The sequence below is a fragment of the Vulcanococcus sp. DEBay_Sum22DG08_74 genome, from assembly GCF_017852955.1.
In the GTDB taxonomy this organism is placed as follows: Bacteria; Cyanobacteriota; Cyanobacteriia; order PCC-6307; family Cyanobiaceae; genus Vulcanococcus.
Genome location: NZ_JAFMKL010000004.1, coordinates 1 through 52,459, shown reverse-complemented (window position 1 = coordinate 52,459; position 52,459 = coordinate 1). Strand labels below are relative to the sequence as shown.

The window sequence follows — 52,459 nt, the reverse complement described above, 5'->3', positions numbered from 1 at the left end:
GAATGCTTATCAGCAGGGTGCGAGGCAAACGGCCCGCTATCCCGATGTGGGCTCCAACCCCATCTACCCAACCCTGGGCCTCTGCGGCGAATCCGGAGAGGTCGCGGACAAGGTCAAAAAAGTGCTGCGCGATAGCGGTGGCGAGTTTTCCGCGGAGGTCCGGGAGTCCTTGAAGCTCGAGCTCGGTGATGTCCTTTGGTACGTCGCTCAGCTCGCCAGTGAGTTGGGCTTCAGTCTCGATGAGATCGCCCAGGCCAACCTCGACAAATTGGCCAGTCGCGCCGCCCGTAACGTGATCGCTGGAAGCGGCGACCACCGCTAAGCAGCTGGAGTCAGGCTGGATGCAGATGCACCGATCGCTCTCACGGGCCCTCGCTCGAGCGCTGAGCGCCGTGCTCGTCGTTGCTTGCACAGTCTTCGGCGCCGCCCCTGGCGCCTTGGCCGCTGGTCTGAGCGTTCACGACGTGAGCTTGGACCCCTGTCCTGCTGAAGATATCGGAGCTCAACCGCAGCTCAAGCGGCCCAGTGGCGCCAGTTGTTTTGTGCTGCGGGGCAGTGTCGATAACCCTGGTCGCAAGACGGTATTTGACACCGATGTCTTTGCCCAAATCCTGGACGCCAGCGGCGAACCAGTGCTTCAGAACCGTTCCCGAGTCGGTTCCATCGGCGATGTCGAGCAGGGCACCTCAAGCTTCGCCCTGCGTCTGGCTGTCCCAGCGGGCACCCCAGGACCGTTCAGCTTCTCCAACGTGAAAGCGCGCGGCTTCAGCGCTCCTGTTCGGACCCGTGCGGGTGAGTTTGATGACCTGCTGCCGTTGGAGCAGGCCGTCGCCGGCGCGGATCCGGCCTAGAAGAAGGCTGGATAGAAGTAACCCCGGCTCTGCTCCAGCAAGCCTTGGAGCAACTGCAGAGCCAGGAAAGCCACGATTGCTGAGAGGTCCAGGCCGCCCAGGGGGGGAATCAAACCGCGAAACACCCCGAGGTAGGGGTCGGTGATCGCACTCACGGTGGACAGCACTGGATTGCTCCAGTCGAGATTGGGGAACCAGCTCAGCAGCACCCGAACGAACAGCACGAGCGTGTAGATCGAGAGCGTTTGGATCAGGACGCCGATCAGATCGCCGAGGATGGACATGGCTGCAGCTGCGTTGGAGTCACTCTATTGAGTGTGTGTGGAGGCTGGGATTGCTCTAAGCGGCCTGCTCCCACTCTTCATCGCTGAGCTCGACTGCGGGACTGGCGGGAGCTGGCTTGACCGCCTTGCGCTGGGCCACCAGCTCATCGGTCTTGACCGAGAAGGTTCGATGGAACTTCTCACTGAGGCTCAACCAGAAGGACCGTCCCTCGCTTTGGCGTTTGCGCTCGATGAAGTTCTGGGCCAGCAGCTCCTTGATGTGGTCGTAGGCCCCTGATCCCCGCAGGTCCACCAGATCGGACTGCAGGATTCGCTTTTTGATGGCAATCGTGGCCAAGGTGCGCAGGGCCGCTGTGGAGAGGTCCACCGGCAGCAGGTTCTGCACCAGATCCCCCAGGCCATCCCGCAGTTGCAGGCTGTAGCGCTTGCCCTCCTGGCGAATCTCGAGAGCGGTGTCCCTGTGGGCGTAGTCGGCCATCAGGGTGATCAGGCCCATCTCGACCTCATCACGACTGGCGCCTGCGATCTCGGCTAGCTCGCCCTGGGTCAGAGCCCTGCCCTTGAGATAAAGGATGGCCTCTAGGCGTGCGGGTAGCGAGAGATTGCTGCCGGCCCGTTGCAGGGCAATCGTGTCGCCTTCAGCGGGGATGGGCTCTTGGGTGTCGCCTGCCATATCCCCCGGCTGAACAGTGCGTTGCTCGAAAGTTATCCCACGCTCAAGCTGCCGGCCAGCTCACCCAGGAAGAGGCGATAGGCCGGATTGCTGGTCTCATCGGCGTACTGATAGCCCAGTCCATCGAGGAAGCTCTGCCATTCGTTCATCTCCGCCTCGGGCACCTGGACCCCGACGACGATGCGGCCGACGTCTGCCCCGTGGTTCCGGTAGTGAAAAATGCTGATGTTCCAGTTGGGGTGCAGGCTGGTCAGGAAGCGCATCAGTGCGCCCGGTCGCTCCGGGAATTCGAAGCGGTAGAGCAGTTCCCGCCCATGGCCAGCGGCCTCACCCGTGCTGGCCGGTAGCCGACCGCCGACCATGTGCCGCAGATGGAGCTTGGAGAGCTCGTCGTTGGAGAGATCCAGGCAGGGGAAGCCGGCATCCCTGAGGCTGTGGATCAAGGCCTGTTCATCGGAGCTGCCGCTGGTTTGCACCCCAACAAAGATGTGGGCGCGACTGGGGTCGGCCAGTCGATAGCTGAATTCGGTCAGGCTGCGCTGCCCCAGCAGGGTGCAGAACTGACGCAGGCTTCCGGCCTGCTCCGGGATCTCGACCGCCAACATCGCTTCGCGGTCTTCGGTGATCTCGGTGCGCTCCGCCACAAAGCGCAGGCGATCGAAGTTCATGTTGGCCCCGCAGGCCACGGCCACCAGGGTCTGTCCCTCGCGCTGACGGCGGCTGATGTCAGCCTTCATTCCCGCCACCGCAAGGGCACCGGCCGGCTCAAGAATCGAGCGGGTGTCTTCAAAGACGTCCTTGATGGCGGCGCAGATGGCGTCGTTGTCGACGGTGACCATGGCGTCGACGACAGTTCTGGCCAGCTCAAAGGTCTGAACACCGACCTCTCGTACGGCGACACCATCGGCGAACAGTCCGACCTGCTCGAGCTTCACCCTCTCCCCTAGGGCCAGGGAGCGGGTCATGGCATCGGCATCAACCGGTTCCACCCCGATGACCTCAACGCTGGGCCAGAGGCTTTTGACGTAGGCGCCAATGCCAGCGATCAGGCCACCTCCGCCGACGGCGATGTAGATCGCATCGGGGGGCTCAGAGCACTGTCTGAGGATCTCCAGCCCAATGGTCCCCTGGCCTGCGATCACCTCAGGGTCATCAAAGGGATGAATAAAGGTCAGCCCTCGCTCATCGGCCAGTCGGTAGGCCTCCGCGCAGGCGGCGTCATAGGTGTCGCCCTCCAGCACCACCTCAGCGCCCCGAGCCGCCACGGCCCTGACCTTCATCTCTGGGGTGGTGACGGGCATGACGATCACCGCTCGGCAGCCCAAGCGCTGGGCGCCCAGGGCCACGCCCTGGGCATGGTTTCCGGCGCTCGCAGCGATCACGCCCCGCTCCAGCTCCGATGGGCTGAGGCTGGCCATCTTGTTGTAGGCGCCGCGCAACTTGAAACTGAAGACCGGCTGCAGGTCTTCCCGCTTCAGCAGAACGGTGTTCTTCAGCCGCCTGGAGAGGTTCGGCGCTGCATCGAGGGGCGACTCGATGGCCACGTCGTAGACCCTGGCCCGCAGGATTCGTTGCAGCATCTCCATGCCGGAGCCGGAGTTCTGGTTGGGGCCGGTGGCTGTCATTGCGACTGGACGATCACACCAGTCTCGCAAGCTCCTGGGATCGGTCTAGGGGTAGCCAAATCAACCCCAGAGGACGTCCGGCTCCGCGTAGGCTGAACCCCAATCTTGGCCGCAGGCATGCATCTCAGCGAGCTGACGCATCCGAATCAGCTGCATGGCCTCAGCGTCACTGAGTTAGAGGGCATTGCCCGTCAGATTCGAGAACGCCACCTGGAGGTGGTGAGCACCAGCGGCGGCCACCTCGGTCCTGGCCTGGGCGTTGTGGAACTGACCCTCGCCCTCTATCAGACCCTCGACCTCGACAAGGACCGCGTGGTCTGGGATGTGGGCCACCAGGCCTATCCCCACAAGCTGATCACTGGTCGCTACAAGGATTTCCACACCCTGCGTCAAAAAGACGGGGTTGCGGGCTACCTCAAGCGCTGCGAAAGCTCCTTTGACCATTTCGGTGCAGGCCACGCCAGCACTTCGATTTCTGCCGCCCTGGGCATGGCCCTGGCCCGTGATCAACGCGGTGAGGATTTCAAGAGTGTTGCCGTCATTGGTGACGGCTCTCTAACCGGGGGTATGGCCCTGGAGGCCATCAACCACGCAGGCCACCTCCCCAAGACCCGCCTTTTGGTTGTCCTCAACGACAACGACATGTCGATTAGCCCCCCCGTCGGGGCGCTCTCGACCCACCTGAACCGGATGCGGCATAGCCGTCCGCTGCAGTTCCTTCAGGACAACGCGGAAGAGGCGATCAAGCACTTGCCGTTCATGCACGGTGAGCTGCCGCCGGAGCTCAAAAACCTCAAGGAGAGCATGAAGCGCCTCGCCGTCCCCAAGCTGGGCGCGGTCTTTGAGGAACTGGGCTTCACCTATATGGGCCCGGTCGACGGCCATGACATCGCAGGTCTGATCGACGTCTTCGAGCAGGCCCACGCCCATGAGGGTCCGGTGCTGGTGCATGTGGCCACCACCAAAGGCAAGGGCTACGCCTTCGCTGAGGCGGATCAGGTGGGCTACCACGCCCAGAGTGCATTCGATCTAGCGACCGGCAAGGCCTACCCCTCCAGCAAGCCCAAGCCCCCTAGCTACAGCAAGGTCTTCGGCCAGACCCTGGTCAAACTCTGTGAGCAGGATCCCAGGGTGGTGGGCATCACGGCCGCCATGGCCACGGGCACGGGTCTGGATCTCCTTGAGAAGGCGCGCCCCCAGCAGTATTTCGATGTCGGCATCGCTGAGCAGCATGCCGTGACCATGGCGGCTGGCATGGCCTGTGAAGGACTGCGCCCCGTTTGTGCGATCTACAGCACCTTCCTGCAGCGCGCCTACGACCAACTCATCCATGACGTCGGCATCCAGAACCTGCCGGTCACCTTCGTTTTGGATCGCGCCGGCATCGTCGGTGCCGATGGCCCCACGCACCAAGGCCAGTACGACATCAGCTACCTGCGCTGTGTGCCGAATTTCACGGTCATGGCGCCGAAGGACGAGGCCGAGCTGCAACGGATGATGGTGACCTGCTTGAACCACAGCGGTCCGACCGCCCTCCGCATTCCGCGGGGTGAAGGGGAAGGAGCCCCCTTGATGGAAGAGGGATGGGAGCCCCTGGAGCTCGGACGCGGTGAACTGCTCACCGATGGCGATGATCTGCTGATCGTGGCCTATGGCTCGATGGTGGCTCCGGCCATGGCCACAGCCGGTCTGCTGCAGGAACAGGGCGTCCGCGCGGCGGTGATCAACGCCCGCTTCCTACGCCCGCTGGATGAGGCGTTGATCCTGCCGATGGCTCGCCGGATCGGCAAGGTTGTGACCATGGAAGAGGGCTGCCTCGCCGGTGGCTTCGGCGCCGCTGTGGTCGAGATCCTCAACGACAAGGACGTGCTGGTGCCGGTGCACCGGATTGGTATCCCGGATGTGCTGGTGGACCACGCCACACCGGCCCAAAGCAAGGAGGCCCTGGGCCTGACCCCGGTCCAGATGACCGAGTCCATCCTGGATCGCTTCGGCACCTTGAAGCGCCAGGCTGTGGGTGTCTGAAGCGCCTCGCGATCAGAGAACCTGGGATGTGCTGATTGCGGGCGCCGGTCCTTCCGGCTCTCGCTTGGCACAGCAGTTGAGTGCAGCCGGCGCCACGGTGCTGCTGGTGGAGGCCCTGGAGGACTTCTCGAAGAACGCCTTCAGCAGTGCCGCCCTGCCGCTCAGCGCCGTCGAGCGTTGGCAGCTGCCCGAGTCGGTGATCGCCTCTCGCTGGGACCAGTGGCAGCTCTTTGGGCCGGGGGAGAGTCGCCGTTGCTGGGCGGCCGATGCACCACTCGGCGTTGTTTTGGACTTTGCGGCCCTGCGGCGCTGGTTGGCAGATCAGGCCCTGGCTAGCGGTACGCAACTCCAGCTGGGTTGGAGGGTCTGCGCCACCGAGACCCTGAGCTCCGGTCTCGCCCAGACGCAGCTGCGGGGCCCGGGGGGCCGTGAAGCAGTGATCACCAGCCGTTTCGTGGTCGATGCCACCGGAGAAAAACGTGTGCTCATGGGTGAACCACGCCACCACCCCCTGGTCAGTGGCTCAGGGGTGGAGTGGGTGCTCCAGGTTCCCGTCGAGCGCTGGCAGGACTGGGCCGGGCGCCTGAGTTTCATGCTCGGCAGTCGTTGGGTTCCCCAGGGCTATGGCTGGGTCTTTCCCATGGAGCCCGGGCGCTTAAAGGTGGGCGTCTGCCGCCTGCACGACAGCGGGCGCTCGCAACCGCCGCTCCACCAATTGCAGCTGCAGCTGCTCGATCGCCTGGGGCTGACTGGCGACACCGTGGTGGATCGCCATGGGGGCCTGATCCGCAGCACGATTCGTCGCCGTGAAGCGCATCAACGTGGTGCTCTGGTGGGATTGGGCGACGCGGTCAGCACCGGAAACCTGCTCGGTGGCGAAGGCATTCGCCATGCCCTGACTAGTGCCGATGTTCTTGCACCCTTCCTGCTGGGGGCGCTGGCTGGGCGAGGCCGGGCACTCGCGAGCTATCCCAAACGTTTGCGCCAACAGCTGGGGTGGCGCTGGTCCCTGAGCGGCCGTCTGGCCCAACGCACCTGGCTCGGTCTCTCCGGTGAACCGGCCGATCGTCGTTTGGAGCGTCTACTCGAGGGGTTGCAGACAACGGCCAGTGCCGAGGCACTCTCGCGGTTGTTGTTTGATTACCGCTTCGAGCGCTATGGGCTGCGGGCCCTGCCCTACCTGCTGGGCTGGGCATCCATGGCTACAAAAAAGCCCCCCTGCAGGAGGGGGGCTTCAGACGACTGAACGAAGGAGCGTGGATCAGACCACGCCGCGGGCGGCCAGGCCGAGGATCGCGCCCATGCCGAGGATGTGACCGAAGGAGGTGGTGGCCAGCAGAGCGGCGTGGCTCATGCCGCCAAACATGGCTGCGTTGGGAAGCTGTGCACCCTCGTTGGGGTACTTGATGGTGGCCTTGCCGATGCCGATGGCGATCACGTTGGCGATGATCATCACCAGGCCCACCTTGGGAGACCAGGCCACGGAGGCGGGGGCGATAGCCAGCAGAGGAGCGAGCATCGAAATCTTTGGGTGACACCTCATCTTCCGAGCGGCGCAGGCCAAAGGCCCCCTTCGCTTAAGACTTGTTCACCCCCTTGGGCATGAATCCCAGCAGGATCATCACGTTGCTGACGGTCAAGAACAGCTCTGCGCCCCCATGCAGTGGATCCACATCGGCCAACTGACGGCCGTAGAGCCCTTCGGCCAGCAGGGCCGCTGCAATCGTGATCAAGACAAAGATCAAGGTGAAGCCAAAGCCCCAGAGGGCTAGGGGTGGAACGCGTTTGGACTTCCAGGCCCACCAGAGAAAGGCCAGGTAAGGGAACAGTGAGGCCGCGAACAGGGGCGAGGGATCAACACTCCCGAGTTGGCTCAGACCAGCGCTGAGAGCTTGGATCAGCCCGTTCATCCCAGGGTTGCCCGCTTGCGCTGGAGATTCCAGGCCGCCAGAGCCATGGCAGCGTTGCCAAGGACGGTGCAGCCGGCCTGCAGGACGACCAGTCCGTAGAGCTCCTGGGCGTTATCGAAGAGGTGCCAGGTGCAGGCGGCCATGGCACTGATCAACGCTGGAACCATGGCCAGCGCTAGCCAGTTCCACTCCGGCTCTCCGCGCCGTTGGCCCCACCGTTGAATGGCCAGCATGGCCAGTCCCCACTCCAACACTGAGGCCACATGGATCCACCAGGTGGGTAGGGAAAGTGCGTGCATGGGCCGTTTCTAGCGGCCGCTTAGACGACGTGGGTGCTGAGGTGCTCGAAGACGGTCTGCAACACCGCAGCCATCTCGGGCTTGAGTTGGCAATCCGGGGTCGTTTTCGATGCCAGAAGAAGCAAGGCGCAGGCATCGACCAGCTGGGAGGCTTCAGCCGTGGTCATGCTGACCAGGTGCTCTTCTCCGCAGTGGGTGACATTCAAACCGGACAGGCGTTGATGTAGCGCACGCTACTGAAAAGAACGTTTCGCTTTCAAAGCGTGTGAATTTCTTCGGTTTTGTAATCAGTCTTGAGCGGATTGTTTTGCCGTGATGCTGAAGCTTTCGCGCCGGTGAAAATCGGCTTCACTGGCGCAGTGCTTCAACGCCCAAAAGCTGCATCCCTGGTGGTGTAACGCGACAACGGCCGTCAGAGAGCATTCCAGTTGCTCAAAGGCTTTCTTCAGATCCAGGCAAACCTCGGACTCCAGGATCAAGGCCGAATCCAGTTCCTGCCGGCGGCTGTTGATTCCTTTGACCTGGATCCCCGTTTCGATGGCCAACCCCTGCCTGTAGTCCTCCAGCCTGTAGAGGTTCCAATCACCACTGGGACTGAGGTTGAACTCCCAGTAGGGACGCTGGCCCGGAACGCCAAAAAAAGCTTCGAGGCAGGTGCTCTGCCAAAGACCGTCTACACGCTTGGGCTCGGCTGTTGCTTCCGGGCAAACCAGTTGATCGCTTGGGCCCTGCAACCTGAACTGCAGTTGCAGCTCGGAATCGCACAGAACGAGATTCGCTTCAACACTGCAGTCCTGGAGGAACGCTTCGTGTTGAAAGGGCTGCAGGCGAAGCACGCTTACAGGGCAGCAGGGGCCTGGTTGCTCAGGCCCACCAGCAGCGTTTGCAGCAACTCCCACTGCTCTTCGATGCTCTGGGTGAGTGCAAATTGCACGCGGGCGCGTTTGAGGTTTTGTCCGGGCGTCTTCACCTTGAAATAGGCATCGCCATTGAGGTGATCCGTGAAGAAGCGAAGACCTAGTTCGAAGCTGATCAGTCGAGCGGCTTCGGGGATGAAGCGACGATCCGATGCCGTCAGCATCGAACCGGCCGCCTCGAGGTAGCCCCGCAGGATGGCTTCGGCTAATCCCAGATCAAAACTGACTTGATCGGGGCTGCTGGCCTCCTCGCCAGCCCGGTTGCAGCAGGAGCGCAGGCAATCTCCGATGTCGTACTGCACCAGTCCTGGTTTCACCGTGTCGAGATCGATCAGGGCGACGGCCTCGCCCGTCTCTGTGTCCAGCATCACGTTGTTGATCTTGGGATCACCGTGAATCGGCCGCTCCTGCAGTTCGCCGCGCTCCTTGGCCTGCTCGAGGACGGAGCAGAAGCCTTCGCGCTCGCGAATAAAGGCAATGCAGAAGTCGGTGTCCTCGCAGGGCTCGGCTTGTGTGCGCACCAGCGCCTGCCGGTACTGATCGAGGTAGCGAGGGGTGATGTGGAACCCCTCGAGGGTGTCGTGGAGAGTCTCGGTGGGGAGGTCGTGGATCAGTTGATGAAAGCGACCGAGCCCCCGGCCCAGTTCGTAGGCCTGCCGCTCATCCTCAATCGCATCAACGCTGCGGGCCTGGCCGATGAAGCTCATGCAGCGCCAGACCTTGCCCTCTTGGCAGCGATGCCAGGGATCGGCTGAGCCCCTTGGCGCCAGCAACTGCGGGTGCTCCCAGCGGGAGCTCTGCGGTGGCTGCTCCTTCCCTGCGATATGCGCCTGCAGGGTGAGCAGGTTGCGCATCACCTGCTCCGGTGAGCCAAAAACCGCGGTGTTGATCCGCTGCAAGACATACGCTCCGCGAGCGGTCTCGACCAGATAGGTGTCGTTGACATTGCCGCTTCCCAGGGGGCTGACCTGCAACACGGTCCCTGGGGGATGAAAGACCTCAGCGGCCTCCAGGAGAGCGGCATCCATCAGATGACGCTGTCACGGAAACTTCCTTGTCCTGAGGACTCGGGGTCAGCTGTTCGAGAGGACCGGCCTAGCTGGCCGTGGTCTCCCGTTGAATCTCCCGCTGGAGCTGGTAGCGGATCTGGTCCGGTGCCTTGTACTGACGGGGAAGGCAGTTGTGCAGGGTCTCGAGCCTGCTCCAGACCAGGGTTTTTTCGATGCCGGCGGTCGAACGTCCTTCGAGCAGCAGCTGTTTCAGGGCCTTGCGGTAGAGGAAGTATTTGGACTCCAGCTCACCAATCGTTAGACCTTCTGAACTCGCTGTCATCTGAAGGCCCTGTACCAGCCTTCAACCTACGCGAGTGACCGGGTGCCCTGGGCGACAGCGTTGCAGAGCCAAATCAAAAAACTTTCTCTCGATTGATTGCCCGCGCTCCATGAAGCGGCTCTCATGGACCCACCTTTGGGGCTGCCGCATGCTTGCTGCCGTTGCCAACGCCGCGCTCTTGCTGCTCTACGGAGTGGTGGGTCTTCAACTGGTGCGGGCCTTTCTGAGCCATCGGCGCCGTCTGCGCCAGAAGGCCAAGCGCTTGATCCTCGAGTTGGCCTACTCCGCGGACGAACCAACGAACGCTCCAGCTCCCTTGGGGCGCGACCGCGATTGGGCCGCTTAAGGCAGCTGGTTTGGTTTGTGGCTAATCACGGCAAAGAACGGGTCACCCGGCTGACCGAGCAGCCCCATCACGCCAGCGGCCTTTGTGGTTTCTGCGATTCGCTCGGTTGACTGCCAGCCTTGGGCCTCCAGGACGCCTGCGACGTAATCGAGATGGTCCTGATCGCTGCTATCGGTCCAGATCAGGGGTGCTTTGGTGAAGAACATCCGGTTGGAGAAGGCAACGATCACCTGACCGCCAGGCCGCGTCAGCCGCAGCAGTTCACTGGCGATGGCCTCGGGATATTGGAGGTACTGCCAGCCGGCGACGATCAAGGTGGCGTCCACGCTGCTGCTGGGCAGTGGTAGTTCCTGGTTTTGGTTGAGGTTTTGCAGCCAGTAGCTATCCAGGCGGGGGTTGGCCGCGAGTTCTTTCTCGTTTAAACCGTGCCCGATCACCCGCTCGAGGGCCTTGTCCTCTGGAAGGTGTGAGACCCAGCTGGACATCAAATCCAGCACTACGGCGTTCTTTGGAATCCGCTCTGTGTAGAGCGCGGTGAGCCGTGTGCGGAAGGCCTGGTCCAGGTGATGCACCAGCCGCGGCTCGGCATAAAACAGGACGTCATCGGATCCGTCCCACTTGCGCCTCTGGGACTCCTCCAGCACCAGAACGGTCATGGCTGATTGATCGGTCGCTGCAGTCTGCTGTAGGCATGGGCGCAGCGGCCCTGAATCCATGACCCGATCCGTTGGCTTGGTTCTTGCTGCAGCCCTGGCAGGACTGGTGGCCTGTGCCTCCCCCAACGAGGCCCAAAGCAATGCTGCTCCCGCCGCCGCGCCGCGGCGGCAACCCCGCAGTTACCCAACGGTTCCGCGTGCTGCAAGCGAGACCGCGCGTCGACTGGCTGCGCTTGAGAGCCAGTTGCGCGATCCGCAGACGCCAGCGGACCAACTCCCGGATTTGGCCCATCAACAGCAGGTGATCTATCGGGTTCTCTCGCTTGATCGACAGCGCAGTCAGGCGGTCCTGGATCAACTCCCAACCCGTTGGCGTTCCGTGGCCGAACGGCACCTGGCGGCGAGACGTGCGTTTCTGGCGATGAGCAAACGCCGCCCTGCCCAGGTGCCGGCCTGGCGGATTATTCCCCCCGAACCCCTGCCCCAGTTACTCGCCCACTACCGCAAGGCCGAAGCCGCGACAGGGATCGAGTGGGAGGTGCTCGCGGCGGTCAACTTGGTGGAGACCGGGATGGGACGCATTGACGGCGTCTCCATTGCCAATGCCCAGGGCCCGATGCAGTTCTTGCCAACCACCTGGGCGGAGCCAGGCATCGGCCGAGGGGACATCCGTAATCCCCATGATGCGATTCAGGCAGCGGCCCGTTATCTCGTGCGCCGCGGCGGTCTCAAGAACATTCGCCGTGGTCTCTGGGGCTACAACAACAGCGATCTCTACGGCGAGGCTGTTCTCCTCTATGCCTCCTTGATTAAGGAGGATCCCCAGGCCTTGGTGGGCCTGTATCACTGGGAGATTCACTACAACGCCCAGCAGGGGGATCTTTGGCTTCCGGTTGGCTACGAACAACTCCAACCCCTGCCTGTCGATCGCTACCTGCAGTTGCATCCCCGCAGCGCTCCTCCCAGGAAGCCAGGATGAGCGCACCCGCTCCTTGAGCTGTGACTGCTTCTTCCTCCGGATTCCAGCTCCCACTGACGGAGCAGTCCCTGCGTCAGCTGTTCACCAAGCCCTATGGCGCACCGGCCCCGAGCCATGGGCAATGGAAAGCGGTGTATGCACCGGATGTGCATTTTGAGGATCCCACCCAGTCCCGCGACGGACTTCAGGCCTACCTCGATGCCCAGGATGGCCTGGTGAACCGTTGCGATGATGTCTACCTGGCTCCGCACGCCGTCGCCCTGAGCGGCCAAACCGCTTTTGTCGAATGGACGATGGGGCTGAAGATCAAGGGCATTGAGTTCGTGTATCCGGGCGCGACGCGACTGCGGCTCAATGACCAGGGTCTGATCGTTGATCACCGCGACTATTTCGACTTTGTCGGCCCAACGTTTGCCCCTGTCCCCTTGATCGGTGGTTTTGTGCGCTGGCTCTACAAACGCTTCGTTGACTAGGTCTCAGGCGCTCGGTTGATCCTCCGCCAATTCAGCCACCATGACCGCTGCACAGGTTTGTTCCATCAGCTCCTGGTAGCAGGGCTCATCCGGCCGCATCTCGGCCAGTGATGTCCAGCACTGGATCACCCCCGCGCGAACCGCACGGCGCTTGATCGGCCGGCGTTCCCCTGGCGGAACGGGAGACGTCTCCAGCCAGTCGTCGATACAGCTATGCATCGCCGCAAAGACATCGGCCATCCCATTGGTTGCGTATTGAGCCGTGACCAGGTCATGGGCGACAAGCAACCCGGCCTGTCGTCCCAGGCGATCGCTCGCCGTCTGCTCATCCGTCGTCGCCCCAAAGCGAGCATCCAGCCAGGTGCTGAGCTGGATTGAGGTTTCAAGGCTGATTCCAGACTGGAAGAAGGGAGTCATGGATGGGGACATCTGTGTACGTCCTACCCGCGCTTGGAATGGGACCAAATCTCGAAGTCCATCGAGAACTTTTCGCGAAGGAACTGGCGGAAGTCCGTGTCTGGGGTCTCATCGAGGCCGGGGCCTGCACGACGCTCGATCGCCTCATCGACAAGGATGGCGATGGCCTTTGAGATCGAGTGGCGCTGCTCCTTTGAGAAGCCGCGAACCCAGTGCGCCGCGGCCTCGCTCAGGATGACTTGGTGGCGTTCGCTGGCCAATCTCTGACCTGGACCTCCCGGCAATCCTACACAGACTGTGTATCCAGTGCAAGGCTGGGTCTGGACTCAGCTGCTGGCTGACGTGTAGTGACGGAGCGCAAATTGCCAGAAGAGGCGACTGGCGATCAGGCTCCCCGCGGCCATCAGCACTGATCCCAGGGCCCAGTGCCAGGACCCCTGACCCAAAAGGGCCTGGGAGGGAACGGTGGTCATGAAGGCCACCGGCAGCACAAACACGAACACCAGCCGCAGAGCCGGTGGGTAGGCACTCACCGGATAGCGCCCCGCCACGAGCGTGTAGCGGAGAACTTCAGTGGCATTCCAGACCTTCACGAACCAAATCGAGAGGGCTGCGAGTGAGAACCAGAGGCTGTAGAGAATCGCAGCACCACTGGCCAGCAAGAGTCCACCCAAGAGCAAGGACTGAGGGCGGATTTCGGGTAAGCCCAGGACCACCAGGACGCAACCAGCCAGCAAACCTGGAGCGCCCCAGGGGGAGAAGCAACGCAGGGACAGCCAGAGCTGCGAGTCCACCGGTTTCAGCAGCACGAAATCCAGGGTGCCCTGCTGAACGTGGTTCACGATCTTGCTGAGGTTCGGCTGGAGCAGGCAGCTCGTGAAGCCATCGAGCAGCGTGTAAAGCCCGAGGACGATGAGCGCTTCATTCCAAGTCCAGCCCCCAAGGGTGGACTGCCCAGAAAACAGCAGTGACAGCACAAAGAGGCTTCCGGCCAGATTTCCGAAAACAGAGAGGCACTCCAGAACAAGGTTGAGCTGGTACTCGCTCTCGGACTCCAATGAGCTGCGCCAGAACTGCAGCAGCATCGCCAGGGTTTTGGAGCGTCTCATGCGCCCATGGCTCCGTAGCGCCTCAGCCCCCTCTGCCAGCCCCAGTAACAGAGGGGGCTGAGGATCAGACACCAGATCAGCAGGCTCAAGTACCCAGCGCCCAGGTCCACCGGTAGCCCTGAAAGCAGCCGTGCCGGGAAGTCGACCATCGCTGGAAAGGGTGTGGCGAGGGCGAAGCGCTGCACGGCAGGCGGAAAGGTGTCGAGTGGTGCCACCAGCCCCGAGAGGAAGAGATAGGGAATCACCAGGAGGCGATCCAAAGCCGCAGCGCGCTCACTCCAAAAACAGAGCATGCTGCTGAGGGTTTGCAGCAAAAACCGCAGGACGAACGCGCCCCACAGGGCCATGAGGCCAAGTAGCAGTTCCTGAAGACTCGGCCTCCAGAGCAACCCTGGATCGACCGCACTCAACGCCAGGAGCATGAGGGCCACAAAGGGGATGCGTGTGGCCTGTTCCGCAAGGTGTGCCGCGAAGTAACGCCACAGGGGTTGGAGCGGTTGCAGCAGAAATGGCGACAACTTGCCGCTGACCACGTCCTCTTCAAAGACATGGATCAGCCAGACCACGCTGAACTGGCGGACGATGAACGCCGCCACGAAGTAATGCCGCAGTTGTGCGGGACTCCAGCCCGCCTGACTGGCCGCACCGCTGTTTTGCCAGACCCCAAGCATGATCAGTGGCAGAACACCGGAGAGGGCCCAGAGAGCGATCTCGGCGCGGTACTCCAGCATGTAGGCGTATTGGGTGCTCAGCAGCGTCCGGGCGATCCGTAGTGACGCACGGGGCGAGCGCACGCTTAGTTCCGTCCTGCCTGTTGGAAGAGGCTGCGCATCAGCTCCTCGATCGGCGGATCATTCACTTCAAGGTCCAGGACCTCAAAGCGACTGAGAAGCGCGGCTACCGAATCCGTCAGCTGATCCCGTGGCACCAGCAGTTGAACCTGATGGTCCTGATGGGACTCGACGGTTCCGAACGCTTCAAAGGCCTCGCGCGGCTGGGGCTGATGCAGCTCCAGTCGGACCTGGCGATGGGGGCTGAGTTTGCTGGTCAGGGCATCCAAGGGGCCGTCATGGAACAACGCCCCCTCGTGGATCAGCAGGACCCGCTCGCAGAGGGCCGTGATGTCCCCCATGTAATGGCTCGTCAGCAGGATGGTTGCCCCAGTGCGCTGGTTGTAGGTGGCGAGGAAGTCGCGAACCCTCCCCTGGGCCGTGACATCCAAACCCAAGGTGGGTTCATCCAAAAACAGCACCCGGGGCTGGTGCAGCAAGGACGCCAGCAGTTCGGCTTTCATGCGCTGACCGAGCGACAGCTTTCGCACGGGGCGATGCAGTTCCTCCCCCAACTCCAAGAGATCCGCCAGTTCAGTGACCCGGCGCTTCATCTCCCGTTCGGGGATGCCATAGACCGCAGCATTGACCCGAATCGAATCCCAAGGAGGTAGGTCCCAGATCAGCTGTTGCTTGTTCCCCATCACCAGGGTGATGTCCTGCAGGAAGCCAGGCTGCCGCCGTTGCGGGATGGCTCCGGCGACCCGCAGCTCACCAGCACTGGGGTGAATCAGCCCGCTGAGCATTTTTAAGGTCGTGGTTTTCCCCGCCCCATTCGGACCAAGGAACCCCACCATCTCTCCTTCCTGGATCCCAAAGCTGATGGCCTTAACGGCATCAAGGTCCCGGTAGCGGCGTCGCAGCAGGTGACGAATGGTGCCCTGCAGTCCCGGTTGTTTCTCGGCAATCCGGTAGGTCTTGCTGAGGCCCCGCGCCAGGACCATGGCGTTGGTGGAGCTGCTCAACGTCAGAGCTCGATGCAGGCCTTGGCCTGCTCCCCCAGGGGATCAATGAATTCGACATCGAGCGTCGACTGGAGTTCCTGGGCCTGGCGCACCCGTTCACAGGCCAGATCGTTTTCGCCGCGGTTGAACAGATCCTCTGCCTCATCCGTGAGCGTCTGCAGCTGCAGCTCTTGCTCCTGGCGTTGACGCTGCTGTTCGTCCGAAGCCGCTGGTTGAGGTTGGTTCTTTGGTGGCGATTGACGGGCTGCGGGGCCACAACTCACCAACAGAGCTCCCAGGGCGATCAGACCGGCCGTTGTCCTCAGGAGCCTGGTCACCCGCCTCATCGCATCTCCCCCTATCCCAGCACCTTGGCTTGCTCGGCCGTGAGACGACCAGCATCCAGCAGGGCCTTGGTGATGCGCTGGATGTCCAGCACAGCATGGAAGTCATAGCCCTTGGCCTTCAGTCGCTCGCGGGCACTTTGATCGCGCTGACCGCCGTGATCGATAAAGACCACGACGTCGTTGACCTGCAAACCGGAGCGCTCCAGCTTGGCAATGCCCTCGAGCACACTGCCGCCACTGATCAAGATGTCATCGATCACGATCACGCGGTCTCCCTCCTGGAAATCCCCTTCGATCAGGCGCCTGGCCCCATGGGCCTTGACTTCCTTTCTTGGGTAGATCAGGGGCTTGTGCAACTGCAAAGCCAGCCCGGTTGCCGTGGGTAGGGCTCCATAGGGAATGCCCGCGATGCGATCGAACTCCAGGCCGTCCATCAGTTGCGCGTAGCCATGGAGCACCCGATGGAACAGGTTCGGATCGGAGATGATCTGCCGCAGGTCGATGTAGTAGTTGAAGACGGCTCCTGAGGCCTGGACGTATTCCCCAAACAACAGGCAGCCGATGTCAAAGAGCTCAACGATGAGCTCCGCCATCGGATCAGAGCTGGTTTGCTCGGACGCTTGATTGGCCAGCCAGAGCTCGCAGGTCTCGGCTTGTTCGGAGCGGTGCTGCTCCATCCAGCTGGTTCGCCTGCGGTTGATGCGACCTTTGAGTGCTTCGGCCTGCTCCGCTAAGTCGTCTTCAACCAGCAGGTTTTGGGGCATGGGAATCAGTAGGCCATCCGCTGAGTTGCTCAGGCCGGCCTCCAGCAGTCCATCGACCCGTTCTTCTTCGCTCCAGATCGAACGCAGCATCAGCACGCGCTCGGGTGCGGCCTGTCTGACCCGAGAGAGGACCTTGGGGTCACTGGTTCCCACCTCCAGTAGGACCTGGTCTGGGGTGCCCCAAAGTTGGCTCTCCCGCACGATCTGCAGGAATAGGGGATCGCTGTCGTTGGGGTGGTACTGGATTCGTTTGGCAGCCGGGTTGGAGCTGCGGCAGGTGATGACGACTGCCTTGTCTCGATACAGCAAAAACGGAGCGGCGATGTCCTGACCCGCCAGGGGAGAGAGGGTGACCGCATCGACGCCCAGGTCTTTGAACAGGTAGTGGGCGAGGGCCGTTGAAGAATTCAGATCGCCGTGTTTGGCGTCGATGATCAGGGGGAGATCGCGCGGCACCAGATCGCGCACCTCCAGCAGCAACTCCAGTCCGAGTGGGCCCAGGGCTTGGTAGAAGCCGAGGCTGGCCTTGATCGCACAGACGTGGGGACTGGTTTCCTCCACCACCGCCTTAATCCAGTGCCTGGCCTGACTCAGGAAGGAACGGTTGCCCATCCCCCGGCGCAGAGCCCAGCTCTGCAACATCTCGGGGTTCGGGTCGAGTCCCGTCATCAGCAGGGACTGACGCTCTGCGATGGCTTCAGTGAGTTGAACGAAGAAGCCCATCGCCCGCTGGCGGCTTGAGTCGTTGTTAAGGGATCCCTGGCGCCCTGGGAAAGGGCATGACACAGCTCGTTGCAAAACGGAGCAGTCTCATGTGCCCATCAAGGTCGGGGCTGGGGCTTGAACCACGGCAGCCTCAAAGGGGTTCTGGCGACAGAGCCGCTGCAGTTGAGCCTCAGGAGGCTCGCGAGACTCGCTGCCGATGCCTGGCTTCTGGGCTTTGGCTTTGCGATGGTTTGGAACCCACTCAAGCCTCATGAGCTGGCAAGAACTTGAGCGCTTGGTCGTCGATGCGGAGACCCGTCCGCACTTGCGTCACCTGCTGCGGCGCTGCCGCGATGACAACGGTCTCTTGCTGCAGGCCCGTCTCCTGGGCTATCGCATTACCCGCGTCGATCTGCAGCAGGCCTGGCTGCAGCACCGCCAGGACGAAGAGCTCAAGTCCTTGCAAGGCTGAGGGGGATAGCTCGGGATCTGGCCCCCAGCGCTGGATGCCAGTGAGAGCCCACGGTTCGATCCGTTCGCTGCATTCCCTGCGTGAATCTCGAGCTCGATCGACGTTGTTTGGAACTCGCGGTCGCGGACCTCAGGGCGCTGCCCAGCTCCGATCGACCGACGGCCATCGGTCATCTGCGCGCGATCGACTCAGCCTTGGCGGAGAAGCTGACTCTGGAGCTGCTCTTTGAGTTCAGCTGACGCTCAGCAGTCCCTCGCCGCCAGCACCTGGGCCTGCCCCTTGCCGTCCCGTCCGATGGGTTGGGGGTCGAAGTCATCAGCACTGACATCAAAACTGCCGCTGTTGCACCAGAGGGTGAGTTCGCGTTTGGTGTAGCTGCCCAGGGCTCGCCCCTTGCCCTGTTGCATCGCCATCCCAACGCACTGGTCCTGACTGCCCCAGACGCAGCTGGCCGCACCGAGAAGCCCCCCGATCAGATTCGTCGCGATCTGCTGGCCCCGCTCAATTTCGAAACGCCGCACCTCATAGCGCCGTGCCCCCAGCAGGGAATCCCCTGGCTTCCCGGGGAGTGGCCGGCTGAAGGTTTCGTTGGTGTCAACGGTCCAGTTCCCCACCGACTGCCCCGGTTGGAGCTGGCTGCTCAACCCCCGGGTCAGGGCCTGAAAGCGATCCTTGGGATAGCCGTGGTGCTGCCTTGAGATGCGCTCGTAGTCGCCCATCTCAAAGAGCAGATTCGCCGTATTGGAGAAGTCGTCCACCTGGAGTGCGCCGACGTTCAACAGCCAGCCGAGAAAGACTCCGGTTCGCCAGTCGGCAGCGAGTTCCTCCTGTTTGACGGTGAGCCCCATGCCGCCACTGAAGGGGCCGAGCCCCTTTTCTCGGTTGACGTGATGGCCCCACTCATGGGCCAAGACGGCCAGATCCAGCAAGAGCAGGGCAGCATCGCTCTGGCCCTTGGCTGCTCTGACGCTCTTGCGCAGTTCCAGGGCCATGGCGATTTGTTTGCTGGGGGGGCAATAGAAGGCCATGGGATGGCGCACCTCCTTCACCCCGCAACCATCGGCGCGATCGCCCGCGAAGAGCAGTTGTGGCTTGACCTTGGTGCCCCAATGGCGGTGGAGCAGCTCATGGGCCTCCCGGAGATAGGCCTGGCGTTGGCTGGCTTGTCGGGACGCCTCGAGCTTCAGGGCATCTTTGGCGGATGCGGCTTCCAGCACCGGTGGGGGTTCCATGCCGGGTGCCCAGGGCTGGGCCGAAGCGCCAAGGGCCATGGCGAGGCTGATCAGGAGCGCACCCAGCGGTTTGCCAAAGCCTGCTCGAGGGATGAGATGAGTCATGGTCTTGATCGCGAGACCACCGCAGCGGCGAGCAGCCCCCCTGCGAAGCCGCTGGCATGGCCGATCCAGCTCACCCCAGCTGGGGTGAAGAACGGCAAAAGACTGGGGAGAATTCCGCCATAGATCAGCAGGACCGCCAGCGACAGAAGCATGGTCAATGGTCTGCGCTCCAGCCAGCCAATCAACAACAGGTAACCCAGTAATCCATAGACCACACCTGAGAGGCCGTGGGCGCCATTGGGCCACCACAGCCAGACCGGAATAGCCGTGAACAACACAGCGGCCCAGACGGCCAAATAGTCCCACTTGCTCTTGAAGCAGACCAGCCAGGAGAGGGGAAGAAACAAGCCGCTATTGGCGAGGAGATGTCCCCAACCGCCGTGGCTGAAGGGGGCTGTCAGGATCCCCAAGGCCGGACCACCGGGAAGCATCGGCAAGTTCCACTGCCCGCGAAAGAGCAGTTGATCGATTCCCTCCTGCAGCCAAGCCAATGCCAGCAGAGCCAGCGGGATCAGCAGCGCCGCCTTGAGATCCCGCGTCATGCCCTCAGGAGCTGGATCTCCATGACGGCCAGCGCTTCATCAGGCAGGCCAAGAAAGGCATTGAGCCATGCGTCCTGGCAGGGGGCGATGCTGGCGACCCCCACCAGTTGCCCCCTGCCGTCCTGGTCGAGGGGTCGCCCTTGACGGCGGTGCCGCAGCCCCTCGATGGACCCGCTGGTCAGTGCGGTGTCCACGACGAGATCTGAGGCTTGGTAGACGGGTTGACGGGCAGGTCCCAGGGTGAAGCGAAAGCGAGATCGGAAGCGCAGGCTCAGGGCGCCGCTGCTCGGGTCCAGCTCGCCCTCGAGCTGTTCTGGCTGGATCTGAACGCTGATCCCTGGGGGCAGCGGAAGGCCCAAGAGCCGGGCTGTTTGGCAGTCCAAAGGGGGGATGGTCAGCCCTGCCATGGGCACCTTCAGTGCGAGGCGCCCCTGTTGATCGGCAGGGGATTGGAGGACGGGGCCCCCACCACTCGAAGCGTTGTACGAAAACGGGGGGAAGCGTCCGATGACCAATTGACACTGGGCCCCCGTTCGGAGCTGCCAGGTATTGGTCTCAGAAGCCCGTGCGGAAGCGATCAAGTTTTCCTTGGCCGTGCCAATCGGCCAGGTCCTCGTACCCGCCGATCATCGCCCCCTCAATCCAGATCTGGGGCAGTGAGCCCGCCTCCGGTGGGGCCAGCTCGAACGGAATTCCCAGGCTGCGCAGCATGCGCATCGCGCGGTTCGACCAGGGGCATCCCTCGGCAACAGCAAGCCGGATTCGCGGTTGAGCAATGGAGGAAGGAGAGCGCGTGGGGGCGGCTTGCTTCAGCAGACCCACCAATAAATCGGCACCTTTGAGCACTTCACTGCCGTGCTCGAGATGTCCGCCCCAAACCTGGCACTCGCCATCGGAGAAGCTCAGGTGCAGGTGCACACCCTGAGGGGAGATCATCCCCTGCAGGCTGATGATTTCGAGCTCTCCCGTCAGCACAGTCGGTTGGTCACTGCCGGGGCAAGCAAAAGCGACCCTGCTCAGGTTGCCGACAATGCTCAGTACAAATCCTTCTGCCTGCTGCTGCTGGGCTAGCTCTTCAAGGCTTTTGCGAAGGTCGGCGCCAGGGCCGAGGTGAATCGCTTGAGGCTCCATGCCTGTCGTCAGGCGCCGATTTTTTCATTCGGGACCCACTGGGCTAGGCGCTGTTCGTGGCGCACCAGCTGGTAGCGGTTGAAATCCGTGGGTGAGTTGCCGTAACGGAGCTTGAGCTCGTGCAGTTCCTGACGCATGGACTGCAGGACGGGATTGTTCTCGTTCACTCCCTGAACTCAAACCTAAAGCCAACCTTAAGCCCCTTTTTGGCGCGGCGCTAGTCCCCCTTGAGACGGCCGTGGCTAGGGATGGAGTGGAGATTGAGGTGATTTGGTGATGGAGCAAGCCTTTTCCGTGGTGGCGCACCCCCAGGCGCTCGTGGCAGCCGGTGGCCTTCTGGCGCTGAGCTTGGCCTTGGGGCTGGAGCTCAGCCTCCTTGTGCGCCTCCTGTTCAAGCCCGCTTCCACCCAGGTGGAGTCCTGGTCTGCCTCGAACCCTGAGTCCTTCGATTGGATGTACGAGTAGGTCCTCCTGCTCAATGGGCGTGACAACAGCGAGGGATGCGTCTTGGTCGCTTGATGCGCTCACCCCAGGGGATCGCCGCAGGGTGGTTGATGCCCTCCGCTACGTCGGCAGGGATCTCCATCACCGTTCGTTCTCGGTCTCGTCCGATCGGCGCGAGCTTCTTTGGCAGGAGATGGATGCCTGCTTGCAACTCGCTGAGCGGCTCTCCGTCACCGTTGATTCCGGAGCGGCTGTCGCTCCGCTGTCTGATTCCACGTTCCGCCCCTGCACCGTGATCACTGGCGCCTCCAGTGGCATTGGTGCAGCGTTGGCTCGATCCTTCGCGCAGCACTCAGAGGTGTTGGTGCTGGTGGCGCGTCGTCAGGACCGTCTGGACGAGCTGGCTGCCGAGCTGGCGCAATCCGCCGCTGCGAGGGTTGTACCGGTGGCGTTGGATCTCAATCAACCGCGGGCCGTCGATCAGTTGTTGGGGCGACTGGCGGCGAATGGACTCTGGGTCGAGACGCTGGTCAATAACGCGGGCTTTGGGCTGCGGGGAAGCTTCGAGGCGTCCTCTTGGATGCAGCTGGAGTCGATGCTGCGGTTGATGGTGGAGGTCCCGACGGAGCTCACGCGGCTGGTGTTGCCAGAGATGCAGCGGCGTCAGCAGGGAACGATCCTGAACATCGCCTCTCTGGCGGGCCTGATTCCGGGACTGCCCGGCAGCACGCTCTACAGCGCCGTGAAGGCCTACCTGATCCGCTTGTCCCAGTCCCTCGCGGCTGAGAACAGTGGCTCTGGGATTCGGGTCATGGCCCTCTGTCCGGGCTACGTCCACACCGAATTCCACGCCGTCCTGGGGGTCGAGCAACGCATGCAGCGTCTGCCGGGGGTGTTCTGGATGTCCGTTGATCAGCTGGTGCGCTGGACCGAGCGCGCCCTCCAGGGCCGCCAGGTCGTTGTGGTCCCCGGACGCTTGAATCGTCTGATCGCGGCCTTGGCCCACTACCTGCCGCTGCCCTGGGCTAACACCCTCAGCGCGGCCTTCTCGCGCCGATTTCGGAGCAGGCCTTGAGCATCACGGAGATTGGGATGCAACTGGGGCTGCTGGCGGTGGCCCTGCTCTCCAATGCCCTCTCGGCGTTGGCTGGAGGCGGGGCTGGACTGGTTCAGCTGCCCGCCTTGATCCTGATGGGCCTTCCCTTCCCAGTGGCCTTGGCGACCCATAAGGTCGCCAGCGTCTCCCTGGGGGTTGGCGCCAGCCTGCGCCATGCGCAAGAGAGCAGCCTGAATGCACGGCTCTCGGCGTTGATCCTGCTCAGTGGACTCCCAGGGGTCTGGCTCGGGGCCCGCACGGTTCTGGCGCTACCGCCCCAACTCTCCACTCTTCTCTTGGGTCTTCTGACCATCGCCCTAGGGGTGTATTCAGCCTGTCGCCCTCAGCTCGGTGCTTCCTCTGGCGGCCAGAGCTGGACAACAGAGCGATTGGCCCTAGGGGCATTGGTGCTCTTCGCCATCGGCTTCCTGAATGGCTCCTTGACCTCGGGGACGGGCCTGTTCGTCACCCTCTGGCTGGTGCGCTGGTTCGGACTGGACTACGGCAAGGCCGTCGCCCATACGCTGATCTTGGTCGGCCTGTTTTGGAATGGGACGGGGGCCCTGACCCTCGGTGTCCAAGGGCAGATTGCCTGGAGTTGGTTGCCGATGCTGCTGATCGGCTCACTGGCTGGTGGCTATTTGGGGGCCCATGTCGGCCTTCGTCAGGGGGCAGCGCTGGTGAAGCGTGCCTTTGAACTGCTCTGCCTGGTGATGGGGTGCTCGCTGCTGCTGAAGGCGCTGAGCTGAACTCAGCTCAGCCGCCGAGGGCGGTGAACAGGCCGACGCTGAAGCTGGTCAGACTGACGGCGATCAGTGGTCGAGTCCAATCGGGCATGGCCGCATCTCATCTCCCACAACAGTCGCTGAGATCCACTGGCCTGTCGGTGTGACTCGCTACCTGCTGCCCTGCGCTTTGCTTCGTCGATGACCTCCCCTGGGCTCCAGCTCATTGATCAAGACCTTTTTGATGCGGTGGCTCTACGGGCGCGAGCCAGTGAGCGCCTGCGGATGAACTTCAACCTGCATCAGGAAAGCGATCTGGTGCAGCGCTTCTTGAATGTCATGCAGCCCGGTACCTACGTCCGGCCCCATCGCCATTGCCGCCCAGGTACGGGGGAGGGGTTTGAGTGTTTTGTGGTGCTTCAGGGCTCGATCGGGGTGCTGTTGTTCGATGCCAACGGAACATGCCTGCGTCAGGAGCGACTCGATGCAGCAGGTCCCGTTCGCGGCCTTCAGCTCGACGAGGGCCTCTTTCACTCGCTCGTGGCCCTCGCCCCCGATTCGGTGATTTTTGAACTGAAGCAAGGTCCTTATCAACCGCTCGCCGATAAGGACTTTTTGGCTGGGTTTCCCCAGGAAGGCGAGCTTGAATCCGGTCAGCAGGAGCTGGAGTGGAGGCGTTCGTTTGATGTCTGAACTGGCTGCCTTTTTGCAGTGGAATACCCCCAACCTTCTGGCCGATGAGATCCGCGACGCCAGCTGCCATTGGTTGCTGCTGAAGGGGCTGGGGCTCGACCCGGGACCAGGTCGGCCCAGCGCCGATCTCCAATCCTTGGTCCTGCCGATGGAGGAATGGCAGCTGTCGATCACCACGGCGGCTTTTTACAGCGCGCCCGAGCAACACGAGCCCAATCCCATCCAGTTCCGCATTCCCCTCACGGCGGCGAACACCTTGGTCTTCGCCCTGTTCTCAGGGCAAACCACTCCGCTGGATCCGGCCGAGTGGTCCTTCTGGTTGGTGCCCGTCAGCAAGTTGCATCCCGAGCGCCAAACGATGGGTCTCAATCCCTTGATGCGCGCCTTTGGCGAGGGACTGACCTACGGCGCATTGCTCGAGCAGCTGAAACCGAGCCGGGCCGTGTTCCGCATCGTTCTGGATGAGGAGTCCGCCAATCCATCGACCAGCGATCCGCTCGCTGGTCAGGAATTCGAGAGCTATGACGCGGCCTACGACGTCCTTGAGCGCTACTACGCCGATGTCTGTTGTTCCGATGAGCGCAGCTACTACCGCATCGAAGAGCTCTCCTCGGTTTGATAGCGGCTCAGTGCTTCGCGGGTCGACTCAGCGAGGGGCCGCGTTTGCTTCAGTTTTGGGCTGAAGGCCCCGCCGGATAGCAAGGCGTTAGGGCAGAAGAGAGCGAGATCCTGACCCTCCATCAGCTCCAGGGCCGGGAGTGGCGTCTCGAGGCGGGCACGAAAGACATGTCTGATCTTTCCCGGTTGGCTTGAGACATACCAAAGATCCGGCGTGCCGATCTCCAGTCGAATTTCCTCCCAGAGTTCCCGGCGCAGCGCTTCCTCGGGGCCTTCTCCGGGCTCAAGGTGCCCGCCAAAGAGACCCCAGCAGCCGGGAGCGACGATGCCTGCAATGTCATCCCGCAGCTGCAGTAACCAGCTGCCGTTGTGCTCGAGAACGGCCAGAGCCACCTGCACTTGGGTCATGCACGGATGATGGTCAGAGCAACGGGGCCATGCCTGTGTCGAGTTTCCACTGGTTGCAGCGGCTCAGCCTTGCGCTTCTTGCCGCCGCCGCTGTCCCTCTCTGGACGGCGCCGGCCCGCGCCATTGAGGAGGTTCTGATTGAAGTCCCTCTGTTGCGCTCCAGCTTCAGCGTCAAGGTCAGCGAACTGAAAAGTCCCAGTGCCCTCATGGCGGGCCGGAGCGACCTGGCGGAATTGGATCGGGCCTCGGACGGAGCGGTGAGTCAGCTGCTGATGCAGGTGCTTCAGCGACCGATTCCGATCTCGATGATTCGCTTAGCCGATGGGTCCGTTGGCTCACCTCTGCTCGAGCAAGCATTTTTGGTGGTCTCATCCCTCGGCACGATCGAGGGGCGAGATCCCGATCTGACGGGGCAAACCTTTCGTCAGGCGTTGGATCGGGCGAGGGTGAACGCCACTGGTGGTGAGCCCACCCTGGTCGAATTAATCGAGGCCCTTCCTGGCCAGCGGGTGCGCTTCAACCTCGGCCAGGTCAAAGCAATCCTGGGGCGCATGTTGGCCCAACGCGTCCAGGCCAACAGCTTCTTCGCCCAGACCCCACCTGATCTGCTGCCAACGGCTCCTGCACCGTCGTCATCTCCAGCGGTACGACAACGGCAGGTGCGTCTTGCGGTGCCCCATCGCACACGGCCCTTGGAGGTGGTGCTCGTTGAACCCTCGCAAGGGGGCAATGGGCGATTGGTGTTGATCTCCCATGGCCTCTGGGATAGTCCCAAGAACTTCGCGTCCTGGGGGGCTTTGCTGGCCTCCAGGGGCTACACCGTGGCCCTGCCCCGCCACCCCGGCAGTGATAACAAGGAGCAGGCCCTGATGCTGAAGGGAGCGGTTCCTCCCCCGAAGCCCATTGAGCTGGCCCTGCGCTTTCGCGATCTCAGCGCGGTGACAGATGCGGTGGCTGCTGGTCAACTCAGCGGCGTGACTGGGGTCAACGCCAACGCTGTGGTTGTCATTGGTCACTCCTGGGGCGCGACGACGGCGTTGCAGCAGGCGGGTCTGGTGCCCCAGGCGACAACGCTCAAGAAGCGATGCCCGCAAACCAGTGATCCACAGCGCAATCTGAGCTGGACCCTGCAGTGCAGCTGGCTCGATGGCGTGGATCAGGCCGCCCTTCGCGATCCGCGGGTCGTTGCAGCCGTGGCCGTCTCGCCGCCCATGTCACTGCTGTTTTCGGTTCCGCAACTGCGCAACGCCAGTGCACGTCTTCTGGTCGTGAGTGGCACCCATGACTGGGTTGTGCCACCTGACCCCGAGGCAATCACACCGATGCGCCAGGCCGTGCCCTTCGGGCACCAATTGGTTTTGGCGAAAGGGGGCGATCATTTCAATCTGCGCCCCGGTCAGCAGGCCAATGGAGGGGTGCTGGGTCCGCTGCTGCTGGCCTGGGTTGAGGCGGCCTATCAAGCGGGCCCCGCGCTCTCCCCGTCAGCCGGCGCGCCGCCACTGCTTGGCACAGGCCCTTGGGGCCATCCATTGATTCCCCTCAAGGACGTCTCGACCGCGATCCAATCGGACAGCTGAGTCGATCTACCCATCGCCCGTTGCCACTGGCTTCGCTTCGATGGCGCTGAAGCCTCCTCACACAGCCCTGCCTGGGCTGTTTTTTATGCCTCGCTGTTTCGGGGTACGGCTTGGCGCCAGCCCCCTTCCTCCAAAACAGTGATCGGGGTGTCAAAGCACGCACTGAGACTTGCGCTCGTCAGCAGTGCCGCGGCAGGACCATCGGCCACGATTTGCCCGCGTTTGATCAGGACAGCGCGTTGGACCTCAGGGATCACGGCCTCCAGTTGATGCGTCACCAGCAGCAACGTGGTTCCTGTCCTGCTGAGTTGCCGCAGGCTGTTGAGGAGTTGGTGCTTGGCCTTGAAGTCCAGGCCATTGATCGGTTCATCGAGGACCAGCACCTCGGGTTGATGAATCAATGCGCGGGCGAGTAGCAAGCGCCGCCGCTGCCCATCCGAGCAATGACCGAAGGCCTGACCACGGAGATCAGCCAATCCAAGCTGCTCGAGCTGGTTCAGTGCTTCTGCCCGTTGCTGCTGTGTTGGGCGTTGGGGACGGCCTAGCCCGACTGAGCCAAAGAGGCCGGAGAGAACAACGTCTTCCGCTGGCACCGTTGGGATGTAGCCGCTCTGCAGGTCACTGGAGACCAGGCCGATGCGTTGCCTCAGATCCCAGAGGTTGACGGTGCTGCTGCCAAACAGCTTCAGCTCAGAGCCCGGCTTCACCACGGGGTAGAGCTGACGATTGATCAACTTGATCAAGGCGCTTTTGCCCGCACCATTGGGTCCCAGAAGCACCGTGGGTTCCCCTGGTTGCAAGCTCAGGGTCAGATCGTTGAACACTCGCCTGGCACCAAGCCAGGCCTCAACGGAGATGGCCTCGAAATAGGGGGTCGCGCTCATGAACATCGGCCACTGCTTCCAGCATCGGTACGGGCCGGCTCTTTAGGGTCAGCCCCATGCAGCCTTTTTTCCTGCTGGAGCCCGGAGATGGCTTGGTGCTCTGCGGGGCCAATGGCCAGATTTCCCACGTCGACCGCACGGCTCAACAGCGCTTGGGCCACCACTCCCAGGAGTGGTGCGGCCGCGCGATTGGCGAGTGCTGGCCGCAGTTGTCTGATCTCATCGTCCAGGAACACCGGCGTTTAGCTGAGGGGCCGCGGGACCATGTGCTGCCTCTGCCCCATCCAACGGGGGTTGAGCTGGCCACCCGCCTCCGTCTGTTTGCCTGTGACTCTGGCTTTGGCGTTGGCATCCTCCGGCGCCGGGCGCAACGACTCGATGCGGCCCCCGAGGAAACCAACGAAGACGCCTACCGCCGTTTGCTCGAGGGGGTCCTGGACACGGCGCAAGATGCCGTCTTGGTGACCTTGGCTGAACCCTTGGATGCCCCGGGTCCTGTCATCGTTTACGCCAACCAATCGCTACTGGATCAGACTGGGTACGCGCTTCACGAGGTTCTCGGCAAGAGTCCGAGGCTCTTTCAGGGTCTGGAGACTTCGAAGGAGAGCACCTCTGCACTACGGGCGGCGATGGATCAGTGGAAGCCAGCGTCCATGGAGGTCATCAACTACCGCCGCGATCAATCCACCTGTTGGATTGAGCTCAAGGTGGCGCCCCTGGCCGATTCCTCGGGCTGGTACACCCACTGGGTCTCGGTCCAGCGGGACGTGACTGATCGCGTGCTGCTGAAGCGTCAACTTGCCCAAGAGGCCAGGGCGCTGGCTGACAAGCTCGATCGCTGAAGGGGCCCCGGCCGATTGCTGACCTGACACCCTGCAAGCTGAGAGCTGCTTCACGTCTCTTTACAATTGCGGCACAAGCGGTGTTCCGTTGCTCTCGCGCGTTGCCATCGATTTCGTCAGCACGGTCTTTGGCCTACCGCTGCGGCAACTCGCCTTGGCCTGCAGCTTTGCTCCGGCCTACCTGACCATCCCCGCCGTTCGTTGACATCGCCTTGATCGCGGGCATCGTTGCGACAGCGATAGGCCTGGGAGATGCAAAGCCTTCCTTTTCTGGGTGATGAGCGCATCAAGGTCAGCTGCGATCTTCGCCGAGTTCACCTGGCTCGCTTGGATGCCCTGAAGGAACAGTGGGGTCTTCCGTCGCGGGCGGCTGCACTGCAACGTCTTCTCGATCTTTGTTTCCTCGGCGACATCAGCCTCGATCAGTGCCATTAAGTTGCCGGCACTGCAGTCCTCGCCATGGCAACCACAGTCCTCAAGTTCAGTTCCGAGGATTGCGGCACCTGCCATCGGATGAGCCACTACGACGGCAAGGTTGCTGAAGAACTGGGGTGCATCTTTGTCAGCGTGATGTTGCAGGACACCGAGACCTATCGCAGATACAGAAAGGTCCTGCTTGCGCAGTATCCCAACAAGGAAGGAATGGGCTGGCCGACCTACCTCGTGGTGGAAGACCCCGACGGTGAGTTCATGATCCACGGTGAACTCAAAGGCGGGATGCCCAAGGGTGACTTCCGCACCAAACTCGCGGCACTCCTGCCCAATCTTTGAACTTTCTTCCAGGGGATCGCTTGATCCCTACCCGCGGAAACGTTCTATTGGCTTAGACAAGCGGTGCTTGAAGGTGGAGTCGCAGCCGTCACCAGCCTGGATCCATCGGGGCTGCCGGATTGCTCTGATGGATCAAGCCGATCACACCCGTTGCTACGCGATTCAGCACCGAAGCGGTCTGTCCCTCGGGACCTGCACCTCCCTGGATCACGCCCGTGAACGGATTGACCAAGAATTACCGCTGCTGAGGCAGCGCCTGATCGCAGCCGCCTAGTCCTTCAGGCGATGCGAAGCTGGTGATCGCGCTATGCAGTGGTGTGCCTCAGTCCGTTCTGCTCTGCGGCTACTACGGCGAACACAACCTTGGCGATGACGCCTTGTTGCAGGCTGTCCTTGGGGAGCTGCCTGAAGCTTGGACGCCTGTCGTCACCGCGTTTGACCAGGACCAGGTGCGGCAGTTGCACGGCGTCGAGACGGTGCAGCGCCGTGACCTCAAGGCCGTTCTTTCCTGTTTGAGAGCCTGCGATGCCCTGGTCTTGGGCGGCGGAAGCCTGCTGCAGGACAGCACCAGTTTTAAAAGCCTGATCTACTACGCCAGCTTGATTACCGCCGCCCGATTCCAGGGCAAGGCGGTGGTGCTCTGGGCCCAGGGACTCGGTCCACTTCAACGCAAGCGAACGCGGGCCCTGGTGCGTCTGCTGCTCCAGATGACGACTGCCGTGAGTTGGCGTGATCCTGAATCGGCGACCTTGGCTCGCCGTCTGGGGTGCGACGGCGAGCACGCTGCGGATGCGGTTTGGATGTTGCCGCAGCAGCAGTGGCTCGGCCGTGGTGGACCAATCGTGGTCTGCTGGCGGCCAACGCCCTTGCTCCAGGGCAGTGATTGGAGTCCTTATCTCCAGGCCCTGGACCAGTTATCCACAGAGGCAGACCGCGAGGTGTTGTGGCTTCCTTTCCATCGCAACCAGGACGCTGATCTGTTGGAGCAATTCCGCCGGGAGGGGTTGATGCCCGAGAGCTTATCGAGGCGCAGTCGCCAACTCAGCGCGAGCCATCCCAGGGAGGCGATGGCCGTGTTTCGCTCCTCTGGTCTGGTTCTGGCGATGCGCCTGCATGCCTTGATTCTGGCGGCCCTCTCCGGTGCTCCGGTCAGCGCCCTGAGCTACGACCCCAAGGTCCAGGCCTGCGCTGATCAACTCCAGTCTGAGGCCTTGGACTTGCGCCAGCGCGGCCGGACTGCTGAGGAGTGCTTGACGCTCTGGCGCAGCAGCTTGGATGGTCCTCCGGCGAGCAGGGTGATCGCCTCGATCCGCTCGACGGTGGAGCTGCATCGACGCATCCTGCGTGCCGCCCTATGTCGCTGATCCTGGATCTGGCGGCTACGAGCTGTCTCTGCTTGCTTGTACTCCTGCTGGCTTTGGAGCTGCAACTGGGCCGTGCCCCAAGGCTGACCAAGACGGATTCGCAGCAGTGCCCCGAAGACTGCGGGTGGCTGCGGATTCTCGTGCCCGCGTACAACGAGCACGACAACATCGAGGGATGCCTTGGGGCGATCGTTGCGGCCTGCCCGCCGGACTGGCCGATCGAACTCGTCGTGATTGATGACGCCTCAAGCGATGACACCCAGGCCTTAGCTGAGCTGTGCCGCACGAGCTGCAGCCGTTCTGATCTCCACTGGCGGATTGTGCAGGCCGGAGCGCGCCCGAGTGGTGAGCGCTGGTCCGGCAAGAATTGGCCAGCAACCATCGGTTCGGAGTTGCCCTGGCCCGATGGGACGGCAGCGCGGCAATGGTTGCTGTTTCTCGATGCCGATGTGCGCCTGCAGCCCGGGGTGATTGAGGCTGCCCTTCAAGAGGCCTGCAGTCAAAGCAGCGATCTGTTGACCCTGGCTCCCCGGCTGCAGTGCAGTTGTCTTGCGGAATGGTTGGTGCAGCCGATTGTGGCCACCCTGTTGGGCTTGGGTTTTCCGATTCGGCGCAGCAACGACCCCAACGATCCAACGGCGTTTGCGGCTGGTCCCTTCATGCTCTTTCGCCATTCCAGCTATCGGGCGATTGGAGGCCATCGCGCTGTTGCCGCTGAGGTGGTCGAAGATCTGGCCCTGGCCCGAGCGGTCAAGCAGGCCGGCCTGAGTCTGCGGTATCTGCTTGGCGTTGATCTTGTCGACCTGCAGATGTATCGCTCCTTGGCAGCGCTGTGGGAAGGCTGGACCAAAAACTGGTTTCTGGGGGTTGATCGCAATTGGTTCAAAGCCGTTGGCAGTGTCGCTGTGGTGTTGCTGCTGTTTGCCGCTCCCTGGTTCAGCGCCGTTGCTCTGTTGCTGCAGGGATGGCTTGGCGGTCCGATTGAGCAAATGGCGATTTGGGCTGTGGGCTGCTCCATCGCCCTGGTCTTGGCGATCCGTCTGTGGAGTGCCTGGCGCTTTGGCACACCGATCAAATTCTGGTGGTTGAGTTGGCTTGGGGCGTTGCTGATTGCGGCCATCGTGCCCGCCAGTATTTGGAAGACGACCACCGGACGTGGTTGGACCTGGCGTGGGCGCCAGCTCGAGGGCTGACGCATAGGCGCTAATCCTGAATTGCGTAGTGCTGTACACGCCCTGGAGACCAGGGAGTGCGGTTCATTGGGCTATCCCACGGACGCAGCATGTCGTCAGGAACAGCCACCCAAGCTCAGATGTTTGAGCTGATCCCCTACGAGAAGTTCCGCGATACCCCTGCGGTTCGTTTCTTCGATATCACCGTCGACAACTCCAACGCGCGGGATCTGGTCATCCATAGCGGGCCGGCCGTTAGTCCACCGGATGAGCCCAATACGGGCGCCTGGCAGTTCTATCTCCACCCCCATCAAGAGGACAATCTGCTCGCTCTAACCGGGGGTCGCCTGTTCTATCTGGTGAACTTCGGCTGGAATTATCCGTATCACATTGTTCGTCTTGAAACCGGTGGTGACATTCTCCGGATTCCGCCCGGAACCTTCCACCGTTCGATCTCGGATGAGGAGGGATCGGTCGTGCTGAATCAGGCAATCCGTGATCCAGGAGCCAGCGTTGCCCGCGAGTTTCGCGTCTACAACAGTCGACTCATTCCTCGTCTGTTTGCGACCACCTTTCGCTCAGCGCCGTTGCCCAAGTTGCATGGCGTCAGCTGGTAAGCGTTCAACGGGACTGGGCCGAGCAGAGGATTTCGGCCTGGATCTCCCAATTCAGCGTGCTTTGCACCCCCGTCGGCCCTGAAAACGTGCCGCTGACCGCCGCCGTGAGATCTGATTTCGAAGAGGTCACCACGGGGATGTAGCGATCATCCACCGCCCCCTTGCCACTGGCATCGAACCCTCGCCAGCCTGCTCCCTGGAGGTAGACCTCGGTCCAGGCGTGCAGGTCGTAGCGCTCAGGTTTGGGCTCCACAAGGTGATAGCCACTGACAAACCGGGCTGGAAGTCCAACGCTGCGGCAGCACTCGATCATCAGCATGGCGAGATCACGGCAGGAGCCGATCCGCTCCTTCAGTGTCCGGCCCGCAGGCCAAGCGGGGCCTTGATGGCGCTCGGTGTATTTGACGCGGTCCTGAATGATCTCGATCAGCTGCTGCAAAAAGCTCAGGCAGCTGCCATCACTCCCTGTGAGGGCTTCTTGGGCCAGATCGACAGCGGCGGCATCATGTTGACCGTTGGGCAACCAGCCTTGGAGGTTGCTCATGAGATCGGGGTTCAGCCTGCCGATGGCGAGCGGCAGGTTCAACATCGTTTCGTCCAGGCAGGCTTCGATCAGGGGTGGTATGAACGTCTCAACCTCGCTCGTGGCCACCACCTGAAAACAATCGGTTTCCTGGAGAAACCGTGCCCGGGTGATGGTGTCGCCACCTGCTGCCATCAGCTCATAGAGCTGGCTCGGCTCAGGCTCGATGCTCAGTTTGAAATCGATCAGACGCTGAAACCCATGGGGCCTGGGCCGCAGGCAAAAACGATGGGGTCCCAGCAGCACGGGCTGGCTGTAGCGGTAGTCGAAGCGATGAATTAAGCGGGCGCGCATGCCAGGTCTTGACCGGAAGCGGTGGTGGACAGGGAGGTGGAGCTCACGGGGATCACTGTTGTGTCTTCGGGGCTCAGTCCGCCCGGAAGCACGAAGTAGCGAGCGTGAATCAGATTGTGCAGCTGGTTGAGGTCCTGCTGAAGGCCATCAATCGCCTCATGGAGACCACCGGCGATCAGCGTTTCAATTTTGCTGAAACTCCAGCGGGCCTGCGTCAGACCCACCATGCACTCGAGGTCGTCGGGCGTCCCGGCGGCGGCATCGCGCCCGATCACCTGAAGCGTCTCATGGATCCGCTCGAGGCAGTAGCGCACCGACCTCGGGAAGAGGGGATTGAGCAGCAGGAAGGACGCCACCGCTTCCGGTGAAATCACCCCAACGTTGGATTGCCTGAACATCTGATAAGCGCCAGCACTGCGCAGTAGAGACATCCACTGCAACTCGTCGAGTACCCCGCCGACGTCATCAGGGCTCGGGAGCAAAAGGAAGTACTTCACATCAAGGATGCGAGTGGTCTTATCCGCCCTCTCAATCAGCCGACCGAGTCGGCTGAACTGCCAGGAAAGATCCCGACTGAGGGTGGCATCGGTAATTCCGTAAAACAATTGGCAGCCACGCCGGATCTCCCTGAGCTGCTCTGGGGTTGGCTCCTCCCAAAACCCGTCGTTCTCGACCAGGGTCCAGTAGAGACCATTGAGCTGCTCCCACATCTCACTGGTGATGACATCCCGGATCTGCCTGGCGTTTTCCCTGGCCAGCGCGATGCAGTTGACGATGCTGTTGGGGTTGGCCTCAGCGCGGATGAGAAATTCAAGAACCTGCTGTTCACCTCCACCGGGGTAGAGCGCATCAAACAGAGAGCGATGACCACTGGCATCGATCAGTGGTTGCCAGGGCTCTGCGCTACCAGGGGGGCAGTCCAGCGCCATGGCAGCACTGACCTCGACAAAGCGCGAGATGTTCTCGGCCCGCTCCACATAGCGGTTGATCCAATAGAGGGAATCCGCGACGCGGCTCAGCATGGGGCGTCCTCCACGATCCAGGTGTCCTTGCAGCCGCCGCCCTGGGAGGAATTCACCACCAGTGATCCCCGCTTGAGGGCCACGCGGGTTAACCCGCCTGGTGTGACCCAGGTGGTTTTGCCCCGCAGGATGTAGGGCCGCAGATCCACATGGCAGGGGTAGAGCTCGCCGTCACTGAGGGAGGGGACGGTGGAGAGCTCCAGGGTGGGTTGGGCAATGAAGTTGCGCGGATTGGCCTCGATCTTCGTGGCGAAGTCTTGGATCTCCTCGTCACTGGCATGGGGTCCGATCAACATCCCATAGCCTCCAGCTTCCGAGACGGCTTTCACCACCAGCTCCCGTAGATGGCTTAGGACATAGGCCCGATCTTCAGCTTTAGAGCAGAGGTAGGTGGGGACGTTTTGGATGATGGCTTCCTCCCCGAGGTAGTAGCGCACCATCTCCGGCACATAGGCGTAGATCAGCTTGTCGTCGGCAATTCCAGTTCCAGGAGCGTTGGCAATCGCCACCCGTCCCTGGGCATAGACCTCCATCAGTCCGCGGACCCCCAGCATTGAATCGCTGCGGAAGACGGCGGGATCGAGGAAGTCATCATCAATGCGCCGGTAGATCACATCGACGGTCTCCAATCCACGGGTCGTGCGCATCCAAACCCGTCCGTCTTCACAGGCCAAGTCCCGGCCCTCGACGAGGGGAATGCCCATCTGTTGAGCCAGATAGCTGTGTTCGAAATAGGCGCTGTTGAACACCCCGGGGGTCAGGAGGACGACCCGGGGGGAGTCGGTCCAGGGCGCCAGCTCCCTCAGGGTCTGCAGCAGCTGGGAGGGGTAGCGATCAATCGGCTGGACGATCCGGCCACTAAACAGGCTCGGGAACATCCGTTTCATCACCCTCCTGTTCTCCAGGAAATAGGCGACACCAGAAGGACATCTCAGGTTGTCCTCCAGGACGCGCCAGGTTCCTTCTCCATCACGGATCAGATCAAGCCCGGAGATTTGACACCATTTGCCCAAGGGGGGCTTGAACCCTTGAAGCTCGCGCCTCCACCCCAGGGAACTTTCCACGTGCTCCCGCGGAATAACCCCATCTCGGATGATGCGTTGCTCGCCGTAGATGTCACCCAGAAATTGATCAATCGCCTCTAGGCGCTGGGACAGTCCTCGCTCTAGACGCTCCCACTCCTTCGAGCGAATCAAGCGTGGCAGCGGGTCGAATGGCAGGATCCGTTCCCCCACGCGTCCGCCCGAATCATTCAGCCTGAAGGTGGCCCCGAGTCGCTTCAGTAGGACTCCAGCGGCGGCGTGATTGCGGTTGAGTTTCTCGATCCCGAGTGCACCCAGGGAGTTCACCAGGGGCTTGAGGCCGGAGCGAGGGCCTTCGGCGGCACTGAAGTATTCGTCATATCCCTTCTTTGGCCTGTACTCGGTAAACATTGCTCGAGTGGAATTGGGGCAAGCATGCAGAGCAGTCAGACCCCTTCAGGTTCCTTTCGCTACCAAAGTCCACCCCGGTTCGTGGCCACCCGCATCACCTGTAGTGGTCGCTACGGATGATGAGTTGATGCACCTATGGCAAGGGTTCAATCGCCGAGCCAGCCTCTGCTCGTTGCTCCTGAAGACCCATGGCCCAGGTCCCTGTGCTGGTCGATCCCCAAGGGGGAGTGATCTATCAGCTGCGCTCCAGCGAAGGCGAGCTTTATCAAGTGCGATTTGAGGACAACTGCCTGTTCTGCGACAGCCTCCCTGCAGGTCAAGCCCACCTGAGGCTGCTGGAGCAGCGCGCAGCCTCAGGCCTGTAGCTCATCCAGCCGCTTCAGGATCTCCTGGCTGTGGCCTAGGGGCCGTACCCCTAACCAGCGCTCTTTAAGAACCCCTTCTGGGTCAATCAAAAAGGTGTGACGTTGGGAGAAGGGCGGGATCCAGCTGCCGTAGCGCTTGCTGGTTTCTCCTCCGGGATCAGAGAGCAGCGGGTAGGTCAACGCCTCGCTTCCGCAGAACTCTTTGTGGGAGTCCGTGTCGTCTGCACTGATTCCGACCACTTCCGCATTGCGGGCATGGAACAGCTGCAGATCCCGTTGAAAGCCCTTGGCTTCCAAGGTGCACCCCTCCGTGAAATCTCGGGGATAGAAGTAGAGCACCACCCAGCTCCCTTTGAAATCGCTCAGGCTGCGTACGGCTTCGACGGCCCCCCCCTCGCCTGGAACCACGCCGGAGAGCCCAAAGCCAGGGGCCGGTTGATCGAGATCGGGCAGGGTCCCTCCCATCGAAAAGGCCTGCCGGGGGAGTCCCAGCAGGCCTAAGGCCGCAGCACCAAACGAAACAAGCAGGTTGCGGCGGTTCAACTTGATCCTGGGAGAACTCCCAGGATTGAAGCTCAGATCTTGGCCAGGTTGATGCCCAGCTGCTTGGCGTAGGCGCCCAGGCCCTTCTTTTGAATGGTCTTCAGGGCACGGGTGGAGACCCGCAGTTTCACGTAACGGTTGCCTTCAGCCCACCACAGACGGCGCTCTTGCAGGTTCACCTGCTGGAGCTTCTTCGTGCGGATGTGCGAGTGGGAGACGGCCATGCCGTTGTTGGCGCGCTTGCCGGTGAGTTGGCAGACCCGGGACATGACCGATCTTCTAAAAACACAACTTCGGGCAAATTGCCCAAGCGCCCACCATAGCAAGTCGGGTCACACCCCAGAACCCAAGGCCTCAGTGCAGTTGTGCAGGTGCAAGGTTTGCGTCGGGAAGGCGAACTCAATGCCCTCCTGGGCGAAGCGTTGGACGATCGCCAGGTTGATCCGTTGCTGGGCTTCCATCGCCTGGACGTAGTCGTTCGAAGGAACGAAATAGACCAACTCAAAATCAAGGCTGCTGCTGTTGAAGGCCACGAAATGGGCCCGGTCAAAGCGGGCATCGCCCCCCTGCTCAACGATCGCTTTCAACAGGCCAGGGATCCGTTCCAGTACGGCGTGGCTGGTGTCGTAGGTCACCCCCAGCCGATAGATCAGCCGCCGCTCTTGCATCTCCCCATAGTTCGCCACCACTGAGCTGGTCAGGGCGCTGTTGCTCATGACGATCGCTTCGCCGTTGATGCTGCGCAGACGGGTCGAACGCACCCCCACCCGCTCCACCGTTCCCCAGACCTCTCCGACTTGGATGAATTGACCGGGTTGGAAGGGCTTGTCGAGAAGGATGGTGATGTATTCGAAGAATTCAGAGACCGGCTGCTTTAAGGCCAAGCCTGCCCCGATGCCACCGGCGCTCAGCAGAGCCCAGATCGCAGCCATCTGGACACCGATGTTCTGCAGATAGAGGACAGCGCCGACGCACCAGACCAACGCCCGCAACATCGGCGCGAGGGCGCGGAGCATGTTGCCGACCGCTGGATCTCCGCTGTGGGCCGCGGAGCGTTGCAGCAACCGCAGGCTGATGCGGTTGACCAGCCGCACCAGGAACACCACCAGGATGAGTTTCGAGATGGTGAAGACCACCCGATCCGCCTCGGGAGAGGTCGGCAGCAGCCACCAAGCCCAACTGGCGCTGATGACCCAGCCAAGGATTGGGATCGTGTCCGTGATGACCTGAACGATGAAGTCATCGGTTTCGCTTCGCGTTCGCCGTGTCAGACGACCGAAGAAGATCCCAAAGATCCTTGCTGCCAGAAGGGACAGCAACCCACCGCCGAGTAGGGCCGCCACTGCAGGCGCAGTACTCCAGAGCGAGGTCATCGGTAGAGGCGAGGTTTGAGCTGTTTCCACTGTCTCGTGCTGCGTCAAGCCCCTGACAGATCCGCTGGAAGCCCGTAAGAGTGGGGAAACCCTTTTGCCTGTGTCTGAGTCCTATCTGTTAGCTCTCGACCAGGGCACCAGCAGTTCTCGCGCCGTTCTGGTGTCCTCCAACGGCGAGTCGGTGGCCTCGGCCCAGGTGCCGCTTGCCATCCACTACCCGGATGATGGTTGGGTCGAGCAGGACGCCTCCGCGATCTGGCAGAGCCAGCTGGAGGCGATGGCCCTACTGGAGCAGCGCCTCAGTCCAGGGCAACGGGCAGCAGTCAGGGCCTGCGGCATCACCAATCAGCGCGAAACCACCACCCTCTGGCGACGCAGCACCGGCGAACCCTTCGGCCCGTCCCTGGTCTGGCAGGACCGTCGGACCGCATCGATCTGCGGAGATTGGAAGCGCCAGGCGGCGGCGGATCAGTGGCAGCGCCAGACGGGACTTGTGCTGGACCCTTATTTCAGCGCCAGCAAGATCGCTTGGATGCTGCAGGCCTATCCCGAGGCCCGGCAGGCCCTGGCTGGCGATGACCTCTGTTTTGGCACTGTCGATAGCTGGTTGCTCTGGCAGCTGACCCGCGGAGCGCAGCACGCCACAGACATCAGCAATGCCAGTCGCACGCTGCTGCTGGACCTGGAGCAGCTCTGTTGGCTGCCGGAGGCGGTTGAACGCGTTGGTCTGAGCCTGAAGGCGTTGCCCGACTTACGACCCACCCGCAGCTCGTTTGGGGTGATCGCTGAGGGCCTTCCCTTTGCCGGTGTGCCGATCACGGCGATGCTCGGTGATCAACAGGCCGCCAGCTATGGCCAGTTCTGCAGGCAACCCGGCCAGGCCAAGTGCACCTACGGAACCGGTGCCTTTCTGGTCGTGAATTGCGGGCAGCAACCTCAGCGCGCCGCTGGTGGCCTGCTGAGCACCGTGGGTTGGAGCAACGCCGACGGCAGCACGACCTACTGCATTGAAGGCAGCTTGTTCAATGCAGGAACGGTCATCCAGTGGCTGCGCGATGGCCTCGGGATCATTCGTGAGTCCGCCGAGGTCGACGGGTTGGCCTCCAAGGTGGCCAGTGCGGGCGAGCTGATGCTCGTGCCGGCCTTCACCGGTTGGGGCTCTCCCCACTGGGACCCCAATGCCAGAGGGTTGTTGATCGGCATGACCCGTGACACCGGTGCACCGCAGATTGCCCGGGCTGCCCTCGAGGGGATTGCCTTAGCCGTCACCGGACTGCTGCGCGGTGCGGCCGAGGCCCTTGGCGCTCCCCTGCGCACCATCGCCGTTGATGGCGGGGCGGCGGCCTCCGCTGTCTTGCTTCAGGCCCAGGCCGACAGCGCCGGCGTTGAGGTGGTGCGTCCGGCCAATTTGGAGTCCACCGCCTTGGGCGTTGCCCTGATGGCCGGTGAGGCCGTTGGAGTGGTCGACGATCTCGAGGCCATTGCCAGCTCGGTGAGGGCTTCCTCGACCCAGGTGAGCCCTCAGCAAACGGAGGCGCAACGGGAGCGCTGGTTACGCCGCTGGGACCAGGCGGTTGAACGTTGTTTGGAGTGGCATGGCGATGCAACCGTTTGATCTGTTGATCATTGGTGGGGGGAGCAGTGGAGCCTCCCTGGCCTACGAGGCCGTTCGCCGCGGATTGCGGGTGGCGTTACTGGAGGCGGGTGATCCAGGCCAGGGCACCAGTTCCCGCAGCACGAAGTTGCTCCATGGCGGCGTTCGCTACCTGGAGCTGGCCTTCAAGCAGCTCGATGCCGCCCAACTGAAATTGGTGCGGGAGGCCCTGGCGGAGCGCCAGTACTGGATTGATCAGGCTCCTTTTTTGGCCCAACCTCTGCGTATTGCCCTACCGACCCAGGGGCCCATTGAGCAGGCCTATTACCGGATGGGGCTGGGGATGTATGACCTCCTCGCGGGAGCGGCCGGCCTCGAACCCAGTCGTGGCATCAACCGCCAGCAACTGCAACGCTCCCTGCCAGGCCTGGACCCCAATCGCCATGGCGCCGTTCTCTACAGCGATGGTCAATTTGATGATGCGCGCCTGAATCTGTTGCTCTTGCTCACGGCTGAGGCGGCCGGAGCCGTGGTTCAGCGGGATTGCACGGTCGTTGGTTTCGAGCAGGAGCAGGGCCAGCTCACGGGTGTCACAGCGCGTCAGGCCGATGGTGCGCTGAACCACTGGTCAGCCCGCTGTGTGGTCAATGCCACAGGCATCCAGGCCGACAGCTTGAGGCTGCTGGCCGACCCGCAGTGCAGTCCACGCCTTCTGGTCAGCCGGGGGGTGCACCTTGTGCTCAGCGAGCCGTTGTGTTCAGAGGGCGTCGGCCTGCTGATCCCTAAAACCAGCGATGGCCGCGTGATGTTCGTGCTCCCCTTCCAAGGCAGAACACTGGTTGGGACCACCGATTCACCTTGTCCAGTCGATGAAGCCACCTCCGTCTCCGATGCGGAGGAGGCGTTCCTGTTGGATCACCTACGCCAGTGGTTCCCAGGGCAACCCAGCTTCTCGGTGTCCAGCCGCTGGGCCGGCGGTCGCCCTCTGATTCAGCCGGACTCTGAGCGCGGCAGCAGCAAGGTGGTTCGCGAGCACGAAGTCGAACAGCTCGATTGTGGGCTGATCAGCTTGCTTGGGGGCAAGTGGACCACCTGCCGGGTGTTGGCGGTCGATGCCCTCAAGGCCATCGCCCAACAGTTGAATCGAACCCTCCCGGCCCCTGAGCCCCTGCCCCTGCTTGGAGCCGCTCAGTCCCCCGAGCAAACCGACGCTGAGCTCGCCCAGCTCGCTCAGCACTTAAAGGGTCTACTGCCGGACGGCGAACTCCAGGCCCGGCAAATTGACCACCTCATCTCCAGTTATGGCCTTCGAGCAGAGGCGGTCCTGAACGAGGCCATGGAGCCGTCTGAGCGGAAACCGCTCAGCAGCGTGGTTCCCGTTTGCCTGGCGGAGTGGCGCTACAACATCCGCTTGGAGTGGGCCCGCTCGGCAGATGATCTGTTGCAGCGGCGCAGTCGCATTGGCTTTTTGGATCAGGCGGAAGCGGAGCGGCTGACTCCAGCGGCCGAGTCGCTGTTGCTCGCCAGTTCCATGTCGCCGATCAGCCACCAGCCAAAGCCATAGGCCTGGAGGTAGATAAACCATTCGGAGCTGGCCTCTGGGAATTCACAGCCCCAGAGCAGCTCCCGAATCCGCTCTCCTTCCCATCGGCTCAGATCGATTTCGGTGGATGCGCCTGTACCACTGAGATTGACCGCAACGAGCACGGTCATGGCTTCGCAGCGGCGAATGAAGCTGACGACGCTCGGGTGATGGCTCGGCAGGGGTTCAAAGTCGCCGTGCTTCAGAGCAGGCAGCAGTTTTCGGCTGACCAGCATGTGCCGATGCCAGTTCAAAAGCGACCCCTTTAGAGACTTTTGAACTTCAACATTGATCACGCGGTAGTCGTATCCAGGTGCGGTGATGGGCGGCAGCACCAGCAGGGGATCTGGAGCACTGGAAAAACCGCCATTGCGATCCGGGCTCCAGGCCATGGGCGTTCGGTTGGGGTCACGGTCCCTCAGTCCCGGCCAATCCCCCATCCCGAGTTCATCTCCGTAATAGACGCAGGGCATGCCCGGCAAGCTGTAAAGCAGGGCATGAAGGGCCATGTTGGGTCTGGGATCTCCGTTTAAGAGCGGTGCCAGTCGTCGATTGATTCCCCAGTTCAGCCAATGGCCATGGGCAGCAGGCAGACCATGACGCACCCAGTGAATGACCTCGTCAGGCACCAGGTGGCCATCGCCCAGCCAGAGCTCATCGTGATTTCGCAGCGGTAGAGCCCAACTGCGGCCGCAGTCCAGGCTGCTGATCTCCTGAAGGAAGCGATTCAGGGCCTTGGTCTCCCCATGGGCGACCGAGGCGAAGAGATGGGCCGTCAAGGCAAAGTTGAAGGCCGCGTGCAGCTCTCCATCCTCCAGGTAGGGCATGGCTTCTTTGACCGGCTGAATCGCTTCTGCCAGGAGCAGAACGTCTCGACCGGGGTTGGCCTCGCAAAAGGCATCGACGCGCTGACGCAGGGTCTTCAAGAAGGCATGGGTTTCCGGTAGTCCTTCACACCGGGTCCCCTCGCGCTCAAACAAAAACGGAATGGCGTCGAGGCGAAATCCATCAATGCCGCGTGCCAACCAGAAATCAACGACCTGGAGTACCGCCTCCTGGACGGCTGGGTTGTCGTAGTTGAGATCAGGTTGGTGATGCAGAAAGCGATGCAGGTAGTACTGCTGCGCTATCGGATCCCAGGACCAATTGGAGTCCTCGAAGTGTCGAAAGAGGACTGGGGCATCGCTATAGCCGTCCGGGTCATCCCTCCAGACATAAAAGTCACGGTCTGGACTGCCCCGCTCCGCAAAGCGGGCCCGTTGAAACCAGGGATGCAACTGACTGGTGTGGTTCAACACCAGGTCGATCACCACCCGGATCCCATGGGCATGGGCCGCTTCGATCAGGCGGTGAAAGGCATCGAGATCCCCGAGCTCCGGGTGGATGTCGGTGAAGTCTGTGATGTCGTAGCCACCGTCCCTGAGCGGCGAGGGATAGATCGGGGTCATCCAGATCGCATCCACCCCGAGCCAACGCAGATAGCCCAGACGCTTGGTTAGGCCCCCGAAATCACCGATGCCATCCCCATCGGAATCGCTGTAGCAACGGGGGATCAGCTGGTAGATCACCGCTCCATCCCACCAGGGATGTTGTCCCGGAGCTGGAGGCCAGGTTTGTGTCCTGCTGGCCCCCTCTGGCATCGGAACAAACGGCGACTACCTCCTTGGATAGGCCGTTCTGCTGCCGCTGTCAGCCCAACGTTTTAAAAGACGTTGTCTGCCAAATCAACAAACCACTCCACATAGGCCTCTGGCCCCCCCGGAACAAGCACATCCAGCCGCAAGGGATCCTCCGGATCACTCAGACCTTTGAGCTCTGGATCTTGGAGGCTGGGGCGATCCAGTTCCCCTCCACTGCTGTCGATCAAGACCACTCGATTAGGGGTTTCAAAGGTCTGTCCGATCTGCTGCAACAACGTCAAAAAGCCACGGTCGCTGCCCCCACGGCGCCAACCGGCTTGGTCGCCCTCCACGACCCATTCAGACGTGATCGTGTCGGCAATGCCGATCAACGTGGGCATGGTTTCTGGGGCGATGCAGTCCTCTGCCAACGCCAGCAGCCCCTCCGCTGTTCTGGGGGCGGAGCGCACGTTGAAGTCCGCGCCGAGGGGAGCTTTGCCCGTGGTCCGTTCGATGTGCTGGTTGAGGAGCACCAAGAGGCCCGCTTCCTTGACAGCGCCGCGGAGCATGAATTGGAAGTCGCTGGTCCCGCGGTGCTCAGGGCTGGCCCACTTCAGTTGTTCTTGTCCCTTGTGCTGGCCCAGGTTGGGTGCCAGGTGCACGAAAAACGAATCGGCCAGCCCCTGCTCCTGCGCTTGCTTCTCGATGTTCTGGAGCAATCCGAGGCTGAGCCGCTGCAACTGACGTTGTTCTTCGACCTCCGGGCACAGGCCAGCAAAAAGCACATTGAGGTTCAGTGTTGGCGAGAGTTCGTTATCCAGCACGGCGGCCTGGGCAAGACGCTCCTGTTCTTCCGCTTTGGCATCCGGAGTGATCTGGCGAATGATCTCCCCCACCCCTCGGCTGAGCAGCGTGGGGACGGCCTTCAGAAACTGGAGTTCCGCTGGCGTGACTCCCGGATGGCTGATCAAGCCATGGCGGGTTTGGGATTGCACTCCGCCCGCCGCCAAGCCTGGGAGATACAAACCCTCAGCGGCCGGATCTCGTCCTGGCGCCAGGGCGCTTTCAACGAGTCGATTCACGCCGCGGGTGCTGCTGTGCTCGCCGTTGGTGAGGACGCGAAATCGATTCCCCAGCTTGGCGACTGCCTGGATGTACGCCACCGGTAGGACCCGGGTTAACGGATCGCGCACCAGCGGCATACAGACACCGTCGAGATCCTGAACGATCAGGACGTTCGGGTCGGCGCTGATCTGCTGCTTCAGTTCGATCAGGGAGAGACACGCCATCGGTTCCTCGTCGAACGGGTTCCACCCTCCCATGGGTCCCCCTGGCCCGTAAGGATGGGGGAAGGCCCCGATGTGATCTTGCAGAACGGTTTTTTCGAATCCAACCTGGACCCTGAACGGATCCGCCGCCGCCTGCTGGCGCTGGAGGAGGGAAAGGTCGGCTTCTACAGCGTTGGCTTGTATCCCGCTTCGCTGGCCTACAACTGCGCGATGCAAACCGATGGCTCGCGGTTGCTTCTGGCCGCGCGTCCCGGCCGTCAAATTCTCGGAGCCTTCAAGAGCGAGGAGCTCTCAGGGATGGACCCGGAGCACCGCGCCACCATGGAGCGGATGGGCACCCACGGGCAGGCCGGCCAGCTGAAGCCCAACGACCTGGGCTATTTGCTCCAGAACTGTGAATTAGTCGTTCTCAGCGCCAACAGCAACCACATCGAGGAGGACCTCCAGGAGGCCCTCAGGCTGCGCGAAGAGTTGGGGCGGGAGCATGTTGTCCTGGCCTGTCTTGCCGGTTCGTTCACCCACGATCCGATCTCCAATGAGGCCTATGTGCTGTGCCAAAAAGCACCCAACTTGGCCTTCTTCACCGGCTTCCATCGCCATGGAGCCCTGCGCAATCCCCTGGATAGCTTCACGGCAAATTTCTGCCATCCCAATGCCCTGACGGCCCTGCTGGGGGCGCGACTACTGGATCGCCTTTCCCCCAACCTTCAGGTTTCTGCTGGGGTGCACAACATCGAAGGGCAATACATCAAGGCCGCAAAAAACATGGCCTCGATTTTTGCGGGCTTTGGTTACACCTTCCACAGGGACAACCCAGGCGTTCTTCCGACCCTCTTGACCCTGCTGCTGGAGCAGTGTCTCGATCAAGCGGCCACCGTCTCGATGGCGCGAACCGACCGACAACGGCTCTACCACCGCCAGCCGATTGCCCTGACGGAATTGGGTTATGGCGTCCAGAGGATTGAGGCCGCCCTAGTGCGCGATGGTGACATGGAGAAGGTCCGCGATCACACGTTCTCGCAGTTGACGGCGATGGTTGCCGATGTGCGCGGCAGCATGATGCTGCCCACCGCCGGCAGTCCGACGCGCAATTTCCAGGCGGGGGCCGTGCTCGCGAATCGCATGCGTGAGTGCGGTCGCTGCCCGGCGAATCTCGAAGAATTCGAGTCCTGGTGCGAAGACGCGGGGTTGTCCAAAGGGGGACTCGAGGGCCTGCGCTCCCTGCGCTACTGGCCCCAGATCGTCCGCCAGTACGGCATTCCGTTGCATGACGCCTCGCTGATCAACCTGCTCTACATGGCCATCTTTGGCCGGCAAAACTCCAAACAATCGGCCTTCTCGGTGATGACCGAGAGCCGTGAACTCAGCAACTACTGCCAAGAGTCTGTGCGTCCCACCCACAGCAGGCGCTATGCGGAGGCGCTTCAAAATCTCGACAACTCAGCGGCAATGGATGTCGTGGTGAGTGCCGTTGTCGCGGACTTGGCTCGCCGTTCGGGCGGTGGCGACAGCTTTGTGGACGATGAGTCCGCCAGCGCTGATGACATCCCTGCTTATCTGCAGGCCATGAATGTGATCGAAACGGTCTGGGAGGACTAGTTCCGATCAGCGGATTCGGCGGCCAGTGGCCTGCTCGAAGTGGAGTTCATGCTCCCGCCTCCAGCGCAGCTGAAGGGGCCGATCGTTGGCTTGCGCCAGCTTTGCGCTGACGCTTTGGGCATCGGAGAGCACCTTCACACTGGTGTCCCGCACTCTCCAGTGGCTGATGACGCGATCGCCAAGCCACTCCAAATGCTGCCGTTGCGCCTCCACGGCGACCTCCTGTTCGTCCTGTGGGGCCCCGGCCTCAGCCACCGCTAAATGCTCGGGCCGCAGACCGACGAGTTCACCGGGGTGAAGCGGCAAGAGGTTGATCGAAGGGCTCCCCAGAAAACTGGCGACGAATTGGTTCTCTGGATCTTGGTAGAGCTCTGTGGCTGATCCCACCTGCTGCAGATCCCCCGCCTTCAGAACCGCGATGCGGTCCGCCAGGCCCATCGCTTCGTGTTGGTCATGGGTGACGTACACCACCGGCGCTCCAGTGCTGTGCAAGATCCCGCGCAGTTCGCCGCGCAGCTCTTCCCTGAGCTGGGCATCGAGGTTGCTCATGGGCTCGTCCAGCAGAAACAGGGCGGGCTTGCGTAGGAGCGCCCGAGCGAGGGCAACCCGCTGGCGCTGTCCTCCGGAGAGTTCGGCTGGCTTTCGATCCCGGCAGCCATCGAGTTGGAGCAGGGCCAAGACCCGCTGGACCTCTCCGTCGATCTCCGCACGGGGAACTCGCCTGAGTTCCAGTCCCAGGCTGAGGTTTTTAGCCACGCTGAGGTGGGGATAGAGGGCGTAGCTCTGGAACACCATCGCCACGTTCCGCTGAGCCGGTGGAAGGGCTGTGATGGTCTCTCCAGCCAGTTCAATCCTGCCGCTGCTGACCTGATCGAGGCCTGCGATACAACGCAGGGTGGTGCTTTTCCCGCAACCACTGGGCCCCAGCAGAGCCAGAATTTCCCCGGGAGCCACCTCCAGGTTGAGGTTCTGCAGCAGGGTCTGCTGTCCCACCCTGCGAGAGAGCTGGTTGAGAACAAGACCTGTGCGAGCAGAGCTGGAGGCGGTCATCAAGCGGTGAAGCGATCGTGATTGGTCAGGGCTAGCCCTTGATGGCCCCTTGGGTGAGGCCACTGATGATCTGCCGTTGGAACAGCAACATGATCAGCAGCAATGGCGCGCTACCTAGAACGGTGGCGGCGGCAAAGGCTCCATAGGGAACGGTGAAAATCGAGGAGCCGGCGATACGCGCAATCGCTGGGGCGAGGGTGAGCAGGTCGGACTGACTCAACCAGGTCAGGGCGATCGGATACTCGTTCCAGCAGAAGATGAAGATCAACAGTGCTGCCGAGGAGATGGCCGGAGCCATCAGGGGCAGAAGCACCCAGCGCAGGCGCTGCCAAAGGTTCATGCCCTCCATCAGGGCCGCCTCCTCTAACTCCACGGGGATATCGCGGAAAGCGGCCTGCAGCAGAAGGATGGCCAGCGGCAAACAAAGGCCGGCATAGGGAAGGCTCAGGGCCAGAAGGTTGTTCGCCAGATGAAAGTCGCGCGCCACCTGCAGTAGGGCTAAAAACAGCAGTACCGCGGGGAAGGCAGCGGCAGCCGCCACCAAGACGCTGATATTGCGAGCCCGGTGGGCCTGCATCCGGCTGAGGGCGTAGGCGCAGGGGATGGCCAAGAGCAGGGTCAACAACGTGCTGCTGAAGCCGACGATCGCGCTGTTGAGCAGATAGGTCAGAAACGGTGGATTTCCGTTGAGGAGCTGCTGGTAGTGCGCGAGGGTCCAGCCTCCACCGCCAGCCCCGGTTAGGGCTGCGGTGGGCCTGAAGGAGGTGTAGAGCTGCCAGAGCATCGGCCCGAGGCTCCAGACCAGGAGGACCAGGCGTGCCATTAGGGCTCTCCTCCCTTGATCGATAGGCGGCTGCTTGTGAACCACCAGAGACCCGCCAGGCCAGAGCAGAGCACAAGCAGTCCCGCAAAGGCACCCAGCATCACGGTGGCGCTGTAGCCAAAGTCCAGGAAGCGCATCGCATTGAGATAGGCGTAGAGGGCGAGGCTTTCCGTACTGCCTGCGGGGCCACCACCGGTCAGGACTTGCACCAGATCAAAGACCCCCAGCGCCTGGGCCAAGCGGAAGACCAGGGCGATGAGTAGATAGGGGGTCAACAGCGGAATGGTGATCCGCCAGAGGGACTGCCAGGCGGACGCCCCCTCTAATTGCGCCGCCTCATAGAGATCACGCGGAATGTTCTGCAGACCGGCCAATAGAAGTAACGCCACGAACGGAGTGGTCTTCCAGGTGTCAGCCCAGACCGTGGCAATCCAGGTGATGGAGGGGTTGGCCAGAAAGGCGACGGGAGCCACTCCGATCCAATGCAGGGCTTGGTTGATCGGGCCATAGGGATCGTTAAAGATCCAGCGCCAGCCCAGGGCCATAACAGTTGTCGGCAGCGCCCAGGGCAGGAGGCTGATCAGCCGCAAGCTGCTCTTGCCGCGTAGGGGCTGGTTCAGCAGCAGGGCGATGGCGAGCCCCAGGACCATTTCCGTCGTCACGGAGAACCCCGCAAAGCGAAGGGTCTGCCAGGCGTCCTGCCAGAAGCGACTGTCGTTCCAGAGCCGGATCCATTGGGCAGCCCCTGCCGGGATTGGCTTCAACTCGGTCAACACCGTCTGGGTGTGAACGCTCAACCAGAGGTAGTGAGCGATGGGCAGGACGAAGATCAGCGTTAGCGCGGCCAGGGCCGGCAGCATCAGCCACAGCTGTTGGCGTGAGCGGAACATTTACTGCACTCCTCCCGTGGAGCGCTCCAGTTGAACGCTGTTGCGCTGCAGGGTCTCCATGGCTGGTGCCGCAGCAATCTCCCCAGCGATCACCGTGTTGACCTCGCGGTAGAGCAGGTCACTGAGCTGGGCGTAGATCGGCGTCACCGGCCTGAGCACCGCAGCAGCCAGGGCCGCTTGCAACTCCGGCAGGACTGGATTGGCGCTGATCAGCTCAGGGTCTTCAAAGACACTCAGGCGCGTCGGCGTATAGCCCCAATTGAGGTTGAGCTCTTTTTGAGCTGCTGTGCTGGTCAAAAACTGCAGGGCCTCAACGGCCGCTTGCTTGTGGTTCGAACCCGAGAGCACGGCAAGCCCCCAGCTGCCCTGGGTCGCCACGTGGGGTTCCCCGGGCAGGCTCACCATGGTGGTGATCCCGACCTTTCCGGCCAGCATTGAGCCCGGCTTGTTCAGTTCGGCCCAGGCATAGGGCCAGTTGCGCATGAAGGCGGCGTCGCCACTTTCAAAGGCCTGAAGTGCTTCTGGCTCGGCCATGTTGGCCACCGAGGGAGGCGTGACCCCGCGATTGACGAGGCTGCGGAGCCATTGGCTGGCTGCAATCGCCTCCGGGCTGTCGAGTGCAGGTGAGCCGTCACGGAGCCAGCGGCCGCCAAAACCACGGAGAACCTCCAGATAGGTGCAGCTCAGTCCCTCGTATTGGCGGCCTTGCCAGACATAGCCCCAGCGCACCCGACCTTCTTGTTGCAGTGAGGCGCTAATGGCCTCCAGCTCGGCGGGTGTTCTGGGAGGTGCGTCCATGAGGTCCGTGCGCCAGAACAGCAGACCCATGTCAGCCACCAGGGGGAAGCGCCAGAGGTGGCCATCAAAGGCATTGCCAAGCTCAGCTCCTGGGGCGAGATCGCTCAGGGCATCGTCTCCGAGCCAGCCATCGAGGGGTTCGAGCCAGCCGGCCTTGGCGTATTTCGGCGTCCAGGTGACGTCCATCAGGAGGACGTCGTAGGGACTGTTGCCAAGCAAGAGGCTGCTGATGGCCAGGTCTGAGACGGCCTCTGTTTCCAGGGGTCCCCGGGTCACCGTCAAGTCAATGTTGGGGTGCTCGCGGTTGAAGGTCTCGACAAGTTCAACCGTGGCATCCGCGAAGGGAGCCGGCATCAGGATCGAAACCGGCTCTTTGCGGGGTTGGGCCCAGAGCACAAGGCTGATGAGCAGGCTGCCCAAGAGACAGCTCAGTCCCACCAGCCAACCTCTCCGTCCCATGGCTGCTACTGAATGGCCTCGAGTTGTTCCTTGGCCCAGTGGTCGACGCTCAGCTGGTCCACCGAGGCGGCCATGGACGCCATCCGCTCCCGTTGCTCCTCGCCCGAGAGGCTGAGCGCCAGGTCGATGGCCTCATCCATGCGTCGATGGGAGTAGGGGTTGGTGAGCACCGCACCCTTCATCACCACCGATGCGCCGGTGAACTCAGAGAGGACCAGGCTTCCGCCCTGGCCCTTGCGTGCCGCGGCATATTCCTTGGCCACCAGGTTCAGACCATCGCGAAGCGGCGTGATCCAGCAGATGTCCGATGCGGCAAACCAGGCCACCATTTCCTCGTAGGGAATGCGTTGGGTGGTCAACCGGATGGGCACCCAATCGATCTTGCTGAAACGACCGTTGATGCGACCGACCGTTTCTTCAATGCCCCGTTGGGTGTCCTCATAGACCTTCATGCCGGTGTTGGCTGCCACACAGGCCAAGACCAAAACCACTTGGCCATGGATGGCCTCGTTGCGCTCCAGCAGGCGTTCAAACGCGCGCAGGAGCTCTTCGTTTCCCTTGGTGTAGTCGACTCGACTGGCCGAGAGAATCAAGGTACGACCACGTTTGGTATTTGTCTCGATCTCCTTGATCAGCGCTTGAACGGACGGTGAATCGCGGACCTCGCGAATCACATCCGGACTGGTGCCGACCGGTGTTGCGACGAGCTTGACGCGGTGGCCGTTGTGCTCCAGCCAGGGGGTTGCATCCGGTTGGGCCAGGGCGCTGCCGCAGGGCATGAAATGGTCGGCAACCGACGCTTTCGGTCCCTTCTTGACCGGCAGCAAGCTGGACGCCGCCCGTGCGAAATTTTCGGCGTAGCGCGGGATATGGAAGCCCACGGCGTCGCAGCAGAGCAGGCTTTCGACGATCTCCTCCCTCCAAGGCAGGATGCTGAAGACATCACTGCTGGGGAAGGGCGTGTGATGGAAAAAGCTGATCTTGACGTCGGGGCGCAGGGCCCGGATGAACCCTGGCGCTAGCCAGAGGTTGTAGTCGTGAATCCAAATGGAAGCCCCAGGGGCCGCTTCATTGCAGGCCGCCTCCGCAAAGCGTTGATTGACCTCCCTGAAGGTCTGCCAGTCCGCGTTATTGACCTCAAAAAAGCTGGGAAAGCTGTGCAGGATCGGCCAGATCGATTCCTTGGATGTGACGTGATAAAAACTGCCGATCTGCTCCTGACGCAGCGGAATCCGCCTGAGCCGAATGGCAATCGGCTCCTCGATCGTCAGCGTTTCATCTTCGGCCCCTGGATCCTCGTTCTCTCGCCAGGCAATCCAGGTGCCTGAGGGATGGGAGCGGAACAGATTGCGGAGGGTTGGGATGATGCCGTTGGGGCTCTTCTGGTCTCGCCACTGCCTGGTTCCGTCCGCTTCGATCACCTCGTCAAAAGGGGAACGGTGATAGACGAGGACGAAGGAGCTCGGCATGCGGAAGCGGCAGGGATCACCTGTCCATCAGGCCGTGCCATTTGCAGGGTCGGCCCTGGGCTGCGAAGGGTTAGCCAGCCCAGACAGGCAATCTCCACCATCCCCTAGAGCCCAAGGGATGTCAAACCCAAGGGCCTCTCAAGAGGGCAGGCGTCCTAGAGACCGCGCTCCATCAGCTGCCCCATCAGATCGCAGCTGCGTTGCTGGAACCCGGCGAGTTCATTGGGCTCGAGTCCGCCGACGGCCAGTCGCGCCATTTCATAGAGATGGCGGCTGAGGTTGTCGGCCAAAGCCTGGCTAGGACTGGAGCCCGCTCCGGTGATGACCGAACCGGCCGAGAGCTTGATCAATCCCTCGACCAGACGGTGCTTGCGGTTGACCAGCAGCACGTGATGGTCTGGCAGACCGGGGAGGCGCTGCTCCATCAAGGCGCCCATGTCATTCATCCGGCGCATCTGCTCAGGCAGAAGAATCAGGGCCGCAGGGGCGTTCTCACCCTTGAGGGCCTGGACCTGGACCGTGACCTTGTCGTTGGAGAGCGCTGCCTTGAAGAGGTCCCTCAACTTCTCTGAGCTGTCCTTGCCCTCGGCGTCGCTGATCTCGTTGTCCTTCTCCTGAAGCGAGTCATCCAGTTCGCTGTCGACCCGCTGGAACTTCAGTTCCTCATGGCGGTATTCCAGCCAGGGAATGAATTGGGTGTCGATGAAGGTGTCGGCCAACAGCACCTCAGCTCCCTGGCTCTTCCAGAGGGCGAGGGCGCCGGCCTGACCGGCCTCATCGGTGCAATAGAGGATGCGCTTGTCGTTGTCGCTGCCAAGGCGTGAGCGGTAGCCCCCCAGGGTCGTGAAGGCCTTACCCCCCTCAGCTGCGATCGGATCAGCGTTGTCTCCCTCGGCCGCAGCGGCGGTGGTGCCAAAGAGAACGAGCTCGGCCACCTGATCGGCGAACTTCTCGTCTTCCATGGCACCGATCTTGATGAAGGGGGCCAGCGATTCCCAGATCTCGGCGTAACGCTTGGGTTCGTCCCGGTGGAGCTCCTTCAGGCGGTCACCCACCTTTTTGGCGACGAAGTTGCCGATGGAGCGCACCCGCCGGTCGGTTTGCAGAGCCGATCGGCTGACGTTCAGCGGAATGTCCGGTGAGTCGATGACACCTCGCAGGGGCAGGAGGTAGCGGGGGACGACCTCCTTGATCGAATCGCTGACGAAGACCTGGTTGCAGTAGAGCTTGATCTCGCCCTTTTCCCAATCCGCACGGCCGGTGGATTTGGGGAAATAAAGAATCCCCTGCAGGTTGTAGGGGTAGTCGGTGTTGAGGTGCACCCAGAGCAGGGGGTCCCCCTGGAAGGGGTAGAGATAGCGATAGAGCTCGATGTAGTCCTCATCGCTGAGCTCGCGAGGGCTCTTGCGCCAGGGGGCTTCGCGTTTGTTGACGGTCTCGCCTTCAAGCTGCACCTCCACTGGCATGAAGTCGCAGTAGGTGGTGATCAGCGTCC

Annotated in this window: 65 protein-coding genes (1 of these 65 cut by a window edge); 26 read left to right on the top strand and 39 right to left on the bottom strand. The window is 62.1% G+C overall.

Features of this window, described 5'->3' with window-relative positions; genetic code table 11:
* Both QZ184_RS01475 and QZ184_RS01470 read left to right on the top strand, forming a co-directional pair.
* Nucleotides 1-322, top strand: partial view of a nucleoside triphosphate pyrophosphohydrolase family protein gene (locus tag QZ184_RS01475; protein WP_247478644.1) — the 3' portion only. The gene continues 8 nt to the left of window position 1, outside the view; 322 of the gene's 330 nt are visible here — the last part of the coding sequence; its start codon lies beyond the left edge, outside the window; the stop codon is at nt 320-322.
* A gap of 19 nt (nt 323-341) precedes the next feature.
* Entirely contained in the window at nt 342-851 is a 510-nt protein-coding gene (locus QZ184_RS01470; protein ID WP_296415157.1) for a hypothetical protein, read from the top strand.
* Here QZ184_RS01470 and QZ184_RS01465 read toward each other — a convergent pair.
* From QZ184_RS01465 to ilvA, 3 genes are read right to left on the bottom strand one after another with little or no spacing between them, the layout of a single operon-like run.
* The gene (locus QZ184_RS01465; RefSeq protein WP_296415156.1) at nt 848-1,135 is read right to left on the bottom strand and encodes a YggT family protein; all 288 of its coding nucleotides are present in this window, start codon (nt 1,133-1,135) and stop codon (nt 848-850) included. The two genes, QZ184_RS01470 and QZ184_RS01465, sit on opposite strands and share 4 nt — an antisense overlap.
* 55 nt (nt 1,136-1,190) lie before the next feature.
* On the bottom strand, nt 1,191-1,808 hold the full coding sequence (scpB, locus tag QZ184_RS01460) for an SMC-Scp complex subunit ScpB (RefSeq protein ID WP_296415155.1): 618 nt from the start codon (nt 1,806-1,808) through the stop codon (nt 1,191-1,193).
* 32 nt (nt 1,809-1,840) lie between these two features.
* On the bottom strand, nt 1,841-3,433 hold the full coding sequence (gene ilvA / locus QZ184_RS01455) for a threonine ammonia-lyase, biosynthetic (RefSeq protein WP_296415154.1): 1,593 nt from the start codon (nt 3,431-3,433) through the stop codon (nt 1,841-1,843).
* Nucleotides 3,434-3,550: 117 nt separating this feature from the next.
* Between ilvA and dxs the strand changes: the two genes are divergently transcribed.
* Nucleotides 3,551-5,458: a 1-deoxy-D-xylulose-5-phosphate synthase gene (gene dxs, locus QZ184_RS01450; RefSeq protein WP_296417808.1), complete on the top strand. Its 1,908-nt coding sequence runs from the start codon at nt 3,551-3,553 to the stop codon at nt 5,456-5,458.
* The gene (locus QZ184_RS01445; protein WP_296415152.1) at nt 5,451-6,704 is read left to right on the top strand and encodes an NAD(P)/FAD-dependent oxidoreductase; all 1,254 of its coding nucleotides are present in this window, start codon (nt 5,451-5,453) and stop codon (nt 6,702-6,704) included. Before dxs ends, QZ184_RS01445 begins: the two co-directional genes overlap by 8 nt.
* A 15-nt stretch (nt 6,705-6,719) precedes the next feature.
* Here QZ184_RS01445 and psaK read toward each other — a convergent pair whose 3' ends face one another.
* The 7 genes from psaK to QZ184_RS01410 form a co-directional block, all read right to left on the bottom strand.
* A complete protein-coding gene (psaK, locus tag QZ184_RS01440; RefSeq protein WP_010317232.1) occupies nt 6,720-6,977 on the bottom strand; it encodes a photosystem I reaction center subunit PsaK in 258 nt (85 codons plus the stop codon).
* Nucleotides 6,978-7,035: 58 nt separating this feature from the next.
* Nucleotides 7,036-7,368, bottom strand: a complete 333-nt coding sequence (locus QZ184_RS01435; protein WP_247478636.1) for a DUF3593 domain-containing protein — start codon at nt 7,366-7,368, stop codon at nt 7,036-7,038.
* Nucleotides 7,365-7,667 (bottom strand): DUF2499 domain-containing protein, encoded by a 303-nt coding sequence (locus QZ184_RS01430; protein WP_029626326.1) that lies wholly within the window; start codon nt 7,665-7,667, stop codon nt 7,365-7,367. Before QZ184_RS01430 ends, QZ184_RS01435 begins: the two co-directional genes overlap by 4 nt.
* A gap of 20 nt (nt 7,668-7,687) precedes the next feature.
* Nucleotides 7,688-7,834: a hypothetical protein gene (locus QZ184_RS01425; RefSeq protein WP_232197302.1), complete on the bottom strand. Its 147-nt coding sequence runs from the start codon at nt 7,832-7,834 to the stop codon at nt 7,688-7,690.
* Nucleotides 7,835-7,954: 120 nt separating this feature from the next.
* Nucleotides 7,955-8,503, bottom strand: a complete 549-nt coding sequence (locus tag QZ184_RS01420; RefSeq protein WP_247478631.1) for a DOMON-like domain-containing protein — start codon at nt 8,501-8,503, stop codon at nt 7,955-7,957.
* Between the two features lie 2 nt (nt 8,504-8,505).
* Nucleotides 8,506-9,612, bottom strand: coding sequence for an aminoglycoside phosphotransferase family protein (locus tag QZ184_RS01415; RefSeq protein WP_247478629.1), 1,107 nt, complete (start codon nt 9,610-9,612; stop codon nt 8,506-8,508).
* Nucleotides 9,613-9,679: 67 nt separating this feature from the next.
* Nucleotides 9,680-9,916: a DUF3136 domain-containing protein gene (locus QZ184_RS01410; RefSeq protein ID WP_296417805.1), complete on the bottom strand. Its 237-nt coding sequence runs from the start codon at nt 9,914-9,916 to the stop codon at nt 9,680-9,682.
* A 148-nt stretch (nt 9,917-10,064) separates the two neighbouring features.
* Between QZ184_RS01410 and QZ184_RS01405 the strand changes: the two genes are divergently transcribed.
* A complete protein-coding gene (locus QZ184_RS01405; RefSeq protein WP_247478627.1) occupies nt 10,065-10,262 on the top strand; it encodes a hypothetical protein in 198 nt (65 codons plus the stop codon).
* Here QZ184_RS01405 and QZ184_RS01400 read toward each other — a convergent pair.
* Nucleotides 10,259-10,918, bottom strand: a complete 660-nt coding sequence (locus QZ184_RS01400) for a methyltransferase domain-containing protein (protein WP_296415149.1) — start codon at nt 10,916-10,918, stop codon at nt 10,259-10,261. The two genes, QZ184_RS01405 and QZ184_RS01400, sit on opposite strands and share 4 nt — an antisense overlap.
* Nucleotides 10,919-10,976: 58 nt before the next feature.
* On the opposite strand from QZ184_RS01400, the gene QZ184_RS01395 reads away from it, so the two are divergent.
* A complete protein-coding gene (locus QZ184_RS01395; protein ID WP_296415148.1) occupies nt 10,977-11,897 on the top strand; it encodes a transglycosylase SLT domain-containing protein in 921 nt (306 codons plus the stop codon).
* Nucleotides 11,898-11,917: 20 nt separating this feature from the next.
* Nucleotides 11,918-12,370, top strand: coding sequence for a nuclear transport factor 2 family protein (locus QZ184_RS01390; RefSeq protein ID WP_010317215.1), 453 nt, complete (start codon nt 11,918-11,920; stop codon nt 12,368-12,370).
* 3 nt (nt 12,371-12,373) lie between these two features.
* On the opposite strand, the gene QZ184_RS01385 is transcribed toward QZ184_RS01390, so the two are convergent.
* The 7 genes from QZ184_RS01385 to QZ184_RS01355 all read right to left on the bottom strand — a co-directional run bounded on the left by QZ184_RS01385 (nt 12,374) and on the right by QZ184_RS01355 (nt 17,504).
* A complete protein-coding gene (locus tag QZ184_RS01385) occupies nt 12,374-12,787 on the bottom strand; it encodes a hypothetical protein (RefSeq protein WP_029626323.1) in 414 nt (137 codons plus the stop codon).
* A gap of 23 nt (nt 12,788-12,810) precedes the next feature.
* Nucleotides 12,811-13,047 (bottom strand): hypothetical protein, encoded by a 237-nt coding sequence (locus tag QZ184_RS01380; RefSeq protein WP_296417803.1) that lies wholly within the window; start codon nt 13,045-13,047, stop codon nt 12,811-12,813.
* 66 nt (nt 13,048-13,113) lie between these two features.
* On the bottom strand, nt 13,114-13,896 hold the full coding sequence (locus QZ184_RS01375; RefSeq protein WP_010317210.1) for an ABC-2 family transporter protein: 783 nt from the start codon (nt 13,894-13,896) through the stop codon (nt 13,114-13,116).
* Nucleotides 13,893-14,627, bottom strand: a complete 735-nt coding sequence (locus tag QZ184_RS01370; protein WP_296417815.1) for an ABC-2 family transporter protein — start codon at nt 14,625-14,627, stop codon at nt 13,893-13,895. Before QZ184_RS01370 ends, QZ184_RS01375 begins: the two co-directional genes overlap by 4 nt.
* A 65-nt stretch (nt 14,628-14,692) precedes the next feature.
* On the bottom strand, nt 14,693-15,670 hold the full coding sequence (locus QZ184_RS01365) for an ATP-binding cassette domain-containing protein (protein WP_296415181.1): 978 nt from the start codon (nt 15,668-15,670) through the stop codon (nt 14,693-14,695).
* Nucleotides 15,671-15,693: 23 nt separating this feature from the next.
* The gene (locus QZ184_RS01360; protein ID WP_247478621.1) at nt 15,694-16,008 is read right to left on the bottom strand and encodes a hypothetical protein; all 315 of its coding nucleotides are present in this window, start codon (nt 16,006-16,008) and stop codon (nt 15,694-15,696) included.
* A 20-nt stretch (nt 16,009-16,028) separates the two neighbouring features.
* Nucleotides 16,029-17,504, bottom strand: a complete 1,476-nt coding sequence (locus QZ184_RS01355; protein ID WP_296415143.1) for a bifunctional orotidine-5'-phosphate decarboxylase/orotate phosphoribosyltransferase — start codon at nt 17,502-17,504, stop codon at nt 16,029-16,031.
* A gap of 253 nt (nt 17,505-17,757) precedes the next feature.
* On the opposite strand from QZ184_RS01355, the gene QZ184_RS01350 reads away from it, so the two are divergent.
* Nucleotides 17,758-17,958, top strand: coding sequence for a Nif11-like leader peptide family natural product precursor (locus QZ184_RS01350; protein ID WP_010317201.1), 201 nt, complete (start codon nt 17,758-17,760; stop codon nt 17,956-17,958).
* Between the two features lie 80 nt (nt 17,959-18,038).
* The gene (locus QZ184_RS01345; RefSeq protein ID WP_010317200.1) at nt 18,039-18,197 is read left to right on the top strand and encodes a hypothetical protein; all 159 of its coding nucleotides are present in this window, start codon (nt 18,039-18,041) and stop codon (nt 18,195-18,197) included.
* A 3-nt stretch (nt 18,198-18,200) separates the two neighbouring features.
* On the opposite strand, the gene QZ184_RS01340 is transcribed toward QZ184_RS01345, so the two are convergent.
* From QZ184_RS01340 to QZ184_RS01320, 5 genes are all read right to left on the bottom strand, one after another.
* The gene (locus tag QZ184_RS01340) at nt 18,201-19,295 is read right to left on the bottom strand and encodes a zinc peptidase (RefSeq protein WP_296417799.1); all 1,095 of its coding nucleotides are present in this window, start codon (nt 19,293-19,295) and stop codon (nt 18,201-18,203) included.
* Nucleotides 19,292-19,837, bottom strand: coding sequence for a rhomboid family intramembrane serine protease (locus QZ184_RS01335; protein WP_010317198.1), 546 nt, complete (start codon nt 19,835-19,837; stop codon nt 19,292-19,294). Before QZ184_RS01335 ends, QZ184_RS01340 begins: the two co-directional genes overlap by 4 nt.
* Nucleotides 19,834-20,244 (bottom strand): hypothetical protein, encoded by a 411-nt coding sequence (locus tag QZ184_RS01330; RefSeq protein ID WP_232197301.1) that lies wholly within the window; start codon nt 20,242-20,244, stop codon nt 19,834-19,836. Before QZ184_RS01330 ends, QZ184_RS01335 begins: the two co-directional genes overlap by 4 nt.
* Nucleotides 20,245-20,392: 148 nt before the next feature.
* Entirely contained in the window at nt 20,393-20,968 is a 576-nt protein-coding gene (locus QZ184_RS01325; protein ID WP_296417796.1) for a DUF296 domain-containing protein, read from the bottom strand.
* Between the two features lie 8 nt (nt 20,969-20,976).
* A complete protein-coding gene (locus tag QZ184_RS01320) occupies nt 20,977-21,135 on the bottom strand; it encodes a hypothetical protein (protein WP_010317195.1) in 159 nt (52 codons plus the stop codon).
* Between the two features lie 109 nt (nt 21,136-21,244).
* Between QZ184_RS01320 and QZ184_RS01315 the strand changes: the two genes are divergently transcribed.
* The 5 genes from QZ184_RS01315 (at nt 21,245) to QZ184_RS11410 (ending at nt 24,545) form a co-directional block, all read left to right on the top strand.
* On the top strand, nt 21,245-21,433 hold the full coding sequence (locus tag QZ184_RS01315; RefSeq protein ID WP_010317193.1) for a hypothetical protein: 189 nt from the start codon (nt 21,245-21,247) through the stop codon (nt 21,431-21,433).
* Nucleotides 21,434-21,515: 82 nt separating this feature from the next.
* Entirely contained in the window at nt 21,516-22,487 is a 972-nt protein-coding gene (locus QZ184_RS01310; RefSeq protein WP_296417792.1) for an SDR family oxidoreductase, read from the top strand.
* 17 nt (nt 22,488-22,504) lie between these two features.
* Nucleotides 22,505-23,257, top strand: coding sequence for a sulfite exporter TauE/SafE family protein (locus QZ184_RS01305; RefSeq protein WP_296417814.1), 753 nt, complete (start codon nt 22,505-22,507; stop codon nt 23,255-23,257).
* A 177-nt stretch (nt 23,258-23,434) separates the two neighbouring features.
* Entirely contained in the window at nt 23,435-23,926 is a 492-nt protein-coding gene (locus QZ184_RS01300; RefSeq protein ID WP_010317187.1) for a WbuC family cupin fold metalloprotein, read from the top strand.
* Nucleotides 23,919-24,545: a hypothetical protein gene (locus QZ184_RS11410; RefSeq protein ID WP_363155534.1), complete on the top strand. Its 627-nt coding sequence runs from the start codon at nt 23,919-23,921 to the stop codon at nt 24,543-24,545. Before QZ184_RS01300 ends, QZ184_RS11410 begins: the two co-directional genes overlap by 8 nt.
* Here the strand turns inward: QZ184_RS11410 and QZ184_RS01290 are convergent.
* A complete protein-coding gene (locus QZ184_RS01290; protein ID WP_296415132.1) occupies nt 24,515-24,952 on the bottom strand; it encodes an NUDIX domain-containing protein in 438 nt (145 codons plus the stop codon). The genes QZ184_RS11410 and QZ184_RS01290 overlap by 31 nt on opposite strands.
* A 29-nt stretch (nt 24,953-24,981) precedes the next feature.
* On the opposite strand from QZ184_RS01290, the gene QZ184_RS01285 reads away from it, so the two are divergent.
* Nucleotides 24,982-26,529, top strand: coding sequence for an alpha/beta fold hydrolase (locus tag QZ184_RS01285; protein WP_296417791.1), 1,548 nt, complete (start codon nt 24,982-24,984; stop codon nt 26,527-26,529).
* 83 nt (nt 26,530-26,612) lie between these two features.
* On the opposite strand, the gene QZ184_RS01280 is transcribed toward QZ184_RS01285, so the two are convergent.
* Entirely contained in the window at nt 26,613-27,419 is an 807-nt protein-coding gene (locus QZ184_RS01280) for an ATP-binding cassette domain-containing protein (protein WP_296417789.1), read from the bottom strand.
* Between the two features lie 50 nt (nt 27,420-27,469).
* Between QZ184_RS01280 and QZ184_RS01275 the strand changes: the two genes are divergently transcribed.
* From QZ184_RS01275 to QZ184_RS01245, 7 genes are all read left to right on the top strand, one after another.
* A complete protein-coding gene (locus QZ184_RS01275; protein ID WP_296417785.1) occupies nt 27,470-28,255 on the top strand; it encodes a PAS domain-containing protein in 786 nt (261 codons plus the stop codon).
* Nucleotides 28,256-28,507: 252 nt separating this feature from the next.
* Nucleotides 28,508-28,690 (top strand): hypothetical protein, encoded by a 183-nt coding sequence (locus tag QZ184_RS01270; RefSeq protein ID WP_247478567.1) that lies wholly within the window; start codon nt 28,508-28,510, stop codon nt 28,688-28,690.
* A 24-nt stretch (nt 28,691-28,714) separates the two neighbouring features.
* Complete coding sequence (locus QZ184_RS01265; RefSeq protein ID WP_296417783.1) at nt 28,715-29,026, top strand: thioredoxin family protein; 312 nt, start codon at nt 28,715-28,717, stop codon at nt 29,024-29,026.
* A 127-nt stretch (nt 29,027-29,153) separates the two neighbouring features.
* Nucleotides 29,154-29,300 carry a hypothetical protein gene (locus QZ184_RS01260; RefSeq protein WP_247478564.1) on the top strand — a complete coding sequence of 49 codons (147 nt, stop codon included), beginning with the start codon at nt 29,154-29,156 and terminating at the stop codon, nt 29,298-29,300.
* 43 nt (nt 29,301-29,343) lie between these two features.
* Nucleotides 29,344-30,390 carry a polysaccharide pyruvyl transferase CsaB gene (gene csaB / locus QZ184_RS01255; protein ID WP_296417782.1) on the top strand — a complete coding sequence of 349 codons (1,047 nt, stop codon included), beginning with the start codon at nt 29,344-29,346 and terminating at the stop codon, nt 30,388-30,390.
* Nucleotides 30,381-31,583: a glycosyltransferase family 2 protein gene (locus tag QZ184_RS01250; protein WP_296415124.1), complete on the top strand. Its 1,203-nt coding sequence runs from the start codon at nt 30,381-30,383 to the stop codon at nt 31,581-31,583. The genes csaB and QZ184_RS01250 overlap by 10 nt, the downstream gene beginning before the upstream one ends.
* A 119-nt stretch (nt 31,584-31,702) precedes the next feature.
* The gene (locus QZ184_RS01245; RefSeq protein ID WP_247478559.1) at nt 31,703-32,179 is read left to right on the top strand and encodes a redox protein; all 477 of its coding nucleotides are present in this window, start codon (nt 31,703-31,705) and stop codon (nt 32,177-32,179) included.
* Nucleotides 32,180-32,183: 4 nt separating this feature from the next.
* Here the strand turns inward: QZ184_RS01245 and QZ184_RS01240 are convergent, their stop codons facing one another.
* Genes QZ184_RS01240 through QZ184_RS01230 form a run of 3 tightly spaced genes read right to left on the bottom strand, consistent with a single transcriptional unit; the run spans nt 32,184 to nt 35,511 of the window.
* The gene (locus QZ184_RS01240) at nt 32,184-33,056 is read right to left on the bottom strand and encodes a transglutaminase family protein (protein WP_296415121.1); all 873 of its coding nucleotides are present in this window, start codon (nt 33,054-33,056) and stop codon (nt 32,184-32,186) included.
* Nucleotides 33,041-34,078: an alpha-E domain-containing protein gene (locus tag QZ184_RS01235; RefSeq protein WP_247478555.1), complete on the bottom strand. Its 1,038-nt coding sequence runs from the start codon at nt 34,076-34,078 to the stop codon at nt 33,041-33,043. The genes QZ184_RS01240 and QZ184_RS01235 overlap by 16 nt, the downstream gene beginning before the upstream one ends.
* On the bottom strand, nt 34,072-35,511 hold the full coding sequence (locus QZ184_RS01230; protein WP_296417780.1) for a circularly permuted type 2 ATP-grasp protein: 1,440 nt from the start codon (nt 35,509-35,511) through the stop codon (nt 34,072-34,074). Before QZ184_RS01230 ends, QZ184_RS01235 begins: the two co-directional genes overlap by 7 nt.
* Nucleotides 35,512-35,699: 188 nt before the next feature.
* Here QZ184_RS01230 and QZ184_RS01225 point away from each other — a divergent pair, with 188 nt between their 5' ends.
* Nucleotides 35,700-35,876: a hypothetical protein gene (locus tag QZ184_RS01225; RefSeq protein WP_296415120.1), complete on the top strand. Its 177-nt coding sequence runs from the start codon at nt 35,700-35,702 to the stop codon at nt 35,874-35,876.
* Here QZ184_RS01225 and QZ184_RS01220 read toward each other — a convergent pair.
* The 3 genes from QZ184_RS01220 to QZ184_RS01210 form a co-directional block, all read right to left on the bottom strand.
* Nucleotides 35,865-36,425 (bottom strand): peroxiredoxin, encoded by a 561-nt coding sequence (locus tag QZ184_RS01220; RefSeq protein ID WP_247479697.1) that lies wholly within the window; start codon nt 36,423-36,425, stop codon nt 35,865-35,867. The two genes, QZ184_RS01225 and QZ184_RS01220, sit on opposite strands and share 12 nt — an antisense overlap.
* A 26-nt stretch (nt 36,426-36,451) precedes the next feature.
* Nucleotides 36,452-36,688 carry a 50S ribosomal protein L28 gene (gene rpmB, locus QZ184_RS01215; RefSeq protein WP_010317109.1) on the bottom strand — a complete coding sequence of 79 codons (237 nt, stop codon included), beginning with the start codon at nt 36,686-36,688 and terminating at the stop codon, nt 36,452-36,454.
* A 63-nt stretch (nt 36,689-36,751) separates the two neighbouring features.
* Nucleotides 36,752-37,792: a mechanosensitive ion channel family protein gene (locus QZ184_RS01210; RefSeq protein WP_296415117.1), complete on the bottom strand. Its 1,041-nt coding sequence runs from the start codon at nt 37,790-37,792 to the stop codon at nt 36,752-36,754.
* 100 nt (nt 37,793-37,892) lie between these two features.
* On the opposite strand from QZ184_RS01210, the gene glpK reads away from it, so the two are divergent.
* Complete coding sequence (gene glpK / locus QZ184_RS01205; protein WP_296415116.1) at nt 37,893-39,407, top strand: glycerol kinase GlpK; 1,515 nt, start codon at nt 37,893-37,895, stop codon at nt 39,405-39,407.
* Nucleotides 39,367-40,950 (top strand): FAD-dependent oxidoreductase, encoded by a 1,584-nt coding sequence (locus tag QZ184_RS01200; RefSeq protein WP_296417778.1) that lies wholly within the window; start codon nt 39,367-39,369, stop codon nt 40,948-40,950. Before glpK ends, QZ184_RS01200 begins: the two co-directional genes overlap by 41 nt.
* On the opposite strand, the gene QZ184_RS01195 is transcribed toward QZ184_RS01200, so the two are convergent.
* Nucleotides 40,860-42,608 (bottom strand): alpha-amylase family glycosyl hydrolase, encoded by a 1,749-nt coding sequence (locus tag QZ184_RS01195; RefSeq protein WP_296415114.1) that lies wholly within the window; start codon nt 42,606-42,608, stop codon nt 40,860-40,862. The two genes, QZ184_RS01200 and QZ184_RS01195, sit on opposite strands and share 91 nt — an antisense overlap.
* Before the next feature lie 62 nt (nt 42,609-42,670).
* Nucleotides 42,671-43,876, bottom strand: a complete 1,206-nt coding sequence (stpA, locus tag QZ184_RS01190; protein WP_296417777.1) for a glucosylglycerol 3-phosphatase — start codon at nt 43,874-43,876, stop codon at nt 42,671-42,673.
* Nucleotides 43,877-43,930: 54 nt separating this feature from the next.
* Here stpA and QZ184_RS01185 point away from each other — a divergent pair, with 54 nt between their 5' ends.
* Entirely contained in the window at nt 43,931-45,475 is a 1,545-nt protein-coding gene (locus QZ184_RS01185) for a hypothetical protein (RefSeq protein ID WP_296417775.1), read from the top strand.
* A 6-nt stretch (nt 45,476-45,481) separates the two neighbouring features.
* Here QZ184_RS01185 and QZ184_RS01180 read toward each other — a convergent pair whose 3' ends face one another.
* From QZ184_RS01180 to QZ184_RS01155, 6 genes are all read right to left on the bottom strand, one after another.
* Nucleotides 45,482-46,468: an ABC transporter ATP-binding protein gene (locus QZ184_RS01180; RefSeq protein ID WP_363159411.1), complete on the bottom strand. Its 987-nt coding sequence runs from the start codon at nt 46,466-46,468 to the stop codon at nt 45,482-45,484.
* Nucleotides 46,469-46,556: 88 nt separating this feature from the next.
* The gene (locus tag QZ184_RS01175) at nt 46,557-47,348 is read right to left on the bottom strand and encodes a carbohydrate ABC transporter permease (RefSeq protein WP_010317097.1); all 792 of its coding nucleotides are present in this window, start codon (nt 47,346-47,348) and stop codon (nt 46,557-46,559) included.
* The gene (locus QZ184_RS01170) at nt 47,348-48,238 is read right to left on the bottom strand and encodes a sugar ABC transporter permease (RefSeq protein WP_296415107.1); all 891 of its coding nucleotides are present in this window, start codon (nt 48,236-48,238) and stop codon (nt 47,348-47,350) included. The genes QZ184_RS01175 and QZ184_RS01170 overlap by 1 nt, the downstream gene beginning before the upstream one ends.
* Nucleotides 48,239-49,495 carry an ABC transporter substrate-binding protein gene (locus tag QZ184_RS01165; protein WP_296415106.1) on the bottom strand — a complete coding sequence of 419 codons (1,257 nt, stop codon included), beginning with the start codon at nt 49,493-49,495 and terminating at the stop codon, nt 48,239-48,241.
* A gap of 5 nt (nt 49,496-49,500) precedes the next feature.
* Nucleotides 49,501-50,964 carry a glucosylglycerol-phosphate synthase gene (ggpS, locus tag QZ184_RS01160; RefSeq protein WP_296417770.1) on the bottom strand — a complete coding sequence of 488 codons (1,464 nt, stop codon included), beginning with the start codon at nt 50,962-50,964 and terminating at the stop codon, nt 49,501-49,503.
* Nucleotides 50,965-51,119: 155 nt separating this feature from the next.
* Nucleotides 51,120-52,459: molecular chaperone HtpG (locus QZ184_RS01155; RefSeq protein ID WP_296417768.1), on the bottom strand; the 1,340-nt coding region annotated here is incomplete at its 5' end.

What these genes read in the sequence shown, in the direction of transcription:
- QZ184_RS01470 (WP_296415157.1), top strand. Translation starts at nt 342, where the DNA reads ATGCAGATGCACCGATCGCTCTCACGGGCCCTCGCTCGAGCGCTGAGC.
- QZ184_RS01465 (WP_296415156.1), bottom strand. Translation starts at nt 1,135, where the DNA reads ATGTCCATCCTCGGCGATCTGATCGGCGTCCTGATCCAAACGCTCTCG.
- scpB (WP_296415155.1), bottom strand. Translation starts at nt 1,808, where the DNA reads ATGGCAGGCGACACCCAAGAGCCCATCCCCGCTGAAGGCGACACGATT.
- ilvA (WP_296415154.1), bottom strand. Translation starts at nt 3,433, where the DNA reads ATGACAGCCACCGGCCCCAACCAGAACTCCGGCTCCGGCATGGAGATG.
- dxs (WP_296417808.1), top strand. Translation starts at nt 3,551, where the DNA reads ATGCATCTCAGCGAGCTGACGCATCCGAATCAGCTGCATGGCCTCAGC.
- psaK (WP_010317232.1), bottom strand. Translation starts at nt 6,977, where the DNA reads ATGCTCGCTCCTCTGCTGGCTATCGCCCCCGCCTCCGTGGCCTGGTCT.
- QZ184_RS01435 (WP_247478636.1), bottom strand. Translation starts at nt 7,368, where the DNA reads ATGAACGGGCTGATCCAAGCTCTCAGCGCTGGTCTGAGCCAACTCGGG.
- QZ184_RS01430 (WP_029626326.1), bottom strand. Translation starts at nt 7,667, where the DNA reads ATGCACGCACTTTCCCTACCCACCTGGTGGATCCATGTGGCCTCAGTG.
- QZ184_RS01425 (WP_232197302.1), bottom strand. Translation starts at nt 7,834, where the DNA reads ATGACCACGGCTGAAGCCTCCCAGCTGGTCGATGCCTGCGCCTTGCTT.
- QZ184_RS01415 (WP_247478629.1), bottom strand. Translation starts at nt 9,612, where the DNA reads ATGGATGCCGCTCTCCTGGAGGCCGCTGAGGTCTTTCATCCCCCAGGG.
- QZ184_RS01410 (WP_296417805.1), bottom strand. Translation starts at nt 9,916, where the DNA reads ATGACAGCGAGTTCAGAAGGTCTAACGATTGGTGAGCTGGAGTCCAAA.
- QZ184_RS01405 (WP_247478627.1), top strand. Translation starts at nt 10,065, where the DNA reads ATGCTTGCTGCCGTTGCCAACGCCGCGCTCTTGCTGCTCTACGGAGTG.
- QZ184_RS01400 (WP_296415149.1), bottom strand. Translation starts at nt 10,918, where the DNA reads ATGACCGTTCTGGTGCTGGAGGAGTCCCAGAGGCGCAAGTGGGACGGA.
- QZ184_RS01395 (WP_296415148.1), top strand. Translation starts at nt 10,977, where the DNA reads ATGACCCGATCCGTTGGCTTGGTTCTTGCTGCAGCCCTGGCAGGACTG.
- QZ184_RS01385 (WP_029626323.1), bottom strand. Translation starts at nt 12,787, where the DNA reads ATGACTCCCTTCTTCCAGTCTGGAATCAGCCTTGAAACCTCAATCCAG.
- QZ184_RS01375 (WP_010317210.1), bottom strand. Translation starts at nt 13,896, where the DNA reads ATGAGACGCTCCAAAACCCTGGCGATGCTGCTGCAGTTCTGGCGCAGC.
- QZ184_RS01370 (WP_296417815.1), bottom strand. Translation starts at nt 14,627, where the DNA reads ATGCTGGAGTACCGCGCCGAGATCGCTCTCTGGGCCCTCTCCGGTGTT.
- QZ184_RS01365 (WP_296415181.1), bottom strand. Translation starts at nt 15,670, where the DNA reads ATGGTCCTGGCGCGGGGCCTCAGCAAGACCTACCGGATTGCCGAGAAA.
- QZ184_RS01355 (WP_296415143.1), bottom strand. Translation starts at nt 17,504, where the DNA reads ATGGGCTTCTTCGTTCAACTCACTGAAGCCATCGCAGAGCGTCAGTCC.
- QZ184_RS01350 (WP_010317201.1), top strand. Translation starts at nt 17,758, where the DNA reads ATGAGCTGGCAAGAACTTGAGCGCTTGGTCGTCGATGCGGAGACCCGT.
- QZ184_RS01340 (WP_296417799.1), bottom strand. Translation starts at nt 19,295, where the DNA reads ATGACTCATCTCATCCCTCGAGCAGGCTTTGGCAAACCGCTGGGTGCG.
- QZ184_RS01335 (WP_010317198.1), bottom strand. Translation starts at nt 19,837, where the DNA reads ATGACGCGGGATCTCAAGGCGGCGCTGCTGATCCCGCTGGCTCTGCTG.
- QZ184_RS01330 (WP_232197301.1), bottom strand. Translation starts at nt 20,244, where the DNA reads ATGGCAGGGCTGACCATCCCCCCTTTGGACTGCCAAACAGCCCGGCTC.
- QZ184_RS01325 (WP_296417796.1), bottom strand. Translation starts at nt 20,968, where the DNA reads ATGGAGCCTCAAGCGATTCACCTCGGCCCTGGCGCCGACCTTCGCAAA.
- QZ184_RS01315 (WP_010317193.1), top strand. Translation starts at nt 21,245, where the DNA reads ATGGAGCAAGCCTTTTCCGTGGTGGCGCACCCCCAGGCGCTCGTGGCA.
- QZ184_RS01305 (WP_296417814.1), top strand. Translation starts at nt 22,505, where the DNA reads ATGCAACTGGGGCTGCTGGCGGTGGCCCTGCTCTCCAATGCCCTCTCG.
- QZ184_RS01300 (WP_010317187.1), top strand. Translation starts at nt 23,435, where the DNA reads ATGACCTCCCCTGGGCTCCAGCTCATTGATCAAGACCTTTTTGATGCG.
- QZ184_RS11410 (WP_363155534.1), top strand. Translation starts at nt 23,919, where the DNA reads ATGTCTGAACTGGCTGCCTTTTTGCAGTGGAATACCCCCAACCTTCTG.
- QZ184_RS01290 (WP_296415132.1), bottom strand. Translation starts at nt 24,952, where the DNA reads ATGACCCAAGTGCAGGTGGCTCTGGCCGTTCTCGAGCACAACGGCAGC.
- QZ184_RS01285 (WP_296417791.1), top strand. Translation starts at nt 24,982, where the DNA reads ATGCCTGTGTCGAGTTTCCACTGGTTGCAGCGGCTCAGCCTTGCGCTT.
- QZ184_RS01280 (WP_296417789.1), bottom strand. Translation starts at nt 27,419, where the DNA reads ATGTTCATGAGCGCGACCCCCTATTTCGAGGCCATCTCCGTTGAGGCC.
- QZ184_RS01275 (WP_296417785.1), top strand. Translation starts at nt 27,470, where the DNA reads ATGCAGCCTTTTTTCCTGCTGGAGCCCGGAGATGGCTTGGTGCTCTGC.
- QZ184_RS01270 (WP_247478567.1), top strand. Translation starts at nt 28,508, where the DNA reads ATGCAAAGCCTTCCTTTTCTGGGTGATGAGCGCATCAAGGTCAGCTGC.
- QZ184_RS01265 (WP_296417783.1), top strand. Translation starts at nt 28,715, where the DNA reads ATGGCAACCACAGTCCTCAAGTTCAGTTCCGAGGATTGCGGCACCTGC.
- QZ184_RS01260 (WP_247478564.1), top strand. Translation starts at nt 29,154, where the DNA reads ATGGATCAAGCCGATCACACCCGTTGCTACGCGATTCAGCACCGAAGC.
- QZ184_RS01250 (WP_296415124.1), top strand. Translation starts at nt 30,381, where the DNA reads ATGTCGCTGATCCTGGATCTGGCGGCTACGAGCTGTCTCTGCTTGCTT.
- QZ184_RS01245 (WP_247478559.1), top strand. Translation starts at nt 31,703, where the DNA reads ATGTTTGAGCTGATCCCCTACGAGAAGTTCCGCGATACCCCTGCGGTT.
- QZ184_RS01240 (WP_296415121.1), bottom strand. Translation starts at nt 33,056, where the DNA reads ATGCGCGCCCGCTTAATTCATCGCTTCGACTACCGCTACAGCCAGCCC.
- QZ184_RS01235 (WP_247478555.1), bottom strand. Translation starts at nt 34,078, where the DNA reads ATGCTGAGCCGCGTCGCGGATTCCCTCTATTGGATCAACCGCTATGTG.
- QZ184_RS01230 (WP_296417780.1), bottom strand. Translation starts at nt 35,511, where the DNA reads ATGTTTACCGAGTACAGGCCAAAGAAGGGATATGACGAATACTTCAGT.
- QZ184_RS01225 (WP_296415120.1), top strand. Translation starts at nt 35,700, where the DNA reads ATGGCCCAGGTCCCTGTGCTGGTCGATCCCCAAGGGGGAGTGATCTAT.
- rpmB (WP_010317109.1), bottom strand. Translation starts at nt 36,688, where the DNA reads ATGTCCCGGGTCTGCCAACTCACCGGCAAGCGCGCCAACAACGGCATG.
- QZ184_RS01210 (WP_296415117.1), bottom strand. Translation starts at nt 37,792, where the DNA reads ATGACCTCGCTCTGGAGTACTGCGCCTGCAGTGGCGGCCCTACTCGGC.
- QZ184_RS01195 (WP_296415114.1), bottom strand. Translation starts at nt 42,608, where the DNA reads ATGCCAGAGGGGGCCAGCAGGACACAAACCTGGCCTCCAGCTCCGGGA.
- stpA (WP_296417777.1), bottom strand. Translation starts at nt 43,876, where the DNA reads ATGGCGTGTCTCTCCCTGATCGAACTGAAGCAGCAGATCAGCGCCGAC.
- QZ184_RS01185 (WP_296417775.1), top strand. Translation starts at nt 43,931, where the DNA reads ATGGGGGAAGGCCCCGATGTGATCTTGCAGAACGGTTTTTTCGAATCC.
- QZ184_RS01175 (WP_010317097.1), bottom strand. Translation starts at nt 47,348, where the DNA reads ATGGCACGCCTGGTCCTCCTGGTCTGGAGCCTCGGGCCGATGCTCTGG.
- QZ184_RS01170 (WP_296415107.1), bottom strand. Translation starts at nt 48,238, where the DNA reads ATGTTCCGCTCACGCCAACAGCTGTGGCTGATGCTGCCGGCCCTGGCC.
- QZ184_RS01165 (WP_296415106.1), bottom strand. Translation starts at nt 49,495, where the DNA reads ATGGGACGGAGAGGTTGGCTGGTGGGACTGAGCTGTCTCTTGGGCAGC.
- ggpS (WP_296417770.1), bottom strand. Translation starts at nt 50,964, where the DNA reads ATGCCGAGCTCCTTCGTCCTCGTCTATCACCGTTCCCCTTTTGACGAG.